This is a genomic window from Pleomorphomonas oryzae DSM 16300 (genome assembly GCF_000422965.1).
Lineage (GTDB): Bacteria > Pseudomonadota > Alphaproteobacteria > Rhizobiales > Pleomorphomonadaceae > Pleomorphomonas > Pleomorphomonas oryzae.
The window spans coordinates 1-56121 of the sequence record NZ_AUHB01000004.1 but is presented as its reverse complement, the minus strand read 5'-3'; the positions used below and the strand labels follow the sequence as shown (position 1 = coordinate 56121).

General features: G+C 63.9%; 53 protein-coding genes and 1 rRNA gene (1 of these 54 only partly in view). 20 read left to right on the top strand and 34 right to left on the bottom strand.

Annotated features, from left to right (window positions below; genetic code table 11):
• From G522_RS26060 to G522_RS0107945, 4 genes are all read left to right on the top strand, one after another.
• Positions 1-197 carry the final stretch of a mechanosensitive ion channel domain-containing protein gene (locus G522_RS26060; RefSeq protein WP_169453494.1) on the top strand. 1897 nt of this gene lie to the left of the window's left edge, so the window shows 197 of its 2094 coding nt (coding positions 1898-2094); the start codon falls outside the window, past its left edge; its stop codon occupies positions 195-197.
• 145 nt (positions 198-342) lie between these two features.
• On the top strand, positions 343-1347 hold the full coding sequence (locus G522_RS0107955; RefSeq protein ID WP_026790583.1) for a putative bifunctional lysylphosphatidylglycerol flippase/synthetase: 1005 nt from the start codon (positions 343-345) through the stop codon (positions 1345-1347).
• A gap of 105 nt (positions 1348-1452) precedes the next feature.
• On the top strand, positions 1453-2673 hold the full coding sequence (locus G522_RS0107950; RefSeq protein ID WP_026790582.1) for an MFS transporter: 1221 nt from the start codon (positions 1453-1455) through the stop codon (positions 2671-2673).
• Positions 2674-2715: 42 nt separating this feature from the next.
• The gene (locus G522_RS0107945) at positions 2716-3651 is read left to right on the top strand and encodes an ROK family protein (RefSeq protein WP_026790581.1); all 936 of its coding nucleotides are present in this window, start codon (positions 2716-2718) and stop codon (positions 3649-3651) included.
• 38 nt (positions 3652-3689) lie between these two features.
• Here the strand turns inward: G522_RS0107945 and G522_RS0107940 are convergent, their stop codons facing one another.
• On the bottom strand, positions 3690-4697 hold the full coding sequence (locus tag G522_RS0107940) for a Gfo/Idh/MocA family protein (protein ID WP_026790580.1): 1008 nt from the start codon (positions 4695-4697) through the stop codon (positions 3690-3692).
• A gap of 433 nt (positions 4698-5130) precedes the next feature.
• On the opposite strand from G522_RS0107940, the gene G522_RS0107935 reads away from it, so the two are divergent.
• Both G522_RS0107935 and ahpD read left to right on the top strand, forming a co-directional pair.
• The gene (locus tag G522_RS0107935; RefSeq protein ID WP_026790579.1) at positions 5131-5685 is read left to right on the top strand and encodes a peroxiredoxin; all 555 of its coding nucleotides are present in this window, start codon (positions 5131-5133) and stop codon (positions 5683-5685) included.
• Positions 5685-6218 (top strand): alkylhydroperoxidase, AhpD family, encoded by a 534-nt coding sequence (gene ahpD, locus G522_RS0107930; RefSeq protein ID WP_026790578.1) that lies wholly within the window; start codon positions 5685-5687, stop codon positions 6216-6218. The genes G522_RS0107935 and ahpD overlap by 1 nt, the downstream gene beginning before the upstream one ends.
• Positions 6219-6278: 60 nt before the next feature.
• Here ahpD and G522_RS0107925 read toward each other — a convergent pair whose 3' ends face one another.
• Positions 6279-6758, bottom strand: coding sequence for an NUDIX domain-containing protein (locus G522_RS0107925; RefSeq protein WP_342663880.1), 480 nt, complete (start codon positions 6756-6758; stop codon positions 6279-6281).
• A 473-nt stretch (positions 6759-7231) separates the two neighbouring features.
• Between G522_RS0107925 and G522_RS0107915 the strand changes: the two genes are divergently transcribed.
• Entirely contained in the window at positions 7232-8128 is an 897-nt protein-coding gene (locus tag G522_RS0107915; protein ID WP_026790576.1) for a metallophosphoesterase family protein, read from the top strand.
• On the opposite strand, the gene G522_RS0107910 is transcribed toward G522_RS0107915, so the two are convergent.
• Positions 8112-8723 carry a hypothetical protein gene (locus G522_RS0107910; protein ID WP_026790575.1) on the bottom strand — a complete coding sequence of 204 codons (612 nt, stop codon included), beginning with the start codon at positions 8721-8723 and terminating at the stop codon, positions 8112-8114. The genes G522_RS0107915 and G522_RS0107910 overlap by 17 nt on opposite strands.
• Before the next feature lie 284 nt (positions 8724-9007).
• On the opposite strand from G522_RS0107910, the gene G522_RS0107905 reads away from it, so the two are divergent.
• Entirely contained in the window at positions 9008-9250 is a 243-nt protein-coding gene (locus G522_RS0107905; protein WP_026790574.1) for an Lrp/AsnC ligand binding domain-containing protein, read from the top strand.
• 26 nt (positions 9251-9276) lie between these two features.
• On the opposite strand, the gene G522_RS0107900 is transcribed toward G522_RS0107905, so the two are convergent.
• The 5 genes from G522_RS0107900 to G522_RS29985 form a co-directional block, all read right to left on the bottom strand.
• Positions 9277-10053: a DUF1223 domain-containing protein gene (locus G522_RS0107900; RefSeq protein ID WP_084633007.1), complete on the bottom strand. Its 777-nt coding sequence runs from the start codon at positions 10051-10053 to the stop codon at positions 9277-9279.
• Between the two features lie 115 nt (positions 10054-10168).
• Positions 10169-10552, bottom strand: coding sequence for a RidA family protein (locus G522_RS0107895; protein WP_026790572.1), 384 nt, complete (start codon positions 10550-10552; stop codon positions 10169-10171).
• A 51-nt stretch (positions 10553-10603) separates the two neighbouring features.
• A complete protein-coding gene (gene leuD, locus G522_RS0107890) occupies positions 10604-11209 on the bottom strand; it encodes a 3-isopropylmalate dehydratase small subunit (protein WP_026790571.1) in 606 nt (201 codons plus the stop codon).
• A 26-nt stretch (positions 11210-11235) separates the two neighbouring features.
• Positions 11236-12183, bottom strand: coding sequence for an N-acetyl-gamma-glutamyl-phosphate reductase (gene argC, locus G522_RS0107885; protein ID WP_026790570.1), 948 nt, complete (start codon positions 12181-12183; stop codon positions 11236-11238).
• A 133-nt stretch (positions 12184-12316) separates the two neighbouring features.
• Complete coding sequence (locus G522_RS29985) at positions 12317-12454, bottom strand: hypothetical protein (protein WP_156886872.1); 138 nt, start codon at positions 12452-12454, stop codon at positions 12317-12319.
• 182 nt (positions 12455-12636) lie between these two features.
• Here G522_RS29985 and thpR point away from each other — a divergent pair, with 182 nt between their 5' ends.
• Positions 12637-13176 (top strand): RNA 2',3'-cyclic phosphodiesterase, encoded by a 540-nt coding sequence (thpR, locus tag G522_RS0107875; protein WP_026790569.1) that lies wholly within the window; start codon positions 12637-12639, stop codon positions 13174-13176.
• A 5-nt stretch (positions 13177-13181) separates the two neighbouring features.
• Here the strand turns inward: thpR and G522_RS0107870 are convergent, their stop codons facing one another.
• Positions 13182-13643, bottom strand: a complete 462-nt coding sequence (locus tag G522_RS0107870) for a low molecular weight protein-tyrosine-phosphatase (RefSeq protein ID WP_026790568.1) — start codon at positions 13641-13643, stop codon at positions 13182-13184.
• A gap of 76 nt (positions 13644-13719) precedes the next feature.
• Between G522_RS0107870 and G522_RS0107865 the strand changes: the two genes are divergently transcribed.
• The gene (locus tag G522_RS0107865; RefSeq protein WP_026790567.1) at positions 13720-14358 is read left to right on the top strand and encodes a LysE family translocator; all 639 of its coding nucleotides are present in this window, start codon (positions 13720-13722) and stop codon (positions 14356-14358) included.
• Here G522_RS0107865 and G522_RS26055 read toward each other — a convergent pair.
• The 5 genes from G522_RS26055 to G522_RS0107835 form a co-directional block, all read right to left on the bottom strand.
• Positions 14342-14800 carry a hypothetical protein gene (locus G522_RS26055; RefSeq protein ID WP_051228436.1) on the bottom strand — a complete coding sequence of 153 codons (459 nt, stop codon included), beginning with the start codon at positions 14798-14800 and terminating at the stop codon, positions 14342-14344. The genes G522_RS0107865 and G522_RS26055 overlap by 17 nt on opposite strands.
• A complete protein-coding gene (gene rlmN / locus G522_RS0107855; protein ID WP_026790566.1) occupies positions 14800-16047 on the bottom strand; it encodes a dual-specificity RNA methyltransferase RlmN in 1248 nt (415 codons plus the stop codon). Before rlmN ends, G522_RS26055 begins: the two co-directional genes overlap by 1 nt.
• A gap of 169 nt (positions 16048-16216) precedes the next feature.
• Complete coding sequence (locus G522_RS0107850) at positions 16217-16783, bottom strand: invasion associated locus B family protein (RefSeq protein WP_026790565.1); 567 nt, start codon at positions 16781-16783, stop codon at positions 16217-16219.
• 226 nt (positions 16784-17009) lie between these two features.
• Positions 17010-17387 carry a YkvA family protein gene (locus G522_RS0107840; protein WP_026790564.1) on the bottom strand — a complete coding sequence of 126 codons (378 nt, stop codon included), beginning with the start codon at positions 17385-17387 and terminating at the stop codon, positions 17010-17012.
• Positions 17388-17418: 31 nt separating this feature from the next.
• Positions 17419-18873: an ArnT family glycosyltransferase gene (locus G522_RS0107835; RefSeq protein WP_156886871.1), complete on the bottom strand. Its 1455-nt coding sequence runs from the start codon at positions 18871-18873 to the stop codon at positions 17419-17421.
• Between the two features lie 169 nt (positions 18874-19042).
• Here G522_RS0107835 and G522_RS0107830 point away from each other — a divergent pair, with 169 nt between their 5' ends.
• Positions 19043-20263 carry an argininosuccinate synthase gene (locus tag G522_RS0107830; protein WP_026790562.1) on the top strand — a complete coding sequence of 407 codons (1221 nt, stop codon included), beginning with the start codon at positions 19043-19045 and terminating at the stop codon, positions 20261-20263.
• A gap of 156 nt (positions 20264-20419) precedes the next feature.
• The gene (locus G522_RS30745) at positions 20420-21055 is read left to right on the top strand and encodes a biosynthetic peptidoglycan transglycosylase (RefSeq protein WP_084633005.1); all 636 of its coding nucleotides are present in this window, start codon (positions 20420-20422) and stop codon (positions 21053-21055) included.
• Here G522_RS30745 and G522_RS29980 read toward each other — a convergent pair.
• Both G522_RS29980 and G522_RS0107825 read right to left on the bottom strand, forming a co-directional pair.
• Positions 20981-21622, bottom strand: coding sequence for a hypothetical protein (locus tag G522_RS29980; protein ID WP_156886870.1), 642 nt, complete (start codon positions 21620-21622; stop codon positions 20981-20983). The two genes, G522_RS30745 and G522_RS29980, sit on opposite strands and share 75 nt — an antisense overlap.
• 224 nt (positions 21623-21846) lie before the next feature.
• Entirely contained in the window at positions 21847-23850 is a 2004-nt protein-coding gene (locus G522_RS0107825) for a methyl-accepting chemotaxis protein (protein ID WP_026790561.1), read from the bottom strand.
• A gap of 291 nt (positions 23851-24141) precedes the next feature.
• Here G522_RS0107825 and G522_RS0107820 point away from each other — a divergent pair, with 291 nt between their 5' ends.
• Complete coding sequence (locus G522_RS0107820; protein WP_026790560.1) at positions 24142-24783, top strand: LysE family translocator; 642 nt, start codon at positions 24142-24144, stop codon at positions 24781-24783.
• 11 nt (positions 24784-24794) lie between these two features.
• Here the strand turns inward: G522_RS0107820 and G522_RS0107815 are convergent, their stop codons facing one another.
• A complete protein-coding gene (locus G522_RS0107815; RefSeq protein WP_051228435.1) occupies positions 24795-25979 on the bottom strand; it encodes a multidrug effflux MFS transporter in 1185 nt (394 codons plus the stop codon).
• A 208-nt stretch (positions 25980-26187) separates the two neighbouring features.
• On the opposite strand from G522_RS0107815, the gene typA reads away from it, so the two are divergent.
• Positions 26188-28014, top strand: a complete 1827-nt coding sequence (gene typA / locus G522_RS0107810) for a translational GTPase TypA (RefSeq protein ID WP_026790558.1) — start codon at positions 26188-26190, stop codon at positions 28012-28014.
• A gap of 143 nt (positions 28015-28157) precedes the next feature.
• On the opposite strand, the gene G522_RS26050 is transcribed toward typA, so the two are convergent.
• The 6 genes from G522_RS26050 to G522_RS26045 form a co-directional block, all read right to left on the bottom strand.
• Positions 28158-29318, bottom strand: coding sequence for a DUF4167 domain-containing protein (locus G522_RS26050; protein WP_051228434.1), 1161 nt, complete (start codon positions 29316-29318; stop codon positions 28158-28160).
• Positions 29319-29751: 433 nt separating this feature from the next.
• Complete coding sequence (prmC, locus tag G522_RS0107800) at positions 29752-30645, bottom strand: peptide chain release factor N(5)-glutamine methyltransferase (protein ID WP_026790557.1); 894 nt, start codon at positions 30643-30645, stop codon at positions 29752-29754.
• Positions 30642-31715 carry a peptide chain release factor 1 gene (gene prfA, locus G522_RS0107795; protein WP_026790556.1) on the bottom strand — a complete coding sequence of 358 codons (1074 nt, stop codon included), beginning with the start codon at positions 31713-31715 and terminating at the stop codon, positions 30642-30644. Before prfA ends, prmC begins: the two co-directional genes overlap by 4 nt.
• Positions 31716-31734: 19 nt before the next feature.
• Positions 31735-34002, bottom strand: coding sequence for a phosphoenolpyruvate--protein phosphotransferase (gene ptsP, locus G522_RS0107790; RefSeq protein ID WP_026790555.1), 2268 nt, complete (start codon positions 34000-34002; stop codon positions 31735-31737).
• Positions 34003-34296: 294 nt separating this feature from the next.
• Entirely contained in the window at positions 34297-35550 is a 1254-nt protein-coding gene (locus G522_RS0107785; protein WP_026790554.1) for an aspartate kinase, read from the bottom strand.
• 394 nt (positions 35551-35944) lie between these two features.
• Positions 35945-36877 carry an alpha/beta hydrolase gene (locus tag G522_RS26045; protein ID WP_051228433.1) on the bottom strand — a complete coding sequence of 311 codons (933 nt, stop codon included), beginning with the start codon at positions 36875-36877 and terminating at the stop codon, positions 35945-35947.
• A 189-nt stretch (positions 36878-37066) separates the two neighbouring features.
• Between G522_RS26045 and ubiG the strand changes: the two genes are divergently transcribed.
• Positions 37067-37822, top strand: coding sequence for a bifunctional 2-polyprenyl-6-hydroxyphenol methylase/3-demethylubiquinol 3-O-methyltransferase UbiG (gene ubiG / locus G522_RS0107775; protein WP_026790553.1), 756 nt, complete (start codon positions 37067-37069; stop codon positions 37820-37822).
• A gap of 143 nt (positions 37823-37965) precedes the next feature.
• Here ubiG and G522_RS0107770 read toward each other — a convergent pair whose 3' ends face one another.
• From G522_RS0107770 to G522_RS26040, 4 genes are read right to left on the bottom strand one after another with little or no spacing between them, the layout of a single operon-like run.
• On the bottom strand, positions 37966-38427 hold the full coding sequence (locus tag G522_RS0107770) for a DUF1178 family protein (RefSeq protein WP_245586620.1): 462 nt from the start codon (positions 38425-38427) through the stop codon (positions 37966-37968).
• A 56-nt stretch (positions 38428-38483) separates the two neighbouring features.
• Complete coding sequence (locus G522_RS0107765) at positions 38484-39308, bottom strand: carbon-nitrogen hydrolase family protein (RefSeq protein ID WP_026790551.1); 825 nt, start codon at positions 39306-39308, stop codon at positions 38484-38486.
• A gap of 9 nt (positions 39309-39317) precedes the next feature.
• Entirely contained in the window at positions 39318-39572 is a 255-nt protein-coding gene (gene grxC, locus G522_RS0107760) for a glutaredoxin 3 (RefSeq protein ID WP_026790550.1), read from the bottom strand.
• Positions 39573-39619: 47 nt separating this feature from the next.
• Positions 39620-40441 (bottom strand): ComF family protein, encoded by an 822-nt coding sequence (locus G522_RS26040; protein ID WP_084633003.1) that lies wholly within the window; start codon positions 40439-40441, stop codon positions 39620-39622.
• A 172-nt stretch (positions 40442-40613) separates the two neighbouring features.
• Between G522_RS26040 and G522_RS0107750 the strand changes: the two genes are divergently transcribed.
• Positions 40614-41495, top strand: a complete 882-nt coding sequence (locus G522_RS0107750; RefSeq protein WP_026790549.1) for a methyltransferase domain-containing protein — start codon at positions 40614-40616, stop codon at positions 41493-41495.
• 4 nt (positions 41496-41499) lie between these two features.
• Here G522_RS0107750 and G522_RS26035 read toward each other — a convergent pair whose 3' ends face one another.
• From G522_RS26035 to G522_RS26030, 4 genes are all read right to left on the bottom strand, one after another.
• The gene (locus G522_RS26035; protein ID WP_036838579.1) at positions 41500-41691 is read right to left on the bottom strand and encodes a Flp family type IVb pilin; all 192 of its coding nucleotides are present in this window, start codon (positions 41689-41691) and stop codon (positions 41500-41502) included.
• A gap of 104 nt (positions 41692-41795) precedes the next feature.
• The gene (gene mutT, locus G522_RS0107740) at positions 41796-42218 is read right to left on the bottom strand and encodes an 8-oxo-dGTP diphosphatase MutT (protein ID WP_026790548.1); all 423 of its coding nucleotides are present in this window, start codon (positions 42216-42218) and stop codon (positions 41796-41798) included.
• Positions 42219-42243: 25 nt separating this feature from the next.
• Positions 42244-43485, bottom strand: coding sequence for a bifunctional glutamate N-acetyltransferase/amino-acid acetyltransferase ArgJ (argJ, locus tag G522_RS0107735; RefSeq protein WP_026790547.1), 1242 nt, complete (start codon positions 43483-43485; stop codon positions 42244-42246).
• 63 nt (positions 43486-43548) lie between these two features.
• The gene (locus tag G522_RS26030) at positions 43549-44433 is read right to left on the bottom strand and encodes a peptidylprolyl isomerase (protein WP_051228432.1); all 885 of its coding nucleotides are present in this window, start codon (positions 44431-44433) and stop codon (positions 43549-43551) included.
• A gap of 363 nt (positions 44434-44796) precedes the next feature.
• Between G522_RS26030 and secA the strand changes: the two genes are divergently transcribed.
• The 3 genes from secA to clpB all read left to right on the top strand — a co-directional run bounded on the left by secA (position 44797) and on the right by clpB (position 51018).
• Complete coding sequence (secA, locus tag G522_RS0107725; protein WP_026790546.1) at positions 44797-47547, top strand: preprotein translocase subunit SecA; 2751 nt, start codon at positions 44797-44799, stop codon at positions 47545-47547.
• Positions 47548-47752: 205 nt separating this feature from the next.
• Positions 47753-48220, top strand: coding sequence for an Rrf2 family transcriptional regulator (locus G522_RS0107720; RefSeq protein WP_026790545.1), 468 nt, complete (start codon positions 47753-47755; stop codon positions 48218-48220).
• 203 nt (positions 48221-48423) lie between these two features.
• Complete coding sequence (gene clpB / locus G522_RS0107715; RefSeq protein ID WP_026790544.1) at positions 48424-51018, top strand: ATP-dependent chaperone ClpB; 2595 nt, start codon at positions 48424-48426, stop codon at positions 51016-51018.
• Between the two features lie 74 nt (positions 51019-51092).
• Here clpB and G522_RS0107710 read toward each other — a convergent pair whose 3' ends face one another.
• The 3 genes from G522_RS0107710 to G522_RS0107700 form a co-directional block, all read right to left on the bottom strand.
• Positions 51093-51806, bottom strand: a complete 714-nt coding sequence (locus G522_RS0107710) for a DUF554 domain-containing protein (protein ID WP_026790543.1) — start codon at positions 51804-51806, stop codon at positions 51093-51095.
• 86 nt (positions 51807-51892) lie between these two features.
• Entirely contained in the window at positions 51893-52891 is a 999-nt protein-coding gene (locus G522_RS0107705) for a TerC family protein (RefSeq protein WP_026790542.1), read from the bottom strand.
• A 167-nt stretch (positions 52892-53058) separates the two neighbouring features.
• Entirely contained in the window at positions 53059-55038 is a 1980-nt protein-coding gene (locus tag G522_RS0107700) for a M23 family metallopeptidase (protein WP_036838576.1), read from the bottom strand.
• A gap of 749 nt (positions 55039-55787) precedes the next feature.
• Here G522_RS0107700 and G522_RS0107695 point away from each other — a divergent pair.
• Positions 55788-56121: ribosomal RNA gene (locus G522_RS0107695) — 16S ribosomal RNA — on the top strand; the annotation flags it as partial.

Sequence of the window (56121 nt, the reverse complement as noted above, 5' to 3'; positions counted from 1 at the left end):
TGATGGACGGACCGCGCGGCGCCGTCATTTTGGAGCCGCTCGAAATGCAGGGCGTGGTTTCCTTCTCCGCCGCCGGCGTTGCGCTGAAGGTGCGCATCAAGACGCTGCCAGGCGAGCAATGGGCGACCGGACGGCTCTACAACGAACTGGTCAAGCGGGTGTTCGACGAGCGTAGCATCAAATTCTCATTCCCCTGATAGGCAGGCCACAGCTGCAAATCGGCAAGGCCGCGGTTACGTTCTTGTGGAAAAGACATTTGCGTTTGGCGACCGGCGTTCTAAATGAAAGGCAAGACCGGGGCCGCGCCCTCGGACCCGCCTTCCCGGATGGAGACGACAGGACTTGAGCGATCCCACCGACGACGACACCAGCGCGGAAGCGCCGCCGGGGCGTATAACGCGCGTGCTGAAGTGGGCCGGCCCGATCATCGCCGTAGTCTTGATTGCCGGCGCGGTCTGGGTGTTGTGGGACATGGCGACCAAGATGTCGTTTGCCGACATCCGCAACGCCGCACTGGCGTTGCCTGCGCATCGCTTCGCACTGGCCTTCGTTTTTACCCTTTGCGGCCTCGCCGCGCTCGCCACCTACGATCTGCTCGCGCTGCATGCGCTCAACTTCACCAGCTCGATCAGCCTGACGCGGGCGGTATTCGGCGGTCTCATTGCCAACGTGTTCGCCAACACTCTTGGCTTCCCGCTGTTGTCGGGGGGAGGCGCCCGCTATCGCATCTATTCGATGGTCGGCGTCAGTTTCTCGGTGGTCGCCAGGCTGATCGTCATGAGCTGGCTGACCATGTGGTCGGGTATCATGTTCGTGCTCGGGCTTGCGCTGACGCTGGAACCGACGCGGCAATCTCCCGTCTTCGCCCACCACTTTATCGATCGACTGATCGGCATAGTCGTTCTGGTGGCGCTCACCGGGTTCATCGTGTGGCTAGCGAAGAAGCGCCGGGCGATCAGGGTCAGCGGCATGGTCGTGCGCATGCCCAGGGCGAAGCCCGCTTTCCTGATGATATTGGCCGGGGCGATCGATCTTCTTGCGGCCTGCGGCACGCTCTATGTCCTGCTGCCGCCGGACGCGGTGCCGGATATTGCCCGCTATCTCGTGACTTATTCCTTGGCGTTTCTGGCGGGCATGGCCGCCAACACACCCGGTGGTGTCGGCGTGTTCGAGGCGACGGTGGTCACCGGGCTCGGCATCGCCCATCGTCCGGACGTTGCCGCTGCGCTGATCCTGTTTCGCCTCATCTATTTCGTGATGCCGCTGTTTTTCGCTCTAGGGCTGCTCGCTTTCTTCGAAGGCCGTCATCGGCTTGCGGTTCGGCGGGCACGGCGTGAAGAGGTGTAATGGACCGCGGCGGTGCGGATAGCCGTACTGTAGAGCTGCCGGAAAGGCTTGTTCCGCACCCCATTCCTGATCATAAGTCACCGTCTGCCGCGCCCGAGTGACCCTATGAGCCATCCGCCCTCGACGAACGCCTTCGCCCACCGGCCCTACCTCCTCTATTGGCTGGCCCGCCTGTTCGCCACGTTCGCCATTCAGATCGTGGTGGTTGCCGTCGGCTGGAAGGTCTATGACCTCACCCATGACCCCATGGCGCTCGGCTATGTCGGACTGATGCAGTTCCTGCCGGCCTTTTTGCTGGTGCTGGTGACCGGCACGGTGGCCGACCGCATCTCGCGGCGCCTCATTATCGTCGCCTGCTTCGGCGTCGAGACGGCGGCGGCCATCTGGCTGTTCACGCTGTCCTGGACAGCGTCGCCAACCGTCGCGCCGATCTACATTATTCTTCTTGTGCTGGGCGTCGCCCGTGCCTTCATGGGGCCGGCCATGCAGTCGGTGGTGCCGAACCTTGTGCCGAAGGCAGCTCTCGCCAATGCCATTGGCTGGGTGTCCTCGTCCTGGCAGGTGGCGGCGATCGGCGGGCCGGTGGCGGGCGGCCTCCTTTACGGCATTTCCGAACTCGCCGCCTTCGGCACAGCCGTGGTGCTGCTCGCCGCCGCCGTCGGCCTAATGCTGGCGCTGCCGCCGATCACCGTGGCCCAGCAGGCCAAAGAGCCGGCCTGGCAGGCGGTGTCGGCCGGCTTCCGCTATGTATTTTCCAACCGCATCGTGCTCGGCGCCATTTCTTTGGACCTGTTCGCCGTGCTGCTCGGCGGCGCGGTGGCGCTGATGCCGGTCTATGCCTCCGACATCCTGGTGCTCGGCCCGGCCGGCCTCGGCATGATGCGCGCGGCACCGGGCGTCGGCGCCATTCTGGTGGCCGCTTTCCTGGCGCGCTTTCCGATCCGTGCGATGGCCGGCGTCAAGATGTTCCTGGGTGTCGCGGTGTTCGGCTTGGCGACCGTGGTGTTCGGCGTCTCGGTTACGCCTTGGCTGTCCATCCTCTGTCTCGGCCTGATGGGCGCCGGCGACATGATCTCGGTCTATGTGCGCGAGACGCTGATCCAGCTGGCCACGCCCGACGAACTGCGCGGCCGTGTCTCGGCCGTCAACATGGTGTTCGTCGGGGCCTCCAACGAACTGGGCGAGTTCCGTGCCGGCAGCATGGCGGCGCTGATCGGCACCGTGCCGGCCGTGGTGTTCGGCGGTGTCGGCACGCTCGCTGTCGCCGGCCTGTGGTCGGTGATCTTTCCGGATCTCCGCCGCACCGAAAAGCTCGACGGTAGCTGAAGGTAGCGTGGATCGGCGAGGCGGTTTCAGAAAGAGGTCGGAATGTACATCGGGATCGACTGGGGCGGGACGAAGATGGAGGTGGTGGGGCTCGATGCGGGGGGCGTCGAGCTTTGCCGCCACCGCATCGCAACGCCGCGCGAGGATTATGAGGCCTCGATCCGGGCGGTGGTCGATCTGGTGGGGCATGTTGAAAAGGCAACTGGCCAGAAGGGCAGCGTCGGCATCGGCCTGCCCGGCAGTCCCAACCCGCTCACCGGCCTCATCCGCAACTCCAACGCCTTCTGGCTGAACGGTCAGCCGCTCGGCCGCGATCTCGAAGCCGCGCTGCAGCGGCCGGTGCGGCTTGCCAACGACGGCAACTGCCTCGCCGTCTCCGAGGCGATCGATGGCGCCGGCGCCGGCCTCGATGTGGTGGTCGGCATCATCCTGGGTACCGGCCATGGCGGCGGCATCGCCATCAAGGGCAAGAGCCACGCCGGCTTCCAGGGCCTCGCCGGTGAGATCGGCCACTATTCGCTGCCCTGGCCGAAGGAAGGCGAGTATCCCGGTCCGAAATGCTGGTGCGGCCGCAGCGGTTGCCTGGAGATGTTCTGTTCGGGTACCGGCTTCGAGCTCGACTACAAGACCACGACCGGCACCGATCGTAAGGCGTCGGAGGTGATCGAGATGAAGCGGGCCAGCGACGCCACAGCAAACGAGGTCTACGGCCGCTACGTTGATCGCCTCGCCCGGTCGCTGGCCCTGATCATCGACCTGGTCGATCCCGACGTGTTCGTGCTGGGCGGCGGCATGAGCAATGTCGACGAGCTCTATGACGACGTGCCACGTCTGCTCTCAACCCGCACCAACCTCTGGCAGGGCGACGGCAGCCGCTTGGTCTTCTCCGACAGCGTGGCGACGCCGATCCGCAAGGCCAAGCATGGCGACAGCTCGGGTGTGCGGGGCGCCGCCTTCCTCTGGAAGGACGACAGATGAGGAAAAGGCGGCGGCCGCTTGCCACCGCCTTTCTTAGGCTAGAGATCCACCCAGCGGCCAGTCTTGCCTGAAGCGACGATGGCGTCGAGGATCTTCATCATCTTGATCGCGTCGTGCTGGTCGTAGGGTAGCGGCTCGACGCCGCGGATCGCCTTGGCGAACGCCTCGCCCTCCAGGCCATACTGATCGCAGGCTGGCAGGCGGATCTCCTCAATTTCGGCGTCGCCCAAGACCTCGCCGCGATCGAGCCGAATGATCGTCTCTGCCATCGGTGGAGCATTGAAGGGAATCAGCACCTCGATGCGGCCGGTGGAGCCGACGATGTTGACGCGCTGGTGCGGCACCGTCTGGGTACCCACCGTGAACGTCAGGTGCCGGCCCTCGCCGAAGTCCAGAATGGCCGAGGTCAGCACGTCGGTGCCGAATTTCGGATCGAGGTCGATCAGGCCGATCACCCGCTTCGGATCGGCGTCGAACACGAAGCGAGCGGTGACGATGGGATAGACGCCGATGTCCCAGAGCCCGCCGCCGCCGTTTTCCGGCTTGTTGCGGATATTGGCGGGATCGTCGAGGAAATAGGAGAAGAAAGCCTGGGCGGCCGCGATCTTGCCGATGGTGCCGGCGCGGACAAGATCGCGTGCCTTCAGCCACTGCGGATGGTGGCGAACCATGAAGGCTTCGAGATAGACGATGCCCTTGGGCAGGGCAGCGAGGCGCTCGGCATCCCGCGCATTCATCGCTGCTGGCTTCTCGCAGAGCACGTGCTTGCCGGCGCGGGCGGCGGCGAGCGCCAGGTCGACATGGCTGTCGTTGGGCGTCGGAATGTAGACCGCCTCGATGGTCGGGTCGGCGAATAGCGCCTCGTAGGAGCCGTAGGCGGTGGGGATGCCGAGAGCCGCCGCCGCTGCCTTCGCCGTATCGATGTTGCGTGACGCGATGGCCGCCACCTCCAGCCAAGGCGTGGTGCGGAAGCCTGGGATCACCTTTTCACGGGCAATTCTGGCGGTGGAAACGACGCCGATACGGACCGGCTTCTGCGTGGACATATGCGCCCTCCCTACTATTTTGTACGATTTATAGGGGAGGGCTCGGAGGAAGGAAAGCGGCGGCCGAAACCGGCGGTGTCAACGCCTCCTGCCGAAACAAGGGGCAGTTTGTGACGGGCAAGCGTTCTCGTGAAAGAATGGCATATGTCTCAATGTGTTGGGCGCTTATCGCCGAAGCGAGATCACGGGGCGGGCGATTCCTGGCGGCCCTGCAACCGTGCCGCGAAGCGGGGTCGGGCGACGAGAAAGCCGGCCGAAAATCAGGGTGTTATGAGTTTGTGGCCACTAGACGGCAAATATGAGGAAAAGCCCTTAGTTTTCAATCACAAGCGGATCACTTTAAAATGCCTCTAAGAAAGGCTTGCATTTCGAGTCGGATCTGCGGATATTGCGGCCGTCCCATTCAAAACCACTCGTAACGAGGATACTCAACATGCTCGGTATTGGCGATAAGCTCCCCTCCTTCACCGTCACCGGCGTCAAGCCCGGCTTCAATAACCACGTCGAGGGGGGCGTCTCCGCGTTCGAAGAAATCACCGAGGCGTCCTTCCCCGGCAAGTGGAAAGTGATCTTCTTCTACCCGAAGGACTTCACCTTCGTCTGCCCGACCGAGATTGCCGAGTTCGCTCGTCTCGCCAAGGACTTCGAGGACCGCGACGCCGTCGTGCTCGGCGGCTCCACCGACAACGAGTTCGTCAAGCTGGCCTGGCGCCGCGACCACAAGGATCTCGACAAGCTGCCAATCTGGTCGTTTGCCGATACCACCGGTTCGCTGGTCGATGGCCTTGGCGTGCGCTCGCCGGCTGGCGTTGCCTATCGCGTGACGGCGATCGTCGATCCCGACAACACGATCCAGCACATCTACGGCACCAACCTCAACGTCGGCCGCAACCCCAAGGACACGCTCCGCGTCCTGGACGCCCTGCAGACCGACGAGCTCTGCCCGTGCAACCGTGAGGTCGGCGGTGACACGCTGAAGGCGGCCTGATGTCGATCGCAAGCCTGCAGGACAGATTTCCGGCCTACGCCCGTGACGTCAAGCTGAACCTCTCGGCCATGGCCGAGGACGACAGCCTGACGCCGCAGCAGAAGTACGGGCTGTTCGTCGCCTGTGGTCACGCGACGCGCAACGCCGACGTGGCGGCGGCGCTTGAAGGGGAGGCGGCGAGCCACCTCTCCGCCGAAGCGCTGGACGCTGCCCGTGGGGCTGGCGTGCTGATGGGCATGAACAATGTCTACTACCGCTTCCTGCACCTGACCTCCAACCCGGAATACCGGACCATGCCGGCGCGGCTGCGCATGCAGCTGATCGGCAAGCCGGGCGTCGACAAGGTGGACTTCGAGCTGTGGTGCCTTGCCGTTTCGGCCATCAATGGCTGCGGCATGTGCATGGACAGCCACGAGAAGGTGGTGCGCGAGGGGGGGCTGTCGGCCTCGGCGGTGCAGACCGCCGTTCGCTTCGCTGCCATCATCCAGTCGGCGGCGGTAGCCCTCGAGACGGCGGCGGTGGTTGCCGCCTGATAGTCGATCCGCGAGATGACTTGGAACGCCCGGCCGGACAGCCTCCGGCCGGGCGTTCTGTTACCACTGTTCGGTCGGGGGAAGTCCATCGAACAGCTCGGCGAGGCGACGGCGTGTCGCGCCCGTCGTGCCTTCCGGAAGGTCATCCGCTGCAAAGAGACCGATCTCGGCGATCTCTCGGTTGGGCCGGAAGGCGCGGCGCACCACGCAGGCCGGCACATGATAGAGCGCAACATGATCGCGGCCGGCCATGGCGGGATTGAAATAGAGCCCAAGGAAGCGAGCAGGTTCCACGGCCTCGTAACCGGTCTCTTCGAAGAGCTCGCGGCGAGAGGCCGCCTCGGCCGTTTCGCCGGCATGAACGCCACCGCCGGGCAGGTGCCAGCCGGACACATAGGTGTGACGGACGAGAAGCACGCGCCCTTCGTCAAAGGTCATGGCGCGCACGCCCAGCGTGGTGCCGCCCCACAAGCGGACGGCCAGGGATCGGGCTTGTCCGACAAGGGGTTGCATGGCGTCGATGAGGCTAAGCCGGGTCATGAAATCCTCATCGCGATACCGAAAGTAAAGTTGGAATTGACCTGAAAGGTAGCCTTAGCCTTTCGTCTAGGTCAAACTTTGGGTTAACCACTTTTACCTCAAAGGAAAGCTCAGTGTTTAGCCTCATGGCGAAAACAATGTGCATTTGCTATAGCTTGCATGTGAAAGAGAAGTCGCTCGTGACTTCTCTCAACAACCTCAGAAGAAGGCTATCATGTTTTCCCTCTTCCGCCGTCGCTTCAACCGTGCTCAGCGTTATAGTTGGGTGTCGGCCGTCGACGCGAATAATCCCCATATCGTCGCCGCCGTGCTGACCTTCTGGGGGCGTTAGTCCGGTTCGGACGCGCAACGGTTCGAGGCGTGAACCAACTTCATGAGCATACCATTCGGGGCGGATCGCCAGGCGGTGATCCGCCCCTTGCTTTGATGGCATGCGGCTTTACCGGCGGGCGGGCTTGGGCTACCCAAGGATCATGTTTCGCCTGATCCATATTTCCGATCTGCATCTCGGCCCGCTGCCGGCGGCGCGCATCCGCGACCTCGCCTCCAAGCGTATCCTCGGTTACGTCAACTGGCGGCGCAATCGGTCGCGCGCTTTCGGCGATGATGTCGAGGCGGCACTCATCGCGGCGATTGCGGCCGAGCGGCCCGACCATGTCGTGGTGACCGGAGATCTCGTCAACATCGCGCTGGCCGGAGAATACGCAACAGCCTCCGCCTTTCTCGGCCTCTTGGGATCGGGCGACGTGGTCAGCGCCATCCCGGGCAACCATGACGCCTACGTGCCCGGCGCCGCTCGGCGGGCGCGGAAAGCCTGGGCCACCTATATGACGGCCGACACCGGCGAACCGACCGGCTGGCCCTACGTACGGCGGCGGGGCGATATCGCCATTGTCGGCGCATCGTCGGCCGTCGCCTCCGGGCCATTCATGGCGACAGGGACCTTCTCGGAAGAACAGGAAGAGCGATTGGCGATAGCGCTCGACAAACTCGGGCGGGCCGGCCTCTGCCGGGTGGTGCTGATCCATCATCCGCCAGTCAAGGGCGCGACGGCCTGGCACAAGCGGCTTTCCGGTGCCTCGCGCTTCCGCAAGGTCATAGCCCGTTATGGGGCGGAGCTCATTCTGCACGGCCACACCCATCAGCCGACCCGGCTGTCGCTTGCCGGTCCAAAGGGCAATGTGCCGGTGATCGGCGTATCCGCCGCAACCCAACGGCCGGATGGCGAACATCCGGCTGCCGGTTTCAATCTGTTCGATATCGAGAAGATCGATGCGGGGTTTCAAATTTGGCATCGCCTGATGCAGGTAACGCCGGGCGGCGCCTTCGCGGAGACGCGGTCCGAGGAGATCGTCAGCCCGGGACCATGAACCAGGCATAGGCGACGAGCCCAAGCGCCCCGACGGCAAATCCAGCCAGAAAAATGATCAGCGCCCAGATGAGGGCCGAACCGCGATCGGTCGTCGTGCCGTTCGCCGCCGGCTCACCGCTATCTTCCCGGCGGTCCAGCGCCACGGTGCGTAGCTTTTCCACCAGCGCGTCGCTTTCAAGCGAGCGTTCGCGCTCGACGACCCGTTCGGCAATGTAGTCGGTCACGGCGTCGGCCGTGGCATCGAGGTCGGCACTTTCGTGCAGTGTGAGACGGCCGAGGCGGGTGTCCTTCAGAAAGCGATAGGAGCGGCGGTCGCGCGCCATCACCACGTGCGTGGTAGGATCGATCCACAGGCGCGGCGGCGTCGAGCCGGCCACCTGGCAAATGAAATAGGCGTCGTCGGCGGGGATTTCGGCGAAGACGCCCTGAAGCTCCTCGGCCAGCAACATCAGGCGGGCCCGATCGCCCTCGTGCAGGTCGGCATAGGCATCGGCCCGCTCGCTCTCGGCAATGCGCATGCGACGCGTAGCGTCCGAAAGACGCCGGACCTTGCCATCGCCGGTCTTGTTGTCGCCTGCCTCGCCGCCCGTCATGACTCATCCTGCCGCTTAGGAGCCGGTTCGCCGGCGCATTCCGGCTTGGATTGACCGGCAAAGGAATGCGTCGAGGACTCGACCTGAATACGTCTTCCCTAAGCATACATGGATGGCGGAATTAGGACTAGCTTAACCATCCTTCGCCCACAGCGACGATGCTGTCTGGGGAAAAGCGTGCCTCCCGACCGTTCCAAGTAGGGCTTGCCGTCCGTTCATGGGTGGTGTTTGAAGACTGCAGCGATGCTCGGCGCCGTGTGGCGATCCCGACAAGGAGGAAGGTCATGAAGCCCGTTTTCATCCAGTTGCAGTGCGCCCCCGGCCGGACCTATGCGGTGGCAGACGCCATCTACGCCCTCGAAATCGCATCCGAGCTCTATTCGACGTCGGGCGAGTATGATTTGCTGATGAAGATTTACGTCGACTCGTCGGCCCATGACGATATCGGCAAGTTCATCAACGAGAAGATCTCGTCGATTCCCGGCATCGTGCGCACCCTGACGACGCTGACCTTCCGCGCGTTCTAAGGAAAGTCTGCCGAGTCTTGCAACAGTCAGCTGTTGCTTTGAAGTGCCAGGCGAGTGGCGCCGAGGATCGGGCCGGGCAGGCCCTCTTTCTTGGCCTGGACGATGACGGCGAGGCCGCTGGTGCCCTCAGGAGCCACGTCGGCGAGTGGTAGTTCCAGCGTCGCCGCTTCGCCGGACCACATGCCGACCACCTGCATGCGGTCGACGATATTGACGTAGGTGACGGACGTATCCCGATTCTCGCCGGAGCCGATATTGACGGTTTTCGGAGGTAGGTAGCCGGCGATCCAGACCGACGCCTCACCGGCGTGATCGCGGGCCGGCAGGGTGACGATGACGCGGTCACCCTCGATGCGAGCTGTGACGGCGAGATTGGGCGTCTCGCCATTGTCCCGCATGACGTCGAAGGAGGCGCGGATCTCATCCTGGCGGCTACCGATCACCGCGCTTCGGCCGTTGAGCACGGCCTGGGGCGTGAAGACGGCGTGGTCGGCGCGTGCCTTGGCATATTCCCGTTGGCGGCGGGTGAATTCCGGCTTGGCATAGGTATCGCGCCAGCCGAGATAATCCCAATAATCGACGGCGAAGGTGAGGGCGATGGTGTCGGGATCCTTGGCGAGCTGGCCTAGGACCTTGTCGGCCGGCGGACAGGCCGAGCAACCCTGGCTGGTAAACAGTTCGACGACGTCGGCCGCCGCGGCGCTGCCGCTTCCCACCGCCAAGGCAACGCAGCAGGATGCCATGCCGAGAGCGAATCCGCCGAAGGTTTCCCGCCAGGGTATCGTATCCAAGACCAACCTCATCGCTGTTGTTCTTTGTGAGCCCAAGGAATACGACAGTGGCGCATGACGTTCCACTCACGAGTGCTTGACCGAACCAATCGGTCAACGATCGGTTCCGCCCGTTGATCTCGCAGAATTACGCAGAATTCCGGAAGGCGGTGGCTTCGATCTCGATCTTCATTTCCGGACGGATGAGGCCGGCGATGATCATCGTCGCCGCCGGGCGGATGTCCGCGAGCCAGCGTCCGACCACGGAAAACACCGGATCGGCATAGGCGGCATCGGTCACGATATAGCGGACGCGCACCACGTCGGACATGGAAAAGCCCGCCTCGCCCAGCGCTCGGGCGATGGTCGCCATGGCGTTTTCGGCCTGGGCGGACACATCGTCGGGCATGGTCATGGTCGCATAGTCATAACCGGTTGTGCCTGAGACGAAGCACCAGGGACCGTCGGCGACCGCACGCGAATAACCGGCGGCCTTTTCGAACGGCGAGCCGGTGGAAACGAGCTGGCGCATGAAAAGCCTCACATGAAAACGCCCTCCGAAGAGGGCGCTTTGGGAGCTCTGTCAGGCCCAGGGGTGGGCAGCGGCGTTCTTCGTTTCGAAGGCGGCGATTGCCGGCGCCTTCTCTAGGGTGAGGCCAATATCGTCGAGGCCATTCAGCAAGCAATGCTTCTTGAACGGATCGATCTCGAAGGAGACCTGACCGCCATCGGGTCCCTTGACCACCTGGTTGACGAGGTCGACGGTCAGCGTGGCGTTGGCACCGCGCTCGGCATCGTCCATCAGCTTCTTGAGATCATCCGGCGAGACGACGATGGGCAGAATGCCGTTCTTGAAGCAGTTGTTGTAGAAGATGTCGGCAAAGCTGGTGGAGATGACGCAGCGGATACCGTAGTCGAGCAGTGCCCAGGGGGCATGCTCGCGCGATGAACCACAGCCGAAGTTGTCGCCGGCCACCAGGATTTCCGCCTTGCGGTAGGCGGACTTGTTGAGAACGAAGTCGGGGTTCTCCGAGCCGTCTTCCCGATACCGCATCTCCGAGAACAGGCCCTTGCCGAGACCGGTGCGCTTGATGGTCTTGAGATACTGCTTGGGAATGATCATGTCGGTGTCGATATTGAGGATCGGCAGCGGCGCGGCGACACCAGTGAGCACGTCGAATTTCTGCATGATCTATCCTTTCCCGAAGCGAGCGGTCAGGCGGAGACGAGGCCGGTGGTGGCCGGCCGTCCCAGCATCAGGTTGAGGTTCTGTACGGCAGCGCCGGAGGCGCCCTTGCCGAGGTTGTCGTAAAGCGAAACGATCAATGCCTCCTCGCCGGTGGCGTCGGCGAAGACATAAAGGCGCAGCTCGTTGGTGCCATTGAGCGCCCGCGGATCGAGGCTGGCAAGCCGCTCGGTTGCCTCAAAAGGCATGACCTTGACGAAAGTTTCGCCCGCATAGCGATCGGCCAGCAGCTCATGAATGCTCCGTGCCTTGAGGCCGGGCGCCACCGCCCACAGGCGAAGCGGCACGAAGGTCAGCATGCCCTGCGCGAAATTGCCAACCGACGGCTGGAACTGCGGCGCGTGGGTGAGGCCGGTGTAGGCCGCCATCTCCGGCAGGTGCTTGTGCTTGAAGGTGAGGCCATAGGGCATCAGCGGCGCCGGGTCGGCGGCCGACTGGTAGTCCTCGACCATCTTGCGGCCGCCGCCCGAATAGCCGGAAACACCGTTGTAGCTGAGTGCCGCTTCGGCGGGCAGCAGGCCGGCGTCGACCAGCGGGCGGATGCCGGCGATCAGGCCCTGCGGCCAGCAGCCGGGGTTGGCGACGCGTTTCGACTTGGCGATCGCTTCGGCCTGGCCCTTGGCCATTTCGGCGAAACCATAGGCCCAGCCGGGAGCGACGCGATGAGCGGTGGAGGCGTCGATCACCGCCGTATGCTCGTTGTCGATGAGGCTCACCGACTCCTTGGCGGCATCGTCGGGCAGGCAGAGGATGGCAACGTCCGCCGCATTGAGCAGCCGGCGACGCTCGTCCATGTCCTTGCGCTTTTCCGGATCGATGGTCAGCAGATCGATGTCGTCGCGGGCGGCGAGGCGGTCACGGATCTGAAGGCCGGTGGTGCCTGCTTCGCCGTCGATGTAGATCTTGGCCCGCGTCATGCTCGTTGCCCGGAATTGGCCGGCAGCCGCCGGCATCTGTTGGAAAGTCCGCCGCGGCGGGCGCCGGGCGGAGTGCGAGAGGCTTTACCATCATCGGCCGCCGCTGTCATGCGTCAATGGAGTGTGGTCGGTGTCAGACGGGCAGGATGTAGGTAATCAGCAGATAGGCGCAAAGGCCAATGGCTAGTAGGACCGCCAGCCCGCGTGCGATCTTGCGCGCATAGATGACGTCGGGGTCTTCGTTGTCGTTGGCAGGGTCGTCGAACTGCATGGCTCCGGCCCGAGCGAAATGGTTTCGCTTGTATATAATCGCGCCAAGGGCGCGGCCAAGCGAACAAAAGGGCTTGCATCGAGGTTAGCCTTCGGTCGACCCTAACAACGCATCGTCCGTCCGGTCTGCCGATTCCCTCTCGGGAACGCCGCCACACGGACCGCAACGCCGACGAGGTTGCCATGGCCAGGCTGTTTACCGCCCTCGAAATCCCCGCCGCAGCCGGCTTCCATCTATCGCTTCTGAAGGGTGGACTGCCCGGTGCCCGCTGGATCGATCCGGCCAATTATCACGTGACGCTGCGTTTCATCGGCGACATCGACCACCGCACCGCCGACGAGGTGGCTGCCGCTCTGGATCGTGTCTACAAGCCGCCGTTCGAGCTCAGCCTCAGGGGACTGCACTGCTTTGCTTCGGGGCGCGTGCCGCATTCCCTTGCCGTCAAGGTGGAGCCGACCGAGCAATTGATCGAGCTGCAGGCCGAGCACGAGCGCATCATCCAGCGCCTCGGCTTGCCGGCCGAGGGGCGGCGCTACATTCCGCATGTGACGCTCGCCCGCTTCAAGGGCACGACGTCAACCGACGTCGCTCGTTGGCTGTCCGAGCACGGCGACTTCATCGGGCCACACTTCCCCGTCGATCGCTTCGTTCTCTATTCCTCACGCGCCTCGGTGGGCGGCGGCCCCTATCTCGTCGAGGAGGCCTATCCGCTGGCCGCCTGATCCGATCAGCGCTCGATCTTTTCGATAAAGGCACGGACGGCGCGGTCGCAGAGATCGAACACCGCGTCGAAGGCTCGCTCATCCTCGTAATAGGGGTCCGGTACCTCGCTCGACAGGCCGAGCGCCTCTTCGAGGAAAAGACCGATGCGCGTCGTCGAGCCCTTGGGCGCCAGACGGCGAAGGTCGGCAACATTCTGCCTGTCCATGCCGACGATCAGTTCGAAATCCGAGAAATCGGCCTTGCGCACCTGGCGGGCGCGTAGCGGCGCCAGATCGACACCCCGCTTGCGCGCGGCGGCGATGGCGCGAGGGTCGGGCGGATCGCCGGTATGCCAGCCGCCGGTGCCGGCGCTGTCGACGCGGACCGAATGGGACAGGCCTGCGGCGGCGAGGTGGTTGAGCATCAGGCCTTCGGCGGTCGGCGAACGGCAGATGTTTCCGAGACAAACGAACAGGATCGAGCGCATGCGGCCGTTTAGGCCGCGGAGCGGCTTGCGGTCAAGACGGCAGCGAACGTAGTCTCGTCGGACGGAGAGCCCAGATATGAATTTCCTGCCGACCGGCGGCGTGCTGACCGCCTATACGCTGGCTGTGCTGGCGCTGAACTATACACCCGGACCTGACATGGCGATGTTCGTCGGCACGGCGATCACCCGTGGTCGGCGGGCGGGGATCGCCGCGTTCCTTGGCACCAGCACCGGCATTCTCGTGCATACGCTTCTGGTGACCTTCGGCCTCGCAGCGCTGCTTGCAGCTTCGCCGGCCGCCTTTGACGTGCTCAAGGTGATCGGGGCGTTCTACCTGCTTTATGTGGCCGTCGGCGCCATCCGGCATGGCGGGCATTTCGCGCCGGAAGGCGGCGCTCTGTCGCCTGCGCCAGTCGTCCGCCTCTATCTGAAGGGGCTCGCGGTCAACGTCCTGAATCCCAAGGTGGTCTTGTTCTTCCTGACGTTCCTGCCGCAATTCGTCGAGCCGGGTGATCCGGCAGCGCGCGGCAAGCTGCTGTTTTTCGGCCTGTGGTTCTTGCTGGTGTCGACGATCTCGATGCTGCCGCTGATCCTCGGGGCGAGCGGCGTTGCCGCTTTCCTCAAGGCGCGGCCGGGGGTGATGCGCGGTATCGACTATGTCTTCGCCGGTGTGATGGGCGCTTTTGCCGTCAAGCTCGTCACCGCTCGTCTCTAGGGCGTCCGGTGCCTGTCAGGAAGACGCCGTCGACGCCGGCCATACGGCCGGCCACCAGCCAATAGACGAAACCGCCGACGATGCCGGCGGCGACCAGGATGGCGATGTTGCGCGGATCGCCGTCAAGCGGGCGCATCATCGGGGTGAGGCCCAGGGACGGCAGAACGCCCAGCAGACCGCCGACCGCGAGATAGACGAGTGCCGAGCGCAGACGGAACACCTCGGTGATCAGTATGACCACCGCCCAGGGGGCGAGCGCCATGGCACCGAGGTAACTGGCGGTCATGGCGGCGCTGACGCCGAAGCTGCCCCAGAACCATACGCTGTCGGCCGGGTCTGTGGGCGTCAGTCCCACCGAGGCGGCGAGCATGAACAGAGCGGCGGCGCTGATCGCCAGAATGAAGCCGATCAGCGCGGCAAAGATGCGGCCGACCGCCCGCATCAGTCTTCTCCGTGGCCGGCCACCATGGCGCGCATGGCGAGATCTGCTTCCGTGAGTCCCATCTCGAGGGCGAGCCGCTCGGTCTTCCTCAAACGCTCGCTCTCGCTCTTCAACTGGCCGCAGGCGGCGGCGATGTCGCGGCCACGCGGCGTGCGGATCGGCGAGGCATAACCGGCGTCGTTGACGAATTGGGCGAAGGCCTCGATGGTCTCCCAGTCGGAGCACTCGTAAGCGGTGCCCGGCCAGGGATTGAACGGAATGAGGTTGATCTTGGCCGGAATGCCCTTCAACAGCTTCACGAGGTCGCGGGCGTCCGCGAGGCTGTCGTTGACGCCCTTCAGCATCACGTATTCGAAGGTAATCCGACGCGCATTCGACAGGCCCGGATAAGCGCGGCAGGCGTCCATCAGCTCCTTGAGCGGATATTTCTTGTTGATCGGCACCAGTACGTTGCGCAGATCGTCACGCACGGCATGCAGGGAAATCGCCAGCATGCAGCCGATCTCGTCGCCGGTGCGGGCGATGTTCGGCACCACGCCGGAGGTGGACAGCGTGACGCGGCGCTTGGATAGCGACAGGCCATCGCCGTCCATGATGATCGCCAGCGCCTGCTTGACGGCGTCGAAATTGTAGAGCGGCTCGCCCATGCCCATCATGACGACGTTGGAAACGAGGCGCCCTTCGCTCGGAATGGCCGCCTCGGCATTGTGCGCCACGTCCGGGTAGTCGCCGAGCCGATCGCGGGCGACCAGCACCTGTGCCACGATCTCCTCGGCGGTGAGGTTGCGCACCAGCATCTGCGTGCCGGTGTGGCAGAAGGCGCAGTTGAGCGTGCAGCCGACCTGCGAGGAAACGCAGAGCGTGCCGCGTCCTTCCTCGGGAATGTAGACGGTCTCGATCTCCACCGGCTTGCCGGCGCCGCGCGAGGGAAAGCGCATCAGCCATTTGCGTGTACCATCGGCCGATACCTGCTCGGCGACGATCTCGGGGCGACCGACGACATAGGCCGCGTCCAGACGGGCACGCAATTCCTTGGCGACGTTGGTCATCGCCGAGAACTCGCGTACGCCACGCACGTAAATCCAGTGCCAGAGCTGGGTGACGCGCATGCGAAGCTGCCGCTCCTCGACGCCGATGGCGAGAAGCGCCTTGGCCATCTCGATGCGCGTCATGCCGACGAGCGACGGTTTTTCCGGCGAGGCAGCGGGCGTGGCGGCAACAGGGCTGTGGTCGATGAGGGTCGACATGGGCGTTCGGTTGATCCTGATGGAGTTCAATGGCGAAAAAGGTTCGCCTCAAAAGCAAGAACGGCCGCGGACGTCACCGTCCCGACCGTTCCCGGTTATCGGAAGCCATAGCAGAAAACCTGAGAAAACCCAAGATGGGGTTGGGTTGATCTCTATTCCGGCGCGAAGCTTACTGGCATTCACCGTCGATGCGCTTCAGGGCGGCGCTGATGCCCTTGAGCGAATAGGTATCGGTGGTCACGGTACCGCGCCGCGACGTGCCGGTGATCACCATGGTCGAGCCGCTCTTCATGGTGTTGATGAAGCGGTTCTCCTCGGCGGGATTCTCGACCCAGGCGCCCTGGTCCTTGGTGTACATGCTGAAAGTGGCATCCCCGATCTTGACGGTGGTCTTGGAGCCTTCCTTGTAAGGATAGCCGGTGATCACCGAAATCTCGTGCTTGACGCCTTCCTTCGGGCGGTTGGTTATAAACATGAACACCGGGTCGCGGTTGACGCCGGCCGGCTGCATATCGCTCGGCTGCGTCGCCGCGTAGCATACCTTGGCACCGGCGTTGTTGTAGGTGTAGGTGGCCCATTTCTCGAACGTCTGGAGCGGCGTGGGGGCCTTGGCCTGCTGCTGCATGGGCGTCTTGTTTTGCTGCTGCGTGGGCGCCTTGGTCTGCTGGGCATCGGCGATGGTCGTCACGCCGAGCAGCAGTGCGACGGCCAAGCCGAGGGTGCGTGCGTTCGTCATCTAATCACCTTGGGTCTTGTCGTTGGACACGAATGCGCCCACCGAAGCGGTCCGCATGAAGCCTAAGGGAAACGTTAAGGCGTCATGGTTACCAAAGTATTGCTCCGGCGTCTCAAACTGTCGGGCGATGCTTGCCATGGCGCCTCACATTGTTGCGGCGCGAGGCTTGGCTCGAAATCGGGCGACAATGCGGCCGGTCGACTTAAAGTCGTTCCCCGCCCGTAAGTTATCCGGTCTTTTCGGTGGCGAGCCGGTCCAAGGCGATGCGGGCGGCGACGCGGTGCCGTTCGCCGATATGGCGGCGAACCAAGCTGATCGCCGTGACGAGCACGGTAATGTCATCTGAGAAACCGAGGCCGACAATGAAATCCGGCACGATGTCGAACGGAACGACGAAATAGGTGAGGGCGGCAAGCAGCGTCGCCCGCACCGATGCCGGGGTCTCAGGATCGAGTGCACAGTAGTAGGCGGCCACCACCTCGTCGATGAATGGGATCGAGGCGATCGCCTTCCTGACCGTCTTCCAGAAGCGGGAACGGACGCGGGCCTCATGGCCTTCGGCCGGACCGATGATCTCGGGATCGGGATGGTAGGTTTTGCGCATGGCGTCGAAATGGGAATCCCGGCGCCCCCTGTCAACGGTCGATCCGATAGATCGGCATGCGGCCGCCTTCCCCCTTGTAGATGCGGGTGTCGAGGACGCCGAGCGGCTCGATTCGCTCCGGTGCGATGCCGAGGGTTACAGGGTCGATCTCGGTGACCAGGAGCGCCGGGCCGTTGACGGCGGGCTGATAGGGAATGGTCATCTCGAACTGGTCGGCCGGGGCGGCGCCGGGCGCGACATAGGGCCGGACATCAAGGCCGCTGTCGCGCAGTTCGTACAGCGTCTCCGACGTCATCGGGCGTCCGACGGTGACCACGGTACGAACGCCGGCCGCCCGGGCGGCCTCGGTGAGCTTTTGACCGTAATCGGCCCAGTGCAGCAGGCGCTGGAGCTGCCTCGGCCTCTCCGGTAGCGTCACGTGGCCAACAAGGCTGGCGCCGACGGCCAGCGCCACGGCCACCACCACGTTGATCGCCGCCGACAGCTTCAGGAGGGGGCGCCAGCGACCGTTGCAGAGCAAGGCGCTGGCAAAGATGATCAGCGCCGGGAAAGCCGTTGCCGCCCAGTTGCCGTGCAGTTTCGCGAAGGCGGCGTTGATGCCGATGACGATCAGGATGGGCAGGCTCAGCCACATCAGGAGGCGGTCGGCCGCCGGTTTGGTCGATCGCCAGCCGAGGATCGCGGCGAGGATGACGATGACGAACAGGATCGGTCCGGGGATGACGGCCTGCCCCATGAGATATTCGAAGATCTTGCCGACCTTGAAGCCGACCTTCTCCCAACCGGCGTTGTCGCCGGTGTGATGGAAGGTGACGAAGCCGTTCTGGGCGTTCCAGATCAGGTTGGGCAGGAAGCCGGCGAGGCCGCCCAGCAGCGCCACCCAGGTGGCGCCGTTGCGCAGAAGCGGACGCTTGTCGGCGGCAGCCAAAAAATAGACGAGCAGGGAGGCTGGCAGGTAGATCATCGCATATTTGGCGTTGAGGCCAACGGCGACGGTGCCGGCAAGATAAAAGGCGCGGGAGAGTGAGGGCTTCTCGAGGAACAGCACCGTTGCGTGCAGGCCGACGCACCAGAAGAACAGCAAGGGGCCATCGGTGTTGAGAATCAGCGACGATAGGCTGACGGCCGGCATGGCGACATAGGCAAGCGCGCTCCAGAAGCCGACGCGCGCATCATAGAGACGACGGGCGGCGAGGAAGACGAACCAGGCGGCCGCCGCGTGCAGGATGGGCGCCGGTGCCCGGACGCAGGCAACGCCGTTGCCGCAGATTTCCGTCGTACCGCGGATCAGCCAGGCGATCAGTCCCGGCTTGGTGAAATAGCCGAAGGCAAGGTGTCGCGACCAAGCCCAATATTGCGCCTCGTCATAGGTCAGTTCGAAGCCGCTCAACAGGAGGGCGGCGAGGCGGAGAACGAGGAAGGCGGTGATGACCAGAAGGGTCAACCGCATCCAGTCACGGTCGGAAATCGGATGGGTGTCGGTCATGCTCGGCTCGGCTGGCTGGGCGGTCGGTTTATCAGCTGCGATCGTGGTCGGCAAATGGCGAATCTCCAGCCTTGCACGGCCGGCATAGTCGGTTAAATTGCCGGCGATCTTTTCGAGCCGCCGGCGAGCCTCCCGCCGAATGAGCGGCGTTCACCCCTACGGAGTTTCCATGAAAAAGGGCGAAGTCAAGAAAGTCGTGCTGGCCTATTCCGGTGGTCTCGACACGTCGATCATCCTCAAGTGGCTGCAGACCGAACTCGACGCGGAGGTCGTGACCTTCACGGCCGACCTCGGTCAGGGCGACGGCGATCTCGAGCCGGCCCGCAAGAAGGCCGAGATGCTGGGCATCAAGGAAATCTTCATCGAGGACGTGCGCGAGGAGTTCGTCCGCGACTTCGTCTTCCCGATGTTCCGCGCCAACGCCGTCTACGAAGGCGTCTACCTGCTCGGCACCTCGATCGCCCGTCCCTTGATCTCCAAGCACCTGATCGACATCGCCAAGAAGACCGGTGCCGATGCCATCGCCCACGGTGCCACCGGCAAGGGCAACGACCAGGTGCGCTTCGAATTGTCCGCCTACGCGCTCAACCCGGACATCAAGATCATCGCCCCCTGGCGCGACTGGTCTTTCAAGAGCCGCACCGACCTCCTGGACTTTGCCGAAAAGCACCAGATCCCGATCGCCAAGGACAAGAAGGGCGATGCACCCTTCTCGGTCGACGCCAACCTCCTGCACTCCTCCTCCGAGGGCAAGGTGCTGGAGGATCCGTCACAGCCGGCGCCCGAATACGTGCACATGCGCACCATTTCGCCGGAAGAGGCGCCCGACAAGGCGACCATCATCACCATCGGTTTCGAGAAGGGCGACGCCGTTTCCATCAACGGCAAGCGCATGAGCCCGGCCGAGCTGCTGACGGCGCTCAATGCCTATGGCCATGACAACGGCATCGGCCGTCTCGACCTCGTCGAGAACCGCTTCGTCGGCATGAAGTCACGCGGCGTCTACGAGACCCCTGGCGGCACCATCCTGCTCACAGCCCACCGGGCGATCGAAAGTATCACGCTCGACCGTGGCGCCGCCCATCTGAAAGACGAGCTGATGCCGCGCTACGCGGAGCTCATCTACTACGGCTTCTGGTTCGCGCCCGAGCGCTACATGCTGCAGGCGCTGATCGACAAGAGCCAGGAGAACGTCGAGGGCGAAGTGACGCTGAAGCTCTACAAGGGCAACGTCATCGTCACCGGCCGCTCTTCGCCGAAGACGCTTTACTCGTCGACGCTGGTCACCTTCGAGGACGATCAGGGCGCCTACGACCAGAAGGACGCCGCCGGCTTCATCAAGCTCAACGCCCTGCGCCTGCGCACGCTCGCCAAGCGCGATCGCGGCTGAGCTACATGTCTTAAAAAGCTACACAGGGGCCGAGCACTTTTGTGCATCGGTCCCTGTCTGTAAATACGTTAATATGGAACGCTGCGAGTTTCGCCTGTAGCTTATTTCTGATATTATTTGTTATTCTATACGCAATGTGAGACTAGCCTCTCTAAAATGCCTCTTAGAACCAATCCTTTTCGCGCTCCGTTCCCTAGAAGACTTCTAGTTCGTATCCACCTCGATCTTCTTAAGATAGACCGATGTGTCACGCGCTGGTCTGATTATCCAGATCACCTAGACATGATAGAGATTATGGTCCTAATATCGGAGGATAGGAGATTCTTCCGTCATAACGGTGTTGATTGGTGGTCAGTTGGTAGGGTTTTATTTGGCACACTGAAATTCAATATTCATGGCGGCGCTAGCACCATAGATATGCAGTTTGTAAGAACTGCGACTGGATTTTATGAAAGGTCTATTCGTAGGAAGCTGTATGAAATGTTGTTGGCTAGAATAATACAATACAGATATTCGAAAATACAAATATTAAGAAGTTATTTATCAATTGCCTTTTTTGGGTCCGGAATTTACGGAACGGACAAAGCATCTATTGCAGCTTTGGGTGTTTCAAAGTATGGGGTCAATATTGTGGGTGCTGCTGTAGTTGCATCAATGCTCGTTTATCCGCGTCCTCTTGTTCCCGATCAGAGATGGCTTGCTAATATTACCAGAAGATCAAACTATCTCCTGTCTCTTTATCCGTCTCTCAAACAGCGATTTGAAAAGCTTCCACGTTGGGATGCGATCTAGGTTATCTTCATTTATTTCAATCTCGGCATATATTTCTTTCTTTTTGTCGAAAACTACGCGTATTAATCTTTTTTGCAAGTTACCGAGAGATCCCTGAATTTCGTTAAGGGCAGAAATAATGTCATTGATTTCTCTATTTCTTGCTATTCCTGGTGTTGATCGTTTGATGACGGATATCTTATTTCCAATTTTTGCGAATCTATTCTGTATTGATTCTAATTCTTTAGTGTGATAGAAATCTATATACATAGTTATGTTCGAGTATAGGGAAACTATATTTGAATTCCATTCTTCTGATATTTCGTCGTATTCAATAGATCGTTTCTCAATTAGAGGCTTGTCCAGTGCCTTAATCGCTAGAACAAGTCTCAACATTTTATGTTGACGCCTTCCGGCCAGGGTTGAAAAGCGTTCAATTAGTTCTCTCAAAATCTTAATTTCATTTTCTCTGTCGACTATTCGCTGCTGCTGCAGCCAACTTTGTCGCTGCCATATGTGGGTGAAGCGAGAAGCAAGGACTCCGGAAAAGATAAACGTGCAAAAAACAGTCACCAAAGCGGTCAGCATGTTACAGCGCTCCAGACGCCGGGGCGGTTTGCACTGATTATCGCGCTGGCCGAATGATCCTTCAAGCGGTGTGGTTGAAAAGGTAAGGCGGACGGGGCCGGCTTTTGGAAGAAACTGGGTTGGCAGATATTCTGTGATCTGTACGTGTGATTTTAATATTCATTTTTACAAATTATCGCCGCCGAACTGGCCAGCGGCGATAAGTGATAACAAGCAAATCTATTCTACGCCGCGCGCAGGCTCTCGACGAACTTGCCCACTTCGCTCTGGAGGTCGGCGGATTGATGTTCGAGCTCGGTCGACAGCGACATCAGATGGGTCGAGGCACGACCGGTCAGTTCGGCGGCTTCGCCGACGCCGGCGATGGAGCCGGTTACCGTCTGGGTGCCTTCGGCCGCCCGCTGCGTGTTCTCGGCGATTTCGCCGGTGGCGGCACCCTGTTCCTCGACCGCGCCGGCGATGGAGGCCGTCACTTCGCGGATCATCGAGATGGTCGAGGTGATGCGGCCAATGGCGGTGACCGTCTCGTTGGTCGCTTCCTGGATCTCGCCGATCTTGGAGCCGATCTCGTCGGTGGCCTTGGCGGTCTGGGCAGCGAGCTGCTTCACCTCGCTGGCGACGACGGCGAAGCCCTTGCCGGCGTCACCGGCGCGTGCCGCTTCGATGGTGGCGTTGAGCGCCAGAAGGTTGGTCTGCTCGGCGATGGCACGGATGAGGTTGACGACATCGCCGATGCGGACGGCAGCATCGGTCAGCGCGCGCACCTTAGTTTCGGTCCGCGATGCCTCGGCGGCGGCCTCCTCGGCGATGCCGGCCGACTTGGACACCTGGACGTTGATCTCGCGAATGGAGGCGGTGAGCTCTTCGGCGCCAGCGGCCACCGTCTGCACGTTGGAGGCGGCGGTCTCGGCGGCGCCGGTCACCGACTGCGCCCGGCCGGATGTGGCGTCGGCGGTCTCGGACAGTTCGCGGGCAGCTTCGGCCACTTCGGCCGACGAACGGACGAAGCGGTCGGCCAGCGCGCCCATGGTTGACTGGAAGGCATCGGCAAGCGCCTGCCGTTCCTGGAGCTGCTGCTCGGCGACGAGACGGTCGCGTTCGCCCTGCTCGGCACGGAGCCGTTCGGTTTCCGACAGTCCCTTGGCGAACACGTCAAGCGTCCGCGCCATGTCGCCCACTTCGTTGCGGTCGCCGGCATAGGGGATGACGACGTCGCGGTCGCCGGCGGCAACCGCCTTCATGGCGGCGGTGATGCGGCCGATCGGCTTGACGATGCCACGGGCCAGGAGCAGGCCAAACACCAGCGTCATCGCCATGATGGCGCCGAAGACGATCATCAGCTGGTCACGGGCGTCGCGGCGGGCGCGGATTTCCGAGGTCGAGGCCGAGGTATCGATGCTGCGGATCGTCGAAACCAGGTTGTCGAGCTGCGGCTCCAGCGTCTTGTAGCCGTTGGAAAGCTGCTCGTAGATGCTGAGGAATTTCTGCTGCAAGGCCACCCACTGGCCGACGTTGCCGGTGTAGGTTTCCATCGCCTTGCCAAGCGCCGCCTTGACGTCGGCGCTGAGCGTGCTGCGGGCGAGCGCGCGGGTGAAATCCATGGAGGCCTTGCCGAAAGCGGTGAAGGCCTGCGTGTCGCTCTTCAGCTGGAAGTCTTTCTCGAAGGTCCGCATGGTGGCGAACAGCGCCGCCAGTTCAGGCGTCGGGTTGGCGGCCAGGATGTCGTTCACCGCCTGGCTCGACTTCAGGAGCGCACCGTTGACGCCTTGCTGCGGATAAAGGCCGAGTTGCTTCTTGATATCCAGGATGGCCTTGAAGGACGTGCCATACTCCTCGAGGCCGGCCTTGATCTGGGCAACATTTTCCGCCTTTGACGGGTCGGTCGCCTTGATGCGCGTTTCAAGCTGCTGAATGTTCGAAACGGTCATGCGCGTCAGGTCGCCGTGCAGACCGGAATAGCGCTCGTTGCCGGTGAACAGGAACTCGATCTCGGCGCGGCGGAGCTGCAGCGCGGTGGTCTGCAGCGTGCCGGCGAGATCGGCGTTGATGCGGGCGCTGGCGGCGCGTTGACGATAGGTGTTGGCGTTGATGTCCTGCATCATGTAAAGCCCGCCGACGACGGCGAGGGCCAAGAGCGAGAACAGCCCGAAGGCGAGCACCTTGGTAGCGATGCGGAACCGCGAGCCGATCGCGAATCCCCTGAGCCTGAACTTCGGCAACTTCGGCATAGGATAGAACTCCCCACTGGACCGGCCCGGCGCTCAAAGCAAAGCTTGCGCGCCATCTCCTCCCGACCGATCTCCATCCTGGGTAGCATCGCCTTTGTCGATTAATTGCGCGTAAAGCGCCTAGGCAAAAACAAGGCGAACCGGCTCCGAATTACCAACGACAACGTTGCCGAGTGTTCCTCCCGACCCAAGCCATCGCTCGAGATGCCCAGCTTATCGGCAGGGTAGCGATTGCGCGGCTTGGCGATTTGCGGGAAGCTTCGTCATCTCTCGCCAGAAGGCCCGCTTTTCATGCCGCTTTCGCTTCTGCTGTCGGCCTTTGTCGCCGCCTTTCTTTATGTCGTCATCCCCGGTCCTGCCTTTATCGCCTTGCTCGGCATCGGTGCCGGTCAGGGGCGGGGCGCCGGCGCGCGCTTCATCGTCGGCCATCTTGCCGGCGACACGCTGTGGACGAGCCTGGCGCTTGTGGCTCTGGTTGGCGCGCATGTGGTGGGGCCGATGGTGTTCGACCTGCTCGGCTGCATTTGCGGCGCCTATCTCGCCTTCATCGGCTGGCGTGCTTTCCGTGCCCGACCGAGTGGCGAGGGGCGGGCGGTGATGGCGGTGGAGCGGCCGTTCCGGCGCGGGCTGATCTTCGGCCTCACCAACCCCAAGGGCTATCCGGTGGCGCTCGCCACCTTCACGGCGCTGGTCGGCGGTGTTGCCGATACGTTGTCCTTCTCCAACCTGCCGGCCCTGCTTGCCGCGTCGTTCGTCGGTTTCCTTGCCGCCGACGTGGTGATGATCTCCATCATCGGCGCCGGTGCGGTCCGCCGCTTCTACCGGGCGCACGAGCTCGCCATCGTCAGGGGCTCGGGCCTCCTATTCATGGGCTTTGCCGCGCAGACCTTCTGGCACTCGGCGCCGGGCCTGCTCGGCTATCGCAAGACTTAGCGGACTTCGGTTCAGTCGTCCTCTCGCTCGACGAAGCCAAGCACCAAGGCAACCAGGGTGACGAGCGGGATCACCGTGGCGAAGGCGAGCGGCGGTGAACCGATGAATGCCACCGCGCCGGAATCGATAAAGCCGCTGCCCATCTGCGCAAAGCCCAGGAGGGCAGCCGCTGCCCCGGCCTTTTCGGGAAAGGCGGCCATGGCGCGCGTGGTGAGATCGGGCGTCACCATGGCCAGGGCGAAGGCGAAGATGGCAACCGGGGCCATCACGGTCAAATAGGACGGCGGAAATAGTGCGATCGATGCCGCCATGGTCAATGCGCCGGTCATCGCAAGCAGGAGGCCCGGCAGGACCAGGTGGCGGGCCGGCACGTGCTTGAGGAGCGCCTTGGTGAGGACGCCGCCGAGGATATAGGCGCCGGTCTGGGCCAGCATGCCGAAGCCGAAAGCCTGCGGGCTGAGGCCGGCGATGTCGATCAGCAGGAAGGGCAGCATCGAGCTCAGCGAGTAAAATCCGCCGAGCACCAGGCCGAGCATCAACGCCGGGAACAGAAAGCGGCCGTCGCTGCCGAGGGCGGCATAGGCGCGAACGAGGCCGGCCGGACTGGCGCGGGCGGGGTCGGGTGCGAGGTTGGTTTCCGGCAGGAACCGGTAGACCGTGATGAGCAGCGCGCCGCCATAGGCCACCATCAGCACGAAGATCGCCCGCCAGTCGAAAGCCAGCATGGCCAGGCTGCCGAGCGTCGGCGCCATCGCCGGGCCGATGGCCAGGAAAATGCCGATGGTGTTCATCACCCGTGCCGACTGCTCGCCGGTGAAATTGTCGCGGACGATGGCGCGGGCGACCGAAATGCCGACGGCGGCACCGATACCTTGCACCAGGCGAGCGACCGTCAGCGCGTGGATGGAGGGCGCCAGCATGGCGCCAAGCGAGCCGATCGCAAAGAGCGTGAGGAAAGCGAGCGCGGTGGGGCGCCGGCCGTAAGCATCTGATAACGGCCCGCAAATCAGCTGCGCCAGCGCGAAGCCGGCGAAGTAGGCGGCCAGCGTTGCCTTCACCGCCGGATAGGTGGTGGCAAAATCCGTCACTAGTTCCGGCATGGCCGGCGTGTAGAGGGCGAGCGACACCGGACCGAGAGCGATCAGGAGCGAACCAATCGCCGCGACATGGCGCTCGGTCATCGGAGCATGCTGCATGGAACGTCTCGGAAATGAAGGCCGAAGGCGGGGCTTTTAGCAGAGACAAGCGGCCGCTGTTAAGTGTCGCAACGCTTTGCATGGCTGATGATCGGCGTAATAATCAGGTTTTTCTTGCTACCGTCACATTCATTTGTATAGTGCGCGCCAGAATGACGGTCCGGAGGTTCGCTTCGGGCCGTCTGTCTTTTCCAAACTGAGTACGCCCATGCAAATGCGCAACATCGCCATCATCGCGCACGTCGACCATGGCAAGACCACCCTGGTCGATGAGCTTCTGAAGCAGTCCGGCACCTATCGCGAGAACCAGAAGGTGGCCGAGCGCGTGATGGATTCCAACGACCTCGAGAAGGAGCGCGGCATCACCATTCTTGCCAAGGCGACTTCGGTGGTCTGGAAAGATGTACGGATCAACATCGTCGACACCCCAGGCCACGCCGACTTCGGCGGCGAGGTGGAGCGCATTCTCAATATGGTGGACGGCGCCATCGTGCTGGTCGACGCCGCCGAGGGGCCGATGCCGCAGACCAAGTTCGTGGTCGGCAAGGCGCTGAAGGTCGGCCTGAAGCCGATCGTCGCCATCAACAAGGTCGACCGTCACGACGCCCGCATCCATGAAGTGGTGGATGAGGTGTTCGACCTGTTTGCCAATCTCGATGCCACCGACGAGCAGCTCGATTTCCCGATCCTCTATGGCTCGGGTCGCAATGGCTGGTTCTCGACCACGCCGGAAGGCGGCGAGGGCGATGGCATGGCCCCGCTGTTCGATCTGGTGCTGCGCCATGTCGAGCCGCCGCATGTCGAGAAGGACGCCTCCTTCCGCATGATCGGCACGCTGCTTGAAGCCAATCCCTTCCTCGGCCGCGTCGTGACCGGCCGCATCACCTCGGGTTCGGTGAAGACCAACCAGACCATCAAGGTACTCGATCAGGACGGCAATGTTGTCGATCAGGGCCGCGTGTCCAAGCTCTTGGCCTTCCGTGGCCTTGAGCGTACGGCGATCGACGTCGGCGAAGCCGGCGACATCGTGGCGATCGCCGGCCTCAGCAAGGGCACGGTGGCCGAGACTTTCTGTGCCCTCGACGTGACCGAACCGCTGCACGCCCAGCCGATCGACCCGCCGACCGTCACCATGACCTTCCTCGTCAACAACTCGCCGCTGGCCGGCACCGAGGGCGACAAGGTGACGAGCCGCATGATCCGCGACCGTCTTCTGCGCGAAGCGGAGGGCAACGTCGCCCTGAAGATCGAGGAAAGCTCGGAGAAGGATTCCTTCTTCGTCTCCGGTCGTGGCGAGCTGCAGCTTGCCGTGCTGATCGAGACCATGCGTCGCGAGGGCTTCGAGCTCGCCGTGTCGCGGCCGCGCGTCGTGTTCCGTAAGGACGAGACCACCGGCGAGACACTGGAGCCGGTCGAAGAGGTGGTGATCGACGTCGACGAGGAATACTCGTCGGTAGTCGTCCAGAAGATGAGCGAGCGCAAGGCCGACATGGTGGAGATGCGCCCGTCCGGCGGCAACCGCCTGCGCCTGGTGTTCTTCGCGCCGACCCGTGGTCTGATCGGTTATCAGTCGGAGCTTCTGACCGACACGCGCGGCACGGCGGTGATGAACCGGCTGTTCCACGCCTACCAGCCGCACAAGGGCGATCTGCCCGGCCGGCGCAACGGCGTGCTGATCTCCAACGACATTGGCGAGGCCGTGGCGTTCGCGCTGTGGAACCTCGAGGATCGCGGCCCGATGATGATCGAGCCGGGTTGGAAGGTCTATCAGGGCATGATCGTCGGCGAGCACACCCGCGAGAACGACCTCGAGGTCAACGTTCTCAAGGGCAAGAAGCTGACTAACGTTCGTTCGGTCAGCAAGGATGAGGCGGTGCGCCTGACGCCGCCGATCCGCATGACGCTTGAGAAGGCGCTGGCCTGGATCCAGGACGACGAACTGGTCGAGGTGACGCCGAAGTCGATCCGCCTGCGCAAGATTCTGCTCGATCCGATCGAGCGCAAGCGCCTGCGGTCCAAGGACGCTGCCGCCTGAGAGAGCTCTCGCAAACAATGACGGACAAAGGGCGACGCCACGGCGCCGCCCTTTTTCATGTCTGGTTCATAACGCCAGAAAATGAAAAGGGCCGCGTCGGCGATGACACGGCCCTTCTTGTTCGATTTCCGCTTGCGAAAGCCTCAGCCTTCGCCGCCCTCATTGTCGGTCGTCGCGGCCTTGGCCCGACGGGTACGCGGGCGGGTCGTCGAGGCTATCGGCGTGCCGATGGTGGTGGCCCGGCGGCGCGGAACGCGCTTGCGCGGCGCCTCCTCCTCGGAGCCTATCTCGGCCGGAGCAGCAGCCACCGGTTCGGGTGACGGCTGGCGAACCGGCTCGGCAGCCGGGCGCTCGGCGACCGGAGCCGGCCGTTCGGTCACAGGCGCCGGAGCGGTTTCGGAAACGCGCGGCTGGCGCTCCAGCAGGAAAGCCGGCAGGCCGGCCTCGGCGGCGACTGGAGCCTGACGCTCGCGCTCGACCGGACGCTGTTCACGCTCAACCGGACGCTCAGTGCGGGCGACGGGCTGCGGCACGTCAGGGAAGCTGACGTCCGGCTGCGGCGCATCGGCCAGTGTCGGCGCCACGGCCGGCTGCGGCTGACGCTCGCCACCGCGATTGTCCTGGTTGTTCTGCCCTTGGCCCTGGCGGTCGCCACGGTTGTTGTTGTCTCGGCCGAAGCGATCGAAGCGCGGGCGGCGGTCGCGACGATATTCGTTGCGGTCCTGCTGCTGACGTTCGCCGCCGGCGTTTTCACCGTTGCGGTTGTTGTTGTCACCGTTGCGATTGTTGTCGCCGTTGCGGTTATAATCGCGCTGCTGGCCGTTGTTGTCGCCGTTGCGGTTATAATCGCGCTGCTGGCCGCTGTTGTCGCGGTTCTGGTAGCTGCCGTTGCCCATGTCGCGCGGCTCGCGCTGCTCGTTGGGCTGGCGATTGGTGTTGTCGAACTGGCCGGGCTGGCGGATCTCGATCTGGCGCGGCTCGAAACGGTCGGAGCCGATCGGCTCGAAATCGTCGTCGTCAGTCTCATCCTCGCGGCCTGCTGCTGCGGCGGCCTGGGCGGCCTGAGCGGCGGCGATGATGCGGTAATAGTGCTCGGCGTGCTGGAGGTAATTCTCCGCCATCACCCGGTCGCCCGCCGATGACGCATCGCGAGCAAGCTGCGTGTATTTCTCGGCGATGTGAAGGGCGGTGCCTCGGATCTTGATGTCCGGACCGTTGGAGTCGAACGATCGGGTGAGCGGATTGGGAGCCTTGCGGTTGGGCCGGCCGCGCATCCGTTGCTTGTTCTGCTGGTTCTGCCTCATATGTCCGCTATCTCTTGCCTTCGCGGGTCAAAACAGCACGGGGCGCGAGGCCGCGGGTCTCGTTGACTTGCAGCTCTCCCGATGAGGAGGCCGGTGAAGTCGCGGCGCCTGGTGCAAACATTATCATCCATCAAGAACGACCGTCCGTTCGGGCCATAGCCCACGACGGTGTCGCCTCAGCATCCTCTACGTTTGATCGTATCGAGAACGGGTCTGAGCGGGATCCTGACCCACGCCTTGGCTCTGTCGGCAATCATCCGCCGTGAGCGAACTCCGATTGCTCACCCCGCCAGGGCAAGAAGGTCATGCCTCCCGAATACGGCTTTTCGACGGTGACGTCAAATACAGCCGATTCTCTACGCAGGGACCCTAGCTGCTTCGTCACAACTTTCCAAGCTGAATTTTGTGTTCAAGGCTAATAAAGTGAGGGAATTCAGTCGATTTTCGTCCGAAGGAAGCCCGAGATCACCCGATCCCGGTCGCCGAGGTCGCGGTGGACTTCGATGTCCGACAATCCGGCCGCTGCGAACAGGCGAGCGACTGCTTCGCCTTGATCCCAGCCGATCTCGACGGCGAGCAGGCCGCCGGCCAGGAGGTGCTCACCGATGCCGCCCAGGATGGTCCTGTAGGCGTCGAGCCCATCGGAGCCGCCATCAAGGGCGAGCAACGGGTCGTGGAGGCGCACCTCGCGGTCGAGTCCGGCAATGACGCTGCTGGCGATATAGGGCGGGTTGGAGACGATCAGATGGAAACCGCCGCTGACGGCGGCGAAGAAGTCTCCTTCGGCGAAATCGAGCCGGTCACTGACGCCATGGCGGACGGCGTTGCCTTTCGCGACCTCCAGGGCACCTGATGACAGATCGGTGGCCAGTCCGCGGGCTTGCGCGAGCTTTGAGAGCAGCGCCACGGCAATGGCGCCGGTCCCTGTGCCGAGGTCAAGCAGGCGAAGGCCTTCCCCATCGGACAAAACGCCGGGAATGCGGCCGGAGCGGACGGCTCCGAGCGCCACCTCCACCAGCACCTCGGTATCGGGACGCGGTTCCAGCGTGTCCGGACCGAGCGCAAAATCGAGGCCGTAGAACGAGGCGGTGCCGAGGATGCGACCGACCGGTTCGCCGGCAGCGCGGCGACCGATCCAATCGTCGAGGCGGGCAGCGGCATCGGCGGCAACCGGGCGGTCCGTGGCGGCGAGAAGATCGAGCCGGCTGGCGCCGGTGGCCGCCTCGACAAGCAGACGGGCATCGATGGCTGCCGTGTCGATGCCGGCGGCCGCGAGGCGTCGGCGGGCATCGGCGAGAAGGTCGCTGAGAGTGGAGCCGCCGCTCATGCTTCGGCTTCGGCGAGCAGCTTTGCCTGATGGTCGGTGATCAGCGCGTCGACGACATCGTCGAGATCGCCTTCCATCACCTGTGGCAGCTTGTAGAGCGTCAGGTTGATACGGTGATCGGTGAGGCGCCCCTGGGGGAAATTGTAGGTGCGGATGCGTTCGGAGCGGTCACCGGAACCGACCTGGCCGCGCCGGTCGGCGGCGCGGGCGCTGTCGGCCTTTTCGCGCTCCATCTCGTAGAGACGGGAGCGCAACAGCTTCATCGCCTTGGCGCGGTTCTTGTGCTGCGACCGCTCCTCCTGGCAGGCGACGGCGATGCCGGTGGGAATATGGGTGATGCGGATGGCACTGTCGGTGGTGTTGACGTGCTGGCCGCCGGCGCCCGACGAGCGGAAGGTATCGACGCGCAGGTCGCTCTCGTTGATGGCGATATCCACCTCCTCGGCTTCCGGCAGCACGGCCACGGTGGCCGCCGAGGTGTGGATGCGGCCGGAACTCTCGGTCACCGGTACGCGCTGCACGCGGTGAACGCCGGACTCGAACTTCAGTCGGGCATAGACGCCGGCGCCGTCGATCGAGGCGATGATTTCCTTGTAGCCGCCCAGTTCGGCTTCCGACACGCTCATCACCTCGACGCGCCAGCCGCGCGTTTCGGCGTAGCGCTGGTACATGCGGAAGAGATCGCCGGCAAACAGCGCCGCTTCGTCGCCGCCGGTACCGGCACGCACCTCCAGAATGGCGCTCTTGTCGTCGGCACGGTCGCGTGGCAGTAGCGCCAGCCGGACGTCCTGCCGCAGTGCCTCGACCTTTTCGAGCAGCTCCGGCCGCTCGGCCTCGGCGAGCGCTCGCATGTCCGGGTCGGTACCCGTATCGGCGAGCATGGCCTCGATGTCGCCCAGCTCGCGATCGGCCTCCCGCAAGGCACGGATGCGGGCGACCAGCGGTTCGAGCTCGGCATAGTCGCGCGACAGGCGAACGAAGGTTTCAGCGTCCGGATTGCCGGCGAGCCGTGCCTCGAGAATGGCGAAACGGTCGAGGAGAGCCTCGAGGCGAGCGTCAAAAGGGGTCATGCGTTGGTTGGGAACCGGATCAGTTGAGCGGGATATCGCGCGCTTCGGCGAAATCCTGCAAGAGCTTGCGGATTGGCGGACCGTCGGGGCGATTGAGGGCGGGTGCCAGCAGCGCCTCGAGTTCGCCGAGGTTGACCGAACGGATCATGTCCTTGACCGGGCCGACCGAGGTGGCCGCCATGGACATCGAGCGGAAGCCGATGGCCATCAGGGCCATGGCGGTAAGCGGCGTGCCGCCGAGTTCGCCGCACAGCGTCGCCGGCTTGCCATATTCAGCCGACTTGCGGGCGATGGTGCGCAGCGCGCGCAGGAAGGATGGGGCGAGCGGATCGAAGCGTTGCGCCACCTTGGCGTTGCCGCGGTCGACAGCCAGCATGAACTGGAACAGGTCGTTGGTGCCGACCGACACAAAGTCGACCACCGACAAGAGCTCGTCGAGCTCGAAGAGCAGCGCCGGAACCTCGATCATGGCGCCGAGCTTGAGAGACGACGGCAGCGCGTGGCCGTGCTTTTCGAGGAAGCGCTGTTCGCCCTTGACCAGTTCCTTGGCTCTGTTGAACTCGTCCACCGTCGAGATCATCGGGAACATGACGCGCAGCTCGCGGCCACCGGCCGCCTTCAGCAAGGCGCGCACCTGCGTCCTCAGGATGACGGTGCGGTCGAGCCCGATGCGAATGGCACGCCAGCCCATGGCCGGGTTCTCTTCCTGCACCGAGCGGGTGAGGTAAGGCAGCACCTTGTCGCCGCCGATATCCAGCGTGCGGAAGGTGACCGGCCGGCCGGTGGCGCCGTCGAGAATCTTGGAATAGAGCTCCGCCTGCTGACCCAACTTGGGGAAGTTGGGCGCGATCATGAACTGCAGTTCGGTACGGAACAGGCCGATGCCGTCGGCGCCCGATTCATCGAAATGCGGCAGGTCGAACAACAGGCCGGCGTTGGTATTGAGGGCAATGCGCACGCCGTCGAGCGTCACCGGCGCCTTGAAGCGCAACTGACGATAACGCTCCTGCCGGCGAGCGCGGAAGCGCACCTTGGTGACGTAAGCCTGCTCGACATCGGCCGGCGGCCTCAAGTGCACGTAGCCGCTCTCGCCATCGATGATGATGCTGTCGCCGTTCTCGGCCAGCGATACGACGTTGGCGAGCTGGCCGACCGCCGGGATGGACAGGGCACGGGCGACGATCGCCACGTGGCTGGTTGTCGTCCCTTCCTCGAGCACCAGGCCGCGCAGCTTGGAGCGGTCGTAGTCGAGGAGTTCGGCGGCGCCCATCGAGCGGGCAACGACGATGGCGTTCTCCGGCAGCTCGGTGTTCTTGTCCTTGCCCATCAGCTCGCGCAGCAGGCGATAGGTCAGGTCATCGAAATCGTGCAGACGCTCGAGCAGATAGGGGTCAGTCTGCCGCTGCATGCGGGCGCGGGTGTCGGATTGCACACGCTCCACCGCCGCCTCGGCCGACAGGCCGGAACGGACGATTGCCTCTTCCATGCGCCGCGTCCAACCGCGGTCGTAGGCGAACATGCGGTAGGCTTCCAGCACGTCGCGATGCTCGCCGTGGTGGGCGACCTCGCCGCTGTCGATCATGTCGTCGATGGAAAGGCGCAGGTTGGCGATGGCGGCGGTCAGCCGCTTCACCTCCTGCTCGGGATCCTCGGCGATGAAGTTGGTGACGACGACGCGCGGCTCGTGCAGCACGACGTGACCGAGACCGACGCCGTCGGACAGCACCACGCCGGGCACGTGCATCGGGCGGTTGAGATCGAGCACCGTCTGCTGGGCGGCGGCAAGGCCGAGCACTTCGCCGGAAGCAATGATCTCGGCAATGATCATGCCGGTGGTCTGGAGCGCCTCCTCCTCCTCCTCGGAGTAGGTCTTGCGGACGCGGTTCTGCACCACCAGAACCCCGAGCGTGCGGCCGGAGCGAAGAATCGGTACGCCGAGGAAGGAGTGATAGGCCTCTTCGTCGGTACCGGGGATGTAGGAGAAGGCCGGGTGTTCCTGGGCGTCGGCAAGGTTCAGAACCGCCGCCTCGGCGGCGATCAGACCGACGAGGCCCTGGCCGATGCGAAGCGATGCCTTGTGAACGGATTCGCGATTGAGACCCTCGGTGGCGAACAGTTCAAGCACACCGTCGGCGCGCAGGACGTAGAGCGAGCAAACCTCCGCCACCATATTGGCCGCGATGGTAACGACGATCTTGTCCAGTCGCTCCTGGGCGCTGATCGGCTCCGCCATCACCTCGCGGAGGCGGCGGAGCAGAACGCGCGGTCCGGAAAGGCCTCCCCGCATCGTCGGCTTCCTGCTCTCTCCCGCAGGCCGGAACGGCGCCAGGCCGGCCGACGGGCTCATTCACTCCATGACGCCAGCCCTAGCGCTTTTTGCGGCTGGCTTGAAGCCATCAATATGGCAGCATCCCTTCCGGGACCTGACGGAAAACAACTGGCTCCACCCGTTGATAAGGCCTCGCCGTGCAGGCGGCGAGGCCCTTTTCATGGAGCCTCTCACAAATCGGCGTGAGCGAGCCGAGCTTGGCGAACCGGCCCAGGGGATCCTTTGGGGACCTCTCCGGCGCCGATGCGCATGTCAGGCCTTGTCGAGGCCGTAGGCCGAATGCAGGGTGCGCACGGCGAGTTCGGTGTAAGCCTCGTCGATCAGCACGGAAATCTTGATCTCGGACGTGGTGATCGCCCGGATGTTGATGCCCTTGGCCGACAGGGCCTTGAAGGCCTGCGCGGCGACGCCGGCATGGCTGCGCATGCCGACGCCGATCACCGACACCTTGCACATGCCGGTGGTGCCCTCGAAGGTCTTGTAGCCGATCTCCACCTTCTTATCGTTGAGCACGGCGGTGGCGCGCTCGTAGTCGGTGGCCGGCAACGTGAAGGTGATGTCCGTCTCGGCGCCGTCGGCGGAGATGTTCTGAACGATCATGTCGACGTTGACGTTGGCCTCGGCCAGCGGTCCGAACACCGCGGCGGCGACGCCCGGCTGGTCCGGCACGCGGCGGATGGAGATCTGCGCCTCGTCCTTGGAGTAGGCGATACCGGTGACGACTTCCTGTTCCACGATCTCGTCCTCATCGCAAATGAGCGTTCCGAACGGGTCGCCGTTCGGCATGGTCTTGGGGTTGTTGGGGTCCTCGAAGGATGACCGCACGAAGGTGCGGACCCTGTGGACCATGGCGAGCTCGACGGAGCGCACCTGCAGTACCTTTGAGCCAAGGGATGCCATCTCCAGCATCTCCTCAAAGGAGACCTTGTCGAGACGGCGGGCCTTGGGCACGACGCGCGGGTCGGTGGTGTAGACGCCGTCAACGTCGGTGTAGATGTCGCAGCGATCGGCCTTCACCGCTGCCGCCACGGCAACCGCCGAGGTGTCGGAACCGCCACGGCCGAGCGTGGAGACGCGCCCATCCGGGCCGATGCCCTGGAATCCGGCGATGACGGCGACACGGCCGGCCTCCATCTGTTCGATGACGCGCGTGCCGTCGATCGACTGGATGCGGGCGGCGCCATGGGCGCTATCGGTGACGATCGGCAACTGCCAGCCCTGCCAGGAGCGGGCATCGATGCCCATCGCCTGCAGCGTGATGGCGAGAAGACCGCTGGTGACCTGTTCGCCGGAGGCGACGACGGCGTCGTATTCGCGCGCGTCATGCAGGGAGGAAGCACCACGGCAGAGCGCGACCAACTCGTTGGTCTTACCAGCCATGGCCGACACGACGACGGCAACCTGATGGCCGGCATCGACCTCGCGCTTCACATGGGCCGCAACATTGCGGATCCTATCGAGATCGGCGACGGAAGTGCCGCCGAATTTCATCACCAATCGAGCCATTTTCCGACGTCGTTTCCTAAGGGGCGGGAACCCCGTTGCGAGAGGTGAAAAGGCGGGCCGCCGAACGGCACCCGCAGGGCCGCGCCCTCAATACAGGAAGGTGCGCCAGCTCGCAATCACTGGCAGGCGATGCCTGCCAGTGATTGCTTGGCTTTTTTTCTTCCGCCTCAAGCGCCGGCGGGCCTCCGGCCCTTGGCTTCCGCTCCGCTTACGTCTTCAAGACGCTTCGTGTCTCGAAGACACGCTCCGCGCGGCGCCCCTTGGCGCCGGAAGTGGTTTTATTTCCTCAATCGCCGGCGGCTTCCAGCCCTTGGCTTTCGTGCTCCGCACGGGCGCCGCTTGGCGCCGGAAGCCGCTGACGCGGCTACGGGTGCGTTTGCCTGGCAGTATATGTTCAGAGACGGAAGATGGCGCGGGCCCAGGTGACGAGATGTTCGAAGAAGGGGGCTACGGCGCGGAGGCGGCCGTAGTCGCCGGCGCAGCCGTGGTGCAGGCCTTCGTAACGGCGGAAATCCAGCGTCACACCGGCGGCGGCAAGGCGGCCGGCGTAGGCCTCGCCCTCATCGCGCAACACATCGCAGCCGGCCGTCAGCAGCAAGGTGGGCGGCAGACCGGCCAGGCTTTCCGCTCTGAGTGGCGAGGCATGAGGATGGGTGCGGAGAGCCGGATCGGGCACGTAATGATCCCAGAACCAGACCATGTCGTCGGCCGTCAGGCCGAAGCCGTCGGCGAACTCGGCATAGGAAGGATGACCGGCGGCGATGTCGTCAGTCACCGGATAGATCAGCATCTGGCCGGCCAGCGTCGGTCCGCCTTCATCACGGATGCGCAGGGCCGTGACGGCAGTGAGGTTGCCACCGGCGCTGTCGCCGCCGACGATCAGCTTGGCCGGATCGATGCCGAGCTGGGCTGTGTGTGCGGCCACCCAACGGACGGCTGCGAGGCAGTCGTCGCTCGCCACCGGGAAGCGATGCTCGGGCGCCATGCGATAATCGACGGAGACGACGACGGCGCCGACGCTGGCGGCAAGGTTGCGGCAGATGTTGTCGTGAGTATCGAGCGAGCACAGCACCCAGCCGCCGCCGTGAATGTAGACAATGCCGGGCAGGGCATCGCCGTCGCCGAACGGCCGGTAGACGCGCGCCCCGATGCTGCCGCTTTGCACGGGAATGGCAACTTTCTCCACCGCCTTCACCGGCGCGCCGGCGACGCGCGGTTCAGCTTCTGCACGGGCGCGGCCGGCCTCGGCGGAAAGGTCTTTCAGGGGCGGTTCGCCGCGCGCGGCGGCGGCCGCCAGATCGGCAGCAATCTCGGGGTGAAGTGGCATCACGATCCTCCGGCTTATTTTTCACTAGTGAAGCGCTTCAGGATGGCGCCGGAAAGGCCGCCTTTCCGCTTATGACCAGAATTCGATCGACTGGCTGACGAATAAACGCCAAGGGTTGACTTGGCAGTCGGTCGGCTCGAAAAGTCGACGCTTGCCCATCCCGGCGGCAACAGCGGTGCGGAGAACCCCATGACCGAGACGAAGCGTGACAGTGTCGATCAGGCCGAAGTCGACCGCTTCTCGGCGATGGCCAGGGAGTGGTGGGACCCGAACGGCAAGTTCAAGCCGTTGCACCGGTTCAGCCCGGTCCGGCTCAATTACCTCAAGCGTGAGGTGTCCAGGCATTTCGGCCGCGACGAACGCGCCGCCGATGCCTTTACCGGCCTGTCCTTCCTGGATATCGGCTGTGGTGGCGGCCTCGTATCCGAGCCGATGGCCCGGCTGGGGGCCACCGTCACCGGCATCGATCCGTCGCCGGTCAATATCGAAGTGGCGCGGCTGCATGCCGCCGAAACCGGTGTGACGATCGATTATCGGGCGACAACGGCCGAAGAGGTGCTTGCTACCGGGGATCGTTTCGATGTGGTGCTGGCCCTTGAGGTGGTGGAGCATGTTGCCGACGTGCCGTCGTTCCTCAGTACGGTGGCCGACCTTGTGAAGCCGGGTGGCCTGGTCGTCGCGGCGACGCTCAACCGCACGCTGAAGGCGCTTGGTCTCGCCGTGGTCGGCGCCGAATATGTCCTGCGCTGGCTGCCGGTCGGCACGCACGACTGGAAGAAATTCGTCAAACCCGAGGAGCTGGAGGCGCCGCTGCAAGACGCCGGTCTGACGCTGCTCGACCGACGCGGCGTCGTGTTCGATCCCCTGCGCTTTGCCTGGAAGGAAAGCGACGACACTGACGTTAATTACATGGTACTGGCGGCTCGCCCCAAGATACCGTCTTGAAATCCTACTCCGGCGGCCGTCTGGCACGACTTTCTGCGCTTCCGGTGCTCACGGACCTTCAAGTCCGCTCCGCTCCGGTTCTCGAAAGCCATCCCAGCCGACTCGTCGGAGCGAATTTCGAAACGGTATCTGCGGCGTGACGATCAGTTCCGCTCGCCGGGCAGGACAGGCAACGGCAGGATATCGATGCCTTCCTCGACGAGGGCGCGGGCGTCATCGGCGGTGGCTTCGCCATGCACGGCACGCATCGGTGCCTCGCCGAAGTGGATGCGTCGCGCCTCCTCGGCAAAGCGCTTCCCGACATTCTCGGAGCCGTCGAGCAACGCGGCCTTGATTTCCTTGAGCTTTTCTAGAAACTCTCGCGCTTCCGGCGGAACGGTGACGAGCTGCTTATCCTGCGACGCAGCCGGCACGACGGCTTTGCTTTCCGATGTCGTGACGTTCGGCCTCATCAGCGCCTTGGTAACCGATGTCGAGCCGCATTCGGGGCAGGCGCACAGGCCGGCCGACGATTGGGCGTCGAAATCCTCCGAGGAGCGGAACCATCCCTCGAATTCATGGGCGTTGGAACAGACGAGCGAATAGCGGATCATGACTTTCAACATGGCGCGCCGGCGCGGCTATCGCAAGCCCGGCGCTATTTTTTAGGCTAAGCCGGCAATCAAAGCGTAAACCGGCGCTCGTTCTCCAACGAGGGAATGCGGGCGCGGGTCAGTTCCACTTCATCGAGGTCGATGTCGGCAACCACGATGCCGGGGTCGGCGTGGTTGGCCTCGGCGATCACTTTGCCCCAGGGACTGATGATCAGCGAATGGCCGTAGGTCTCGCGGCCGTCCTCGTGGGTACCCCCCTGGGCGGCCGATACCATGAAACAGCCATTCTCGATGGCGCGGGCGCGTTGCAGCACGTGCCAGTGCGCCTCGCCGGTCTGGCGGGTGAAGGCCGCCGGTGCGCCCATGATTTCGACGTCGGCATGGCCGTAGGCCCGGAACAACTGCGGAAAGCGCAGGTCGTAGCAGATGGCGAGGCCGATCTTGGTTCCGGCGGCTTCCACGACAATGGCGCTTTCGCCGGGCGTGTAGGCAGCGCTCTCCCGCCAGGTCTCGCCGAGCGGCAGGTCCACGTCGAACATGTGGATCTTGTCGTAGCGGGCCAGCAAGTCGCCGGCGGGGCCGAAGACATAGGCGCGGTTGGCGATCTTGCCGTCGTCGCGGCGAATGGCCAGCGAGCCGAAGTGCAGGGTGATGCCGAGCTCCTTGGCGAGCTGGGCGCCGCGCGCAACGAAGGCATCCTTGGCTTCGACTGCCAACTGGCCCAGCATGTCGGCTCGGTCGCGTTCGATGATGTTGGTCATCTCCGGCGTCTGGATGTAGGTGGCGCCGGCGCTGGCGGCGTCGCGGATCAGCGCCTCCACCTCGGGCAGGTTCTTCTGGGGATCGCGGCTCGACCGGAGTTGGACGGCGGCAACGCAGAGCGGACGCGTCATGGTGTCTCCTCAGCCGGCAAGAAGGGCGTCGAGCCGCCCTTCGTCATCGAGTGCATAGAGGTCGTCGCAGCCACCGACGTGGGTATCGCCGAGGAAGATCTGCGGGAAGGTGGTACGGCCGGAACGCTGGACCATTTCCGCCTTGAGAGCAGGATCAGCACCGGCGTGGATCTCGTTGAAAGCGGCGCCCTTCCTGGTCAGCAGCGCCTTGGCCCGCACGCAGTAGCCGCAGCCCTCGCGGGTGTAGATGGTGACCGGAACCATGGCGGACCTCCTCGGTGAGCGTTGCGAAGACGATTCTATAGCCCGCTTCAGCTTGGCGCCACAACCCGCGCCAAGGTTAGAACGTCAACCGCCGCAGCGCCAGCGTCGAGCAGAGCGCGCGTGGCGGCCTCCAGCGTGGCGCCGGTGGTCAAGACGTCGTCGATGAGAATGGGCCGGCGGCCGGCGAGAGCGGCCGTCTTGCTGGCAGGCACAACAAAGGCGCCACGCATGTTGCGCGCCCGCTCGTCGCGACCGAGCCCGACCTGCTGCGGCGTGCGGCGGGTACGCAGGAGGAGGCGCGTCGCAACCGGCACGCCGGTCAGACGGCCGACTTGCTGGGCCAAGAGGGCCGCCTGATTGAAACGGCGGTGAGCGAGGCGGCCCCAGTGCAGCGGCACCGGCACCAGCATGTCGGCATCGGCAACGAGTTCATGAGCGGCGCGGGCCATCCAAGCACCGAGCATCGGAGCGAGATCGGTGCGGTCGGCATATTTGAAGGCATGGACGAGGTCGGGCACCGGCCCCTCGTAGGAGACTGCCGAGCGGGCGCGGGCAAAGGCTGGCGGGTCGGCCACCGCAGCGGCCGAAAGGATGCCGGGTCCGAGATCGATGGGCAGCGGCGTGCCGAGCCGCTCGCACCAGGGCCGTTCGAGGAAGCGCACGCCCTGCCAACAGTCGGCGCACAAGCCACCTGCACTGCCGAGCCGGGCGCGGCACACCGGACAGGCCGGCGGCAGCACGAGGTCGGTCATCTCGCCGTAGGCCCGGCGGAACAGGCGCCCGGCCGCGGCGACAGAGCCGAAGCTCACCCTCCACCGGCGTGGAGGGGTGGCGGCAAGCGGAAGCCAGAGGTCGGAATCAGCGGTCATGATGGGTTCGGCGGGTAGGGGGCAAGTTAAGCATGGATCCATCGCCGCGCCCAGAGGTTGTGAGCGTGTGAAGGCGGGTTTGACGACCCGTTCGTCGCCGCCTATCCAAGGCGGATGTTTCACCCTTCCGCATCCGTCTTGTTCATGCGGATGCCTCAGCGGACGCCTGCCGATGACGCCCTTGATTTTCGATCGCTCTCTTCTCGCTCGCCGCCGGGCCCGGGCGCTCGCCGAACGGCGGTCGGGTGCCGATTTCCTACTGGCCCTTGCCGCTGACGATCTTGCCGATCGACTGGCTGCCGTCGAACGCCGGTTTTCGCGTGCCCTGGTTCTCGGTGATCCCACCGGCCTCCTGGCGGCGCGGATCGCTGCCGGCCGGGTCGACGAGGTGGTGCGTGCCGACTTGTTGGTGCCGGGCCTCGATGGCGGCGGCGCTCTGGTGATCGATGACGAGGCGTTGCCCTTCGCCAACGGAGCCTTCGATCTGGTCGTGTCGTCATTGTCCCTACAGTTTGCCAACGACCTGCCGGGTGCGCTGATCGAGGCGCGGCGCGTCTTGCGGTCGGATGGCCTGTTTCTCGGCGTGCTGGCCGGTGGCGACACACTGACCGAGCTTCGGCAAGCCTTCCTCACGGCGGAGAGTCGGCGCGCCGGCGGTGTGTCGCCGCGGGTTGCCCCCATGGGCGAGGTGCGGGATCTCGGTGGCCTGTTGCAGCGGGCGGGCTTTGCGCTGCCGGTGGCCGATCAGGACCGGTTGACGCTGCGCTACTCAAGCGCGCTGGCGCTGATGGACGATCTCAAGGCCATGGGGGCGACCAGCGTGCTGATCGATCGTCGGCGAGGTCTGACCGGACCGGCGCTGTTTGCCGAGGTGGCTGCGGTCTATCAGGAGATGTTCGGTGATCCGGATGGGCGTGTCCGGGCGAGCCTGACGCTGGTGTCGCTGTCGGGCTGGGCGCCGCATGAAAGCCAGCAGAAGCCCCTCAAGCCGGGCAGCGCGCAAATGCGCCTCGCCGATGCGCTGAAGGTCAATCCACCGGGGAATGACGGCTGATCGGTCAGCCCGACAATGTATCGGAAACGTAGTTGAAGGTGTTGTCGATGCGGTTGGCAACGTCTGTCAGCGATACCATACCGATTAGCGCAAGGCCGACCATCATGAGGAGGATACCGTATTCAATGGCGGTGGCGCCCTCGGTGTCGCGCAGGAAGGCATCAAGCCGGCGCTGTTCCGGACGCTTCTCCGCCATGCTGTTGCCTCTTCCCGTCTGAAAGCGCTGTCGCGGCCATCGCCGCCGACCACATGCCCAGCCTCCATTCATGCCACGAAATCATGATGATTTCGTATATGCAGTTACAAAGAACTGCTCGAAAGCGGTGACAGAAGATCAACAAGGTGGGGGATCAGCGGGGCATCGGCCGGCGGCATCGGATAGTCGCGCAGCTTTTGCGGTCGCACCCAGGCGAGCGCCTGTCCCTCACGGCCGCCGGCCTCGCCTTCCCAGCGACGGCAGACGTAGAGCGGCATCAGAAGATGGAAGTCGTCGTAAGCGTGGCTGGCGAAGGTGAGCGGGGCGAGGCAGGCATGCTTCACGGTGATGCCCAGTTCCTCGGCGAGCTCACGAATCAGCGCGTCCTCCGGCCGTTCACCTGTTTCGAGCTTGCCGCCGGGGAACTCCCACAGACCGGCGAGCGCTTTGCCCTCCGGTCTCTGCGCCAGAAGAATACGCCCGTCGGCGTCGATCAGCGCGCAGGCGACCACCAGCACCATCTTCATCGACGGCTCTCCCGGCCAATAAGGATCAGCTGCGGTAATCGCCGTTGATGGCGACATATTCTTTGGTGAGATCGCAAGTCCACACTGTCGCATGTCCCTCGCCGAGGCCGATATCGGCGCGGATGACGATCTCGTCCTTGCGCATGGCGGCCGAGGCGGCCTCCTCGGAATAGTCCGGGTCGCGCTCGCCATCGACGGCGACGCGAATGCCACCGAAGTAGACGTCGAGGCGGTCGCGATCGGCCGGCTCGCCGGCCTTGCCGACGGCCATGACGACGCGGCCCCAGTTTGCATCCTCGCCGGCCACGGCGGTCTTGACCAGCGGCGAGTTGGCGATGGAGAAGGCAATGCGCTTGGCCGATGCATTGTCGGTGGCGCCGGTGACGTTGACCTCGATGAACTTGCGGGCGCCTTCGCCGTCGCGCACCACCATCTTGGCGAGATCGAGCAAAAGCCCTTCAAGCGCTGTCCGGAAGGCGGCGAGGCGGGGATCGGCCGGGTCGGTGATGCGCGGCGCGCCGCGGCTGGCCGCCTTGCCGGTGGCAAACAGCAGCAGCGTGTCGGAGGTCGACGTGTCGCTGTCCACGGTGATGGAATTGAACGACTGCTTGGCACCCTTGGCGATCAGGTCTTGCAGCACGGGGGCGGCCAGCGGCGCGTCAGTGAAGATGAAGGACAGCATGGTGGCCATATCCGGCGCGATCATGCCGGCGCCCTTGGCCATGCCATTGATCGTCACCTGAACGCCGCCGAGATCGACGGTGGCGGTGACCACCTTCGGGAAGGTGTCGGTGGTCATGATGGCGCGGGCGGCATCGATCCACGGCGCCGGCGCCAGACGGGCAGAAAGCTCGCCGAGCACCGCCTCGAATTTCCTGGGCTCCAGCGGCTCGCCGATGACGCCCGTCGAGGCGAGAAACACCTGGCCGGCCGGCACGCCGAGGGCGGAGGCGGCATAGGCGGCGGAGGCTTCCACCGTCTCGCGGCCCTTCTTGCCGGTGAAGGCGTTGGCGTTGCCCGAATTGACCATCAGCGCCCGCGCCTTGCCGGCAGCAAGGTTGGCGCGGCACCAGTCGACCGGGGCCGACGGGCACTTGGAGGTGGTGAAGACGCCGGCTACCTCGGTCCCCTCATCGAGGGCGACCAGCAACACGTCGGTTCGGCCCTTGTACTTGATGCCGGCGGCGGCGGTCGCAAAGCGAACCCCTTCGAGGGCCGGCAGCTCAGGATAGGATTTCGGGGCGAGCGGGGACTGGGTTCCGGACATCTTCGGCTCTTCGCGAGGAGATGGAAGCCCCGGCCGACGGCGGCCGGGGCGGATCGGCGTCTGTTACTTGGCGGGAGCCGGCGTCGCCGGGGCAGCTGGCGCCGCAGCCGGAGCGGCGGTCGAATCGAGAATCTCGATCTTGGCTTCGCCGCGCATCTTGGCGAGCGTGTCCTGATACTTGTCGCGCTGGACCATCTGGATCACCTGCTCGCGCACCTGGTCGAGGGCTGGGACCGGCTGGGTGCGGCGCTCCTCGACCTTGATGATGTGGTAGCCGAACTGGGTCTTGATCGCCTTGGTCGACGTTTCGCCCGGCTTCAGCGCAAAGGCTTCTGCCTCGAATTCTGGCACCATCTGACCCTTGGCGAAGAAGCCGAGGTCGCCACCGTTGTCCTTGGAGCCGGGGTCCAGCGACTTCTCCTTGGCGATGGCCTGGAAATCGCCGCCGTCGGCGAGCTGCTTGAGGACCGCATTGGCTTCGTCTTCGGTCTTCACGAGGATGTGACGGGCGTGCACTTCTTCAGGAGCGACGTAACCGGCGATATCCTTTTCGTAGCGCGCCTTGATCTCGTCGTCGGAGATTTTGCCCTGCACCTGGTCTTCCACATAGGTGTTGCGCAGCGCCTGCGCCTCAAGGAAGGCCATGCGCGCCTTGTATTTCGGGCTGTCGGCGGTGCCGGCGGCCAGCGCCGCGTCGGCCATGACGTGCATGTCGACCAGCGCGCTGACGATCATCGAGCGGCGCTGCGCCTCAGGGACCTGGGCAAGCTGCTCGCCGAACACATCGGTGGCCATCTGCACTTCGGCGGCAGTGATATCCTTGCCGTTGACGCGGGCCACCACGTCGTCGGCCGCCGAGGCCGGCAGCATGGAAAGCGGCAGCGCGATGAGGGCGGCGGCGAGAAGACCAAGGCGACCGCGAGCGCCGGTTGCGGGAGCAAAGTTCATCGGGACGATCCTGTCTTCGGTCCGGCACCCGGGAGATCGGGCCGGCACCGTGATGGCAGCCCTATAGCGCGCTCGGGGCGCTGCGGCAAATTCTCCGTGATGGAACGGGACAAAAAACGCCTCTCGCTGACAGCCGGTGCGGGCGTCAGTCGGAGGGGTGAAGCCGACGAACCGCGCCATAGCCAGAAGCGCCGATTCCGGCCATCCGGATGGGGCCAGCGTTGACATATCTCCGACCCCGCCATAGATGGAGCGTGGCTCGGCAGGTCGGGCGAACGGTTGGCCCCAGAACCAAACGCTGGGCGTTGCTGTTTCCCTTTCCCGCACCTGCACACGGAATTCTGATCGAAGGGATGGGCTGCCATGGTCGGCCTCGGCGGATTAGCACGCAAGATTTTCGGTTCGGCGAATGATCGTCGTATCCGCTCCTACCGCCCCGCCGTGCAGGCGATCGGCGCGCTCGAGAAAGAGATGGAGGCGCTTTCCGATGAGGCGCTGGCCGGCAAGACCATCGAGTTCCGCGAGAAACTCGCCGCCGGTGCCGAGCTCGATACGCTTCTCGAGCCTGCCTTCGCCGTCGTCCGCGAGGCGGCCAAGCGTGCCCTTGGTCAGCGCCACTTCGACGTGCAGCTGATCGGCGGCATGGTCCTCAACGATGGCGACATCGCCGAGATGAAGACCGGCGAAGGCAAGACGCTGGTGGCAACGCTCGCCGTCTATCTCAACGCGCTGCCGGGCAAGGGCGTTCACGTCGTCACCGTCAACGACTACCTCGCCAGCCGCGATGCGGAATGGATGGGGCGCGTCTATAAATTCCTCGGCCTTACCGTCGGCATCATCGTCCACGGCCTGTCGGACGACGAACGTCGTGCCGCCTATGCCTGCGACATCACCTACGCCACCAACAACGAACTCGGCTTCGATTATCTGCGCGATAACATGAAGTACGAGAAGGCGCAGATGGTCCAGCGTGGTCACTACTACGCCATCGTCGACGAGGTGGACTCGATCCTGGTCGATGAGGCGCGCACGCCGCTGATCATCTCCGGTCCGCTGGAGGATCGCTCCGAGTTCTACAACACCATGGACACGTTCATCCCCGGCATCGCCGACGAGGATTTCGAGGTCGATGAAAAGCAGCGCACGGCGATCTTCTCGGAGATCGGTACCGAGCGGATGGAAGAGCGGCTCAGGGCAGCGGGTCTTCTCAAGGGCAACTCGCTCTACGACGTCGAGAACGTCTCCGTCGTCCACCACCTCAACCAGGCGCTTCGGGCGCACAAGCTGTTCCAGCGCGATCGCGACTACATCGTCAAAGACAACGAAGTGGTCATCATCGACGAGTTCACCGGCCGCATGATGCCGGGCCGCCGCTATTCGGACGGCCTGCACCAGGCGCTGGAGGCCAAGGAGCATGTGCGCATCCAGCCGGAGAACCAGACGCTCGCCTCGATCACCTTCCAGAACTATTTCCGCATGTACGACAAGCTCGCCGGCATGACCGGCACGGCTTCGACGGAAGCGGACGAATTCGCCGACATCTACGATCTCGAAGTCGTCGAGATCCCGACACACCGGCCGATCTCCCGTATCGACGACCATGACGAGGTCTACCGGACCGTCGAGGAAAAATACGCGGCGATCATCGAGACCATCCGCGCCTGCAAGGAAAAGGGCCAGCCGATTCTGGTTGGCACCACCTCCATCGAGAAGTCCGAGCAGCTGGCCGATCTCCTTCAGAAGCGTGGCTTCCAGCAGAGCGATCCGGACGTGCTGATGGACGGCGACAAGCCGGTGTTCCAGGTGCTCAACGCCCGCTACCACGAGCAGGAAGCCTACATCATCTCGCAGGCGGGCCTGCCGGGCGCCGTGACGATCGCCACCAACATGGCTGGTCGCGGTACCGACATCCAACTCGGCGGCAACGCCGACATGCTGATCGCCCGCAAGCTTGCCGACGTGCCGCCGGGACCGGAGCGCGATGCCCGCGAGGCGAAGATTCGTGAGGATGTCGCCCGGCTCAAGGAAAAGGCGCTGGCCGCTGGCGGTCTGTTCGTGCTGGGCACCGAGCGCCATGAGAGCCGCCGCATCGACAACCAGTTGCGTGGCCGCTCCGGCCGCCAGGGCGACCCCGGCCAGTCACGCTTCTACCTGTCGCTTCAGGACGACCTGATGCGCATCTTCGGCTCCGACCGTATGGACGGCATGCTGCAGAAGCTCGGCTTGAAGGATGGCGAGGCCATCATTCACCCGTGGATCAACAAGGCTCTGGAAAAGGCGCAGCAGAAGGTCGAAGCGCGCAACTTCGACATCCGCAAGAACCTCCTCAAGTTCGACAACGTCATGAACGATCAGCGCAAGGTGATCTTCGAGCAGCGTATCGAGCTGATGACCGAGGAGAGCGTCGCCGACACCGTCGCCGACATGCGGCGCGAGGTGATCTCCGCCCTGGTGGCCAAGCATATTCCCGAGAACGCCTACGCAGAGCAGTGGGACGTCAAGGGTCTGCACGACGCCGTGGTGGAAACCCTCAACATCAACGTTCCCATTCCCGACTGGGCCAAGGAAGAGGGCATCGCCGACCAGGAGATCGAGGAACGCCTCGTCGCGGCTGCCGATGCTGATTTTGCTGCCCGCGAGGAGCGCGTCGGCGTCGAGCTGATGCGCCGGGTCGAGAAGGCCATCCTGCTGCAGACGCTGGACAACCTCTGGCGCGAGCATCTTGCCCACCTCGACCATCTGCGTTCGGTGATCGGCTTCCGCGGCTATGCCCAGCGCGATCCGCTCAACGAATACAAGACCGAGGCTTTCTCGCTGTTCGAGGCGCTGCTCAACGATCTGCGCCGCCAGGTGACGGCGAACCTGTCGCGCGTCGAGATTCGGGAGGCTCCGCCCGAAACGCCCACCTTCAACGAGGAGGCGCTGTCGGCCCATCACGTCGATCCGGCGACGGGCCTCGATCAGGAGGCGGCAGCTCCGGCATCGGCCTTTGTCGCCGCTGCAGTCGACCGCGATCCCAACGATCCCACCACCTGGGGTCATGTCGGCCGCAACGAGCCTTGCCCCTGCGGTTCCGGCAAGAAATTCAAGCACTGCCACGGCCAGTTCGCCTGAGGGCCGGCCAATCGGCCGGGAGGCAGAGACCTTCCGGCCGGATGACGGGTATCGACTAGACAATTCGTCGATATTTTTGCCCAAAAGGCTGCCAGGAAAAGCTGATCAGCAATTGCACGAATTATGTCCGGCGACGCAAAGGCGCATGCTGCACCTGAACAATTAATCTTGACTTTTAGTGTCAGCTCTTTAATCAGATGGTGTCATGCGCCTTACCCAAGCCACCAATTACTCGATCAGGGTGCTGCTCTATTGCGCGGTGAATCCCGACCGCCCGAGCCGCGTCGCTGACATCGCCGCCACCTTCGACATGTCGGAGACGCACCTGTTCAAGATTTTGAAGGTGCTGGTGGATCACAAGTTCATCGAGACCATTCGGGGTCGCCACGGCGGCCTGAAGCTCGGCCGACCGGCCGAGGAGATCAAGCTCGGCGACGTCATTGCCGCCACCGAGGAGAGCTTCCAGATGGCGGAATGCTTCTCCGAGGAGGGGCATAAGGACTGCCCGCTGATCCTCTCCTGCGAATACAACCGCGTGCTGCGCGAGGCGCTCGGCGCCTTCTTCGCCGTGCTCGACCGCTATACGGTGGCCGACATTGCCAAGGACCGTTCGATGCTACGCGGCGCGCTCGGTATCGACGACCTTCTGCACGGAGCGCTGGCCAGCGCCTGATCCCGCATTTCGCGGCGTTTATTAAGCCCGTCCGGCGGTTTCCGTCGCGGCGGGCTTTGTCTTTATCCGAGCCCCTTTTCGGCGCTCGCCTCGTTCCCCATATTGGTCGGCAAGGGGCAAGGGTGATGACCTAAGCTCACGATATCCAGACGCTTCCACCGGGCTTCGGACGGAGGAGGCGGGCTCCAGGAAAGGATGTCCAGATGAATTTCGACAAATACACCGAGCGGGCGCGTGGTTTCGTCCAGTCGGCGCAGACCATGGCGCTGGGTCGTGGCCATCAGCAGTTCGCGCCGGAGCATCTTTTGAAGGTGCTGCTCGATGATCCCGAGGGCATGGCCTCCGGTCTGATCAATGCCGCTGGTGGCGACGCCGGCCGGGCGCTGTCGGCCGTCGATCGGGCGCTCGACGCCATGCCGCGCGTTTCGGGCGGCAATGGCCAGCTTTACCTCACGGCCCCGACGGCCAAGGTGTTCTCCACCGCCGAGGCGCTGGCCGACAAGGCGGGCGACAGCTTCGTCACCGTCGAGCGGTTGTTGATCGCGCTGGCGATCGAAACCGAAGCCGGAACGGCCAAGATCCTGAAAGACGCAGGCGTCACCGCCAACGCCCTCAACGCGGCGGTCAACGAGATCCGCAAGGGCCGCACTGCCGACAGCGCATCGGCCGAGAGCGGTTATGACGCGCTGAAGAAATATGCCCGCGACCTGACCAAGGCGGCGCGTGACGGCAAGCTCGATCCGGTGATCGGCCGCGACGAGGAAATCCGCCGCACCATCCAGGTGCTCAGTCGCCGCACTAAGAACAACCCGGTGCTGATCGGTGAGCCGGGCGTCGGCAAGACGGCCATCGCCGAGGGTCTGGCGTTGCGCATCGTCAATGGCGACGTGCCGGAAAGCCTCAAGGACAAGGAACTGCTCGCCCTTGACATGGGCGCGCTGATCGCTGGCGCGAAATATCGCGGTGAATTCGAGGAACGCCTCAAGGCGGTGCTGTCGGAAGTGACGGCGGCGAACGGCGGCGTCATCCTGTTCATCGACGAGATGCATACGCTGGTCGGTGCCGGCAAGGCGGACGGCGCGATGGACGCCTCCAACCTTCTGAAGCCCGCCCTGTCGCGCGGCGAACTGCACTGCGTCGGCGCCACCACGCTCGACGAGTACCGCAAGTATGTCGAGAAGGATGCGGCGCTGGCCCGGCGCTTCCAGCCGGTGTTCGTCGACGAGCCGACGGTGGCCGATACCGTCTCGATCCTGCGCGGCATCAAGGAAAAATACGAGCAGCATCACAAGGTGCGCATCACCGACGCGGCGTTGGTCGCGGCGGCGACACTCAGCAACCGCTACATCACCGACCGCTTCCTGCCCGACAAGGCCATCGACCTTGTCGACGAAGCGGGATCGCGCCTCAGGATGCAGGTGGATTCCAAGCCGGAGGAACTCGACGAGATCGACCGGCGGGTGATCCAGCTGAGGATCGAGCAGGAAGCGCTGAAGAAGGAAACCGACGCCGCCTCGCGCGATCGGCTGGAGCGCCTCGAGCGCGAGCTGGCCGACCTCGAGCAGGAGTCGGCAGCGCTGACAGCCCGCTGGAAGTCGGAGAAGGACAAGCTCGGCCACGCGGCGGAGCTGAAGCGCCGGCTCGACGAAGCCCGCAACGATCTGGCCATTGCCCAGCGCAAGGGTGAGTATCAGCGGGCCGGTGAGCTGACCTATGGCGTCATCCCGGGTATCGAAGCCGAATTGAAAGCGATCGAGGCCGCGGCAGGGCAGGGCGATGGCATGCTGGAAGAGGCGGTGACGCCCGACCACGTGGCGCAGGTCGTCTCGCGCTGGACCGGCGTTCCGGTCGACAAGATGCTGGAAGGCGAGCGCGAGAAGCTCTTGCGGATGGAAGACGAGCTGGCCAAGCGCGTCGTCGGCCAGGCCGAGGCGGTGCATGCCGTCTCGACGGCTGTCCGCCGGGCGCGCGCCGGCCTGCAGGATCCCAACCGGCCGATCGGCTCGTTCATGTTCCTCGGCCCCACCGGCGTCGGCAAGACCGAACTGACCAAGGCGCTCGCCGCCTATCTGTTCGACGACGAGCATGCCATGGTCCGGATCGACATGTCCGAATACATGGAGAAGCATTCGGTCAGTAGACTGATCGGCGCGCCTCCGGGCTATGTCGGCTATGACGAGGGCGGCGCGCTCACCGAGGCGGTGCGGCGCCGGCCTTATCAGGTGGTGCTGTTCGACGAGGTCGAGAAGGCGCATCCGGACGTCTTCAACGTGCTGCTGCAGGTGCTCGACGACGGGCGGCTGACCGACGGTCAGGGCCGCACGGTGGACTTCAAGAACACGCTGATCATCCTGACGTCCAACCTTGGCTCGGAATATCTCGCCAACCAGAAGGAAGGCGAGGACGTCGATGCGGTGCGCGAACAGGTGATGGCTGTGGTGCGCTCGGCCTTCCGGCCGGAGTTCCTCAACCGGCTCGATGAGATCGTGCTGTTCCATCGCCTGAAGCGGACCGAGATGGGTGCCATCGTCGATATCCAGCTCAAGCGCCTCGAGACGCTCCTGGAGGATCGCAAGGTGACGCTTACCCTCGACGACAGCGCCCGGACTTGGCTCGCCGACAAGGGCTACGATCCGGTCTATGGCGCGCGGCCGCTGAAGCGGGTCATCCAGCGCCAGCTGCAGGATCCGCTGGCCGAGCGCATCCTGGCCGGCCATGTCCGCGACGGCGACACGGTAGCGGTGACCGGCGGCAGCGACCGGTTGCTGTTCTCGGAGGTCCGCGACGTTGCGGCGTAAAAAGGCTTGGGCGGCCTAAGCGACGTCAGCCTGAAAATATCAGGCCGGCCGGGGCAACTCGGCCGGCTTTCTATTTAGAAGGCCATCGACCATAGCACCGATACCGGCATGGCGAGCAGCAGGCCCGGCAGCATGTTGCCGATCGGGAACATCTTGATGCCGCAGATACGAAGGCCGGTGGCCAGCATCATCACGCCGCCGGTGGCCGAGAAGTCGGCAACCATTTCCGGCGTCGTCAGCGGCATCAACAAGGTGGCGCCGAAGGCCAAGGCGAGCTGAATGGCCATCTGCGGGATGGCGATGGTGGCGACCGACAGGCCGAGCGTCGTCGCGAAAATGGCGGCGGTTGGCAGGTCGAGGAAGGCCTTGGCGATCAGCACGCTCGGATCGTGCGTCATCCCCTCGTTGAGCGCGCCGAAGATACCGGCACCGGACGCGCAGAACAGGACGAGAATGGCAACGAAGCTCTCGATGAAGGCTTCGTGGGAAATACCGTGCGGCGTCTTGGCCACCTTCTCGACCAGGCGCTTGGCAAGGCCTCCGATCAGGGCGAGGCCGTTCTCGATGCGGACGAGTTCGCCGATCAGCGCGCCGAGCACCGTGGCGATCACCATGACCGGCATGTGAGCGACGCGGCCGATGAGCACCACGCCCATGGCCATCGAGGAAACGCCGAAGGCGAGCGGCATGCCGGTCCTGAGGCGTTCCGGCATGCGATGGGCGATGAGCGCGCCGCCGAGAGCGCCGAGGATGATGGCGGCGCCGTTGATAAAGGGCCCGATGATCATGAGGCCGTTCCGTTTGGGTCGGCCTTCTATAGCGCTCCGGCTGACAATCGCCAGCCGGCTCACTCCGATTTGATGATGTCTTTCAACTATTTCGAGGCGAGTTCCGGGCCTTTCGCTTCCTGCCGCGTTTTCAGAAGGCTGACCACGACGCCGCCGGCGATCAGTGCGAAGGTGACGCCGAGCGAAATGACCGCCGGGAATTTTTCAAGGCCCATGAGCTCGGCAATGAACACCTTGCTGCCGATGAACACCAGCACCAGGGCCAGCGCCGGTTTCAGATAGCGGAAGCGATGGATCATCGCGGCGAGCGCGAAATAGAGAGCGCGCAGGCCGAGGATGGCGAAGATGTTCGAGGTGTAGATGACGAAGGCGTCGGTGGTGATGGCAAAGATGGCCGGCACGGAGTCGACGGCGAAGATGATGTCGGCCGCCTCGATCAGCACCAGAGCGAGGAACAGCGGCGTCGCGTGCCATGCGAGGCGACCGCTGCCGGCGAGGGGCTTCCGGACGAAGAAATGGTCGCCCTCAAGCTGGTCGGTGACGTTGAGGCGGCGGCGCAGAAAGCCGACCAGCGGGTTCTTGGCGAGGTCGTGCTCCTTGTCTTCGGTCAGCAGCATCTTGATGCCGGTGAGCACCAGGAAGGCGGCGAACAGGTAGAGGATCCAATGGAACTCGGCGACCAGGGTGGCGCCGGCGCCGATCATGATGCCGCGCAGCACGATGACGCCGAGGATACCCCAGAACAGTGCCCGATGCTGGTAGTGCCGGGGAATGGCGAAGAAGGAGAAGATCAGCGCGATGACGAAGATGTTGTCGAGCGCCAGCGTCTTCTCGATGACAAAGCCGGTGAGATAGGCAAGGCCCGCGTCGGCACCGATGTGCCACCAGACGAAGCCGCCGAACGTCAGGCCGATGGCGATGTAGCCGCCGGACATGACCAGGCTTTGCCGGATGGAAATCTCCTCCGACTTGCGATGGAGAACGCCGAGGTCGAAGGCGAGCAGCAGGGCGACGAGGGCGAGGAAGGCCAGCCAGAGATAGAGTGGCGTGCCAAGCCACGGCGTGGCGAGGAGGGTAAGGTCCACGGTCAAAACTCTGCCGGCGAAATGCGTCGACAAAGGTCCGACATCGCAGATGCGCCGGCGGCTTCTGCCAGAGGGGCCCGGACCTAACGGGTCTCGGCTGACATGGGGCGGCGGCTATGAACGTTCAAGGGGGCAGACTCGGATCTGCGGGCGCGGACGCTGGCCGCTTAACCGCCGTTTGCCGAGACCGTCGAGGCGCGGGCCGTCTGGCTGTCGCCTGCCAAGAGCGTGTCGACACGAGTGCGCTCGGACTGGAAGGCGGCAAGCACGTCGCCGTCGAGCGTGCGGCCCTGCGGCAGCTTGATGCGGAGCGGATCGACCGGCGTGCCGTTGACGTGCACCTCGTAATGGAGATGCGGCCCCGTGGACAGACCGGTGGTGCCGACATAGCCGATCACCTGGCCCTGGCGGACGCGGACGCCTTCCTTGATGCCCTTGGCGAAGCCCGTCTGGTGGGCATAGGCGCTGGCGTAGCCGTTGGTGTGCTGGACTTCGATGTAGTTGCCGTAGCCGTTCTTCCAGCGGGCATAGGTGACGATGCCGTCACCGGCCGCCATGATCGGCGTGCCGCGCGGGGCCGCCCAGTCGACGCCGGTGTGCATGCGGGTAACGCCGAGCAGCGGATGGTTGCGGGCCCCGAAGCCCGAACGGAAGGTGCCGCCCGACATCGGCTTGCGCATCAGGAACTTCTTGGCGCTCTTGCCGCTGTCGTCATAGTAGTCGACCGTGCCGTCATCGGGCGCGCGGTAGCGATAGAAGCGGCGTTCTTTGCCGCCGAGGGTGATCGAGGTAAAGACGATCTCGCCGTTATCGGTTTCCTCGCCGTTGTCGCCGAGGGTGTAGACCATCTGGAAGCTGTCACCCGGCTGGATGCGGGTGTTGAAGTCGAGGTCGAAGGAAAAGACGCGAACCAACTCGTCGATGAGGGCCGGCGGCACGCCATTCTTGAGCGACGTCTCGTAGAGGCTTTCGTAAAGGCGTGGCCGCGGGCTGTTCTCGTCGCCATCAGCGCCGCTACTGGCCTGTTCGGTGGCTGGCGGTTCATCGACGCCGATATAGCTGCCGTCATCGCCGAGGCCTACCGAACCGAGATGGCCGCCATCGCGATAGACCGAGACGAGGATGGGCCGGTAACGCGCCGTCTCGTCGTCCGGATCGGGGGCGAGACGGATGCGCACTTCGTCGCCGACTTTCAGGAGACGCAACCGGTCCGCCTTGTGGAAGGCCAGCACGATGTCGCCAGCTTCGTCGTCGGTCGCCTCGTTGTCGGTCAGGAGCTGTTCGAGCGGCTCATCGGTTTCGACGGCGACGCGGCGATCCTCGTAGGCATTGCCGCCACCGGCCGCCGCCGCCGGTTCGGCTGTGGTGGTCGGCACGAAGGAGACGTTCTCGGGGATGATGCGAACGCCGAACTGATCGAGCGAGGAGGGTTCGGCAAAGCCGAAGTCGAAGCGCGACTGATCGATCGGCGACAGCGAGGCGGTCTTGACGTTGGTGCCGTTGAGGAAGCTCGCCGCTTCGCGCACGATCCGCTCGGTCTGGGCGATATCGAGCGGAATGGACGCCTCAAGGTTCGGGTCGTTCACCGGGAAGTCGGTGACCTTCAGCATCATGTCGCCTTCGACAGCGGCGCCATAAAGCGTCGCTTCGCCGCCTTCCGAGGTACCGGCGTTGGCGTCGGCGAAAATGCGCAGCGGATTGTAAGGCGGAATGGGGTCGGTGATCTCGGCCATGTCCGAGACGAGAGGCGTCGACACCTTGGCGAAGGGCTTCAGTCTGATGATGTCGTGTTCGCCGTCCTTGGCAATGGTCGACACCTTGAGGATCTGTCGGGCCGGTTCGACGTTGGCTTCCTGGACCGGGAAATCGCTCTTGGCGATCATCTCATCATCGGGCGTCGGCACGACCACGGCGGAGCGGGTGACTGTGCCGGAAGGTTCGGCAATGGTCTCGCGGCCATCGAAAGCGGCATAGAGTGCGCCGCCCATCAGAAAGGTCGAGGCGAAGGTGGCGAGCACCGTGCCGGTCAGCCAGCGGATCGACACGCCGCGGCGGTCGGGAAGACCTCGGGCACCGGACGTCAGGAGCGGCGGCAGATCGCCGAGCTCAACGCTATCGTTCCGGTGCAGGGGACGCGCGGCATTCATGGATGGTGTCTTGCTTCCGCCCGTTGATCTTGTTGGAGCGCTTAGGCCTGTCTCGCGAACACGTTGAGCCTGGCGCTTTCCTTAAGGTGGCGGTGACTTTGCCGCCCGGTGTCGCGGCTTGTCAATGTCGGCTCCGCCGGTGGCGATGCTTCTCCTGAGAAAAGCGTCTGCCATTTAACTCCGTCGGTGAAAAATGGGGCGGGAGTTGGGCGTTGGCAGGCGGAAAGCCCGGTTCTGAGGGAAGTTTGCCGGCTGGCGAAAAATAAGGCAGAGAAAAGTTCGATGAAATTGTCGGCAACTTACCCGGCTTTGGTCGATCCATCTCCAAAATGTCCCGGAATTCAGCCGAAAGTCGACTATCGCTGCTTAAAAACGCGTGTCACAAGACCGTGTTGACAGGCTTTGTCGTGCCCCCTATAAGCACGTTCATCGACGGCGGCGCTGCAGCGACGTGGCACCGGCGGATTTCTGTTGCCGGATCCTGGCGGTAAGTTGGGGTTTCGGGCGGCGGGGTTTGAGGGGCTTAGTTCCTCTCTGTTCTTTGACAAGTGAATAGGAAGAAAGAGAAACGTGGCCGGCGCTTAGGGCTCGTCGGCACGGGATCGATCCTTCGGGATTGGGTCGTGCCAAGAAGAGCTAAAGAACCGGATTTACGTTTCTTGAATAAGGACCGTTTTGGCTTTGTCCGAAAGGATGGAGTTGGAATGGACCTCGTCAAGTTTAACTTGTGAATTCGGGAAAGAACTCTTGAACATGAGAGTTTGATCCTGGCTCAGAACGAACGCTGGCGGCAGGCTTAACACATGCAAGTCGAACGCTCGTAGCAATACGGGAGTGGCAGACGGGTGAGTAACGCGTGGGAACATACCCTTTGGTTCGGAATAACTGAGAGAAATTTCAGCTAATACCGGATGTGCCCTTCGGGGGAAAGATTTATCGCCAAAGGATTGGCCCGCGTCTGATTAGCTAGTTGGTGAGGTAACGGCTCACCAAGGCGACGATCAGTAGCTGGTCTGAGAGGATGATCAGCCACACTGGGACTGAGACACGGCCCAGACTCCTACGGGAGGCAGCAGTGGGGAA

Bases quoted from the DNA above. Each gene is read 5' to 3' on its own strand.
- G522_RS0107915 (WP_026790576.1), top strand. From the start codon at position 7,232: ATGTTTCGCCTGATCCATATTTCCGATCTGCATCTCGGCCCGCTGCCG.
- G522_RS0107840 (WP_026790564.1), bottom strand. From the start codon at position 17,387: ATGCGCAAAACCTACCATCCCGATCCCGAGATCATCGGTCCGGCCGAA.
- G522_RS0107950 (WP_026790582.1), top strand. From the start codon at position 1,453: ATGAGCCATCCGCCCTCGACGAACGCCTTCGCCCACCGGCCCTACCTC.
- G522_RS0107925 (WP_342663880.1), bottom strand. From the start codon at position 6,758: ATGACCCGGCTTAGCCTCATCGACGCCATGCAACCCCTTGTCGGACAA.
- G522_RS0107910 (WP_026790575.1), bottom strand. From the start codon at position 8,723: ATGACGGGCGGCGAGGCAGGCGACAACAAGACCGGCGATGGCAAGGTC.
- ubiG (WP_026790553.1), top strand. From the start codon at position 37,067: ATGACCGAGACGAAGCGTGACAGTGTCGATCAGGCCGAAGTCGACCGC.
- G522_RS26050 (WP_051228434.1), bottom strand. From the start codon at position 29,318: ATGAGGCAGAACCAGCAGAACAAGCAACGGATGCGCGGCCGGCCCAAC.
- G522_RS29985 (WP_156886872.1), bottom strand. From the start codon at position 12,454: ATGCAGTTCGACGACCCTGCCAACGACAACGAAGACCCCGACGTCATC.
- G522_RS0107850 (WP_026790565.1), bottom strand. From the start codon at position 16,783: ATGACGAACGCACGCACCCTCGGCTTGGCCGTCGCACTGCTGCTCGGC.
- G522_RS29980 (WP_156886870.1), bottom strand. From the start codon at position 21,622: ATGCTGACCGCTTTGGTGACTGTTTTTTGCACGTTTATCTTTTCCGGA.
- G522_RS26030 (WP_051228432.1), bottom strand. From the start codon at position 44,433: ATGAACTTTGCTCCCGCAACCGGCGCTCGCGGTCGCCTTGGTCTTCTC.
- G522_RS26040 (WP_084633003.1), bottom strand. From the start codon at position 40,441: ATGACCGCTGATTCCGACCTCTGGCTTCCGCTTGCCGCCACCCCTCCA.
- G522_RS0107900 (WP_084633007.1), bottom strand. From the start codon at position 10,053: ATGAGGTTGGTCTTGGATACGATACCCTGGCGGGAAACCTTCGGCGGA.
- typA (WP_026790558.1), top strand. From the start codon at position 26,188: ATGCAAATGCGCAACATCGCCATCATCGCGCACGTCGACCATGGCAAG.
- thpR (WP_026790569.1), top strand. From the start codon at position 12,637: ATGGCCAGGCTGTTTACCGCCCTCGAAATCCCCGCCGCAGCCGGCTTC.
- mutT (WP_026790548.1), bottom strand. From the start codon at position 42,218: ATGAAGATGGTGCTGGTGGTCGCCTGCGCGCTGATCGACGCCGACGGG.
- G522_RS0107825 (WP_026790561.1), bottom strand. From the start codon at position 23,850: ATGCCGAAGTTGCCGAAGTTCAGGCTCAGGGGATTCGCGATCGGCTCG.
- G522_RS0107940 (WP_026790580.1), bottom strand. From the start codon at position 4,697: ATGTCCACGCAGAAGCCGGTCCGTATCGGCGTCGTTTCCACCGCCAGA.
- G522_RS30745 (WP_084633005.1), top strand. From the start codon at position 20,420: ATGCCTCTTAGAACCAATCCTTTTCGCGCTCCGTTCCCTAGAAGACTT.
- G522_RS0107815 (WP_051228435.1), bottom strand. From the start codon at position 25,979: ATGCAGCATGCTCCGATGACCGAGCGCCATGTCGCGGCGATTGGTTCG.
- G522_RS0107945 (WP_026790581.1), top strand. From the start codon at position 2,716: ATGTACATCGGGATCGACTGGGGCGGGACGAAGATGGAGGTGGTGGGG.
- G522_RS0107905 (WP_026790574.1), top strand. From the start codon at position 9,008: ATGAAGCCCGTTTTCATCCAGTTGCAGTGCGCCCCCGGCCGGACCTAT.
- G522_RS0107830 (WP_026790562.1), top strand. From the start codon at position 19,043: ATGAAAAAGGGCGAAGTCAAGAAAGTCGTGCTGGCCTATTCCGGTGGT.
- G522_RS0107935 (WP_026790579.1), top strand. From the start codon at position 5,131: ATGCTCGGTATTGGCGATAAGCTCCCCTCCTTCACCGTCACCGGCGTC.
- G522_RS0107865 (WP_026790567.1), top strand. From the start codon at position 13,720: ATGAATTTCCTGCCGACCGGCGGCGTGCTGACCGCCTATACGCTGGCT.
- argJ (WP_026790547.1), bottom strand. From the start codon at position 43,485: ATGTCCGGAACCCAGTCCCCGCTCGCCCCGAAATCCTATCCTGAGCTG.
- G522_RS0107785 (WP_026790554.1), bottom strand. From the start codon at position 35,550: ATGGCTCGATTGGTGATGAAATTCGGCGGCACTTCCGTCGCCGATCTC.
- grxC (WP_026790550.1), bottom strand. From the start codon at position 39,572: ATGGTTCCGGTCACCATCTACACCCGCGAGGGCTGCGGCTACTGCGTG.
- G522_RS0107870 (WP_026790568.1), bottom strand. From the start codon at position 13,643: ATGCGCTCGATCCTGTTCGTTTGTCTCGGAAACATCTGCCGTTCGCCG.
- G522_RS0107765 (WP_026790551.1), bottom strand. From the start codon at position 39,308: ATGACGCGTCCGCTCTGCGTTGCCGCCGTCCAACTCCGGTCGAGCCGC.
- G522_RS0107820 (WP_026790560.1), top strand. From the start codon at position 24,142: ATGCCGCTTTCGCTTCTGCTGTCGGCCTTTGTCGCCGCCTTTCTTTAT.
- G522_RS26035 (WP_036838579.1), bottom strand. From the start codon at position 41,691: ATGGCGGAGAAGCGTCCGGAACAGCGCCGGCTTGATGCCTTCCTGCGC.
- G522_RS0107770 (WP_245586620.1), bottom strand. From the start codon at position 38,427: ATGTTGAAAGTCATGATCCGCTATTCGCTCGTCTGTTCCAACGCCCAT.
- prfA (WP_026790556.1), bottom strand. From the start codon at position 31,715: ATGACCCCTTTTGACGCTCGCCTCGAGGCTCTCCTCGACCGTTTCGCC.
- prmC (WP_026790557.1), bottom strand. From the start codon at position 30,645: ATGAGCGGCGGCTCCACTCTCAGCGACCTTCTCGCCGATGCCCGCCGA.
- G522_RS26045 (WP_051228433.1), bottom strand. From the start codon at position 36,877: ATGCCACTTCACCCCGAGATTGCTGCCGATCTGGCGGCCGCCGCCGCG.
- G522_RS0107835 (WP_156886871.1), bottom strand. From the start codon at position 18,873: ATGACCGACACCCATCCGATTTCCGACCGTGACTGGATGCGGTTGACC.
- G522_RS0107750 (WP_026790549.1), top strand. From the start codon at position 40,614: ATGACGCCCTTGATTTTCGATCGCTCTCTTCTCGCTCGCCGCCGGGCC.
- rlmN (WP_026790566.1), bottom strand. From the start codon at position 16,047: ATGTCGACCCTCATCGACCACAGCCCTGTTGCCGCCACGCCCGCTGCC.
- ahpD (WP_026790578.1), top strand. From the start codon at position 5,685: ATGTCGATCGCAAGCCTGCAGGACAGATTTCCGGCCTACGCCCGTGAC.
- leuD (WP_026790571.1), bottom strand. From the start codon at position 11,209: ATGCAGAAATTCGACGTGCTCACTGGTGTCGCCGCGCCGCTGCCGATC.
- secA (WP_026790546.1), top strand. From the start codon at position 44,797: ATGGTCGGCCTCGGCGGATTAGCACGCAAGATTTTCGGTTCGGCGAAT.
- clpB (WP_026790544.1), top strand. From the start codon at position 48,424: ATGAATTTCGACAAATACACCGAGCGGGCGCGTGGTTTCGTCCAGTCG.
- G522_RS0107710 (WP_026790543.1), bottom strand. From the start codon at position 51,806: ATGATCATCGGGCCCTTTATCAACGGCGCCGCCATCATCCTCGGCGCT.
- ptsP (WP_026790555.1), bottom strand. From the start codon at position 34,002: ATGCGGGGAGGCCTTTCCGGACCGCGCGTTCTGCTCCGCCGCCTCCGC.
- G522_RS26055 (WP_051228436.1), bottom strand. From the start codon at position 14,800: ATGCGGGCGGTCGGCCGCATCTTTGCCGCGCTGATCGGCTTCATTCTG.
- G522_RS0107720 (WP_026790545.1), top strand. From the start codon at position 47,753: ATGCGCCTTACCCAAGCCACCAATTACTCGATCAGGGTGCTGCTCTAT.
- G522_RS0107700 (WP_036838576.1), bottom strand. From the start codon at position 55,038: ATGAATGCCGCGCGTCCCCTGCACCGGAACGATAGCGTTGAGCTCGGC.
- argC (WP_026790570.1), bottom strand. From the start codon at position 12,183: ATGACGCGGGCCAAGATCTACATCGACGGCGAAGCAGGCACCACCGGC.
- G522_RS0107895 (WP_026790572.1), bottom strand. From the start codon at position 10,552: ATGCGCCAGCTCGTTTCCACCGGCTCGCCGTTCGAAAAGGCCGCCGGT.